This window comes from Halocynthiibacter namhaensis (assembly GCF_000812685.1).
Classification (GTDB): Bacteria; Pseudomonadota; Alphaproteobacteria; order Rhodobacterales; family Rhodobacteraceae; genus Halocynthiibacter; species Halocynthiibacter namhaensis.
Window position 1 is genome coordinate 1 of record NZ_JWIF01000017.1, and the last position, 56,138, is coordinate 56,138.

Annotated in this window: 59 protein-coding genes, 1 pseudogene and 1 other annotated feature (1 of these 61 running past the window's edge); of the genes and pseudogenes, 23 read left to right on the top strand and 37 right to left on the bottom strand. The window is 53.0% G+C overall.

Going from position 1 to position 56,138, the window contains the following annotated elements:
* Positions 1–70, bottom strand: a sequence feature (AL1L pseudoknot). This feature is flagged as partial in the annotation.
* Positions 1–357, bottom strand: a pseudogene (locus tag RJ38_RS03255) (transposase); the annotation flags it as partial. (Overlaps the previous feature by 70 nt.)
* Before the next feature lie 53 nt (positions 358–410).
* Between RJ38_RS03255 and RJ38_RS03260 the strand changes: the two are divergent.
* Positions 411–1,673 (top strand): sigma-54-dependent transcriptional regulator, encoded by a 1,263-nt coding sequence (locus RJ38_RS03260; RefSeq protein ID WP_052245161.1) that lies wholly within the window; start codon positions 411–413, stop codon positions 1,671–1,673.
* An 18-nt stretch (positions 1,674–1,691) separates the two neighbouring features.
* Here the strand turns inward: RJ38_RS03260 and RJ38_RS03265 are convergent, their stop codons facing one another.
* Positions 1,692–2,447 carry an NAD kinase gene (locus RJ38_RS03265; RefSeq protein ID WP_039017471.1) on the bottom strand — a complete coding sequence of 252 codons (756 nt, stop codon included), beginning with the start codon at positions 2,445–2,447 and terminating at the stop codon, positions 1,692–1,694.
* A 304-nt stretch (positions 2,448–2,751) separates the two neighbouring features.
* Here RJ38_RS03265 and glyA point away from each other — a divergent pair, with 304 nt between their 5' ends.
* A complete protein-coding gene (gene glyA / locus RJ38_RS03270) occupies positions 2,752–4,047 on the top strand; it encodes a serine hydroxymethyltransferase (protein ID WP_039017472.1) in 1,296 nt (431 codons plus the stop codon).
* 137 nt (positions 4,048–4,184) lie between these two features.
* Here glyA and RJ38_RS03275 read toward each other — a convergent pair whose 3' ends face one another.
* The 3 genes from RJ38_RS03275 to RJ38_RS03285 form a co-directional block, all read right to left on the bottom strand.
* Positions 4,185–4,472 (bottom strand): hypothetical protein, encoded by a 288-nt coding sequence (locus RJ38_RS03275; protein ID WP_039017473.1) that lies wholly within the window; start codon positions 4,470–4,472, stop codon positions 4,185–4,187.
* 68 nt (positions 4,473–4,540) lie between these two features.
* The gene (locus RJ38_RS03280; RefSeq protein WP_039017521.1) at positions 4,541–5,215 is read right to left on the bottom strand and encodes a PspA/IM30 family protein; all 675 of its coding nucleotides are present in this window, start codon (positions 5,213–5,215) and stop codon (positions 4,541–4,543) included.
* A 92-nt stretch (positions 5,216–5,307) separates the two neighbouring features.
* Positions 5,308–5,895 carry a TetR/AcrR family transcriptional regulator gene (locus tag RJ38_RS03285; protein WP_039017474.1) on the bottom strand — a complete coding sequence of 196 codons (588 nt, stop codon included), beginning with the start codon at positions 5,893–5,895 and terminating at the stop codon, positions 5,308–5,310.
* Positions 5,896–6,035: 140 nt separating this feature from the next.
* On the opposite strand from RJ38_RS03285, the gene RJ38_RS03290 reads away from it, so the two are divergent.
* Entirely contained in the window at positions 6,036–6,878 is an 843-nt protein-coding gene (locus RJ38_RS03290; RefSeq protein WP_082005613.1) for a DUF817 domain-containing protein, read from the top strand.
* A 70-nt stretch (positions 6,879–6,948) separates the two neighbouring features.
* On the opposite strand, the gene RJ38_RS03295 is transcribed toward RJ38_RS03290, so the two are convergent.
* From RJ38_RS03295 to RJ38_RS03320, 6 genes are all read right to left on the bottom strand, one after another.
* Positions 6,949–7,935, bottom strand: coding sequence for an ABC transporter substrate-binding protein (locus RJ38_RS03295; protein ID WP_039017475.1), 987 nt, complete (start codon positions 7,933–7,935; stop codon positions 6,949–6,951).
* A 67-nt stretch (positions 7,936–8,002) separates the two neighbouring features.
* On the bottom strand, positions 8,003–8,842 hold the full coding sequence (locus tag RJ38_RS03300; RefSeq protein WP_039017523.1) for an ABC transporter permease: 840 nt from the start codon (positions 8,840–8,842) through the stop codon (positions 8,003–8,005).
* Positions 8,842–9,708 (bottom strand): ABC transporter permease, encoded by an 867-nt coding sequence (locus RJ38_RS03305; RefSeq protein WP_039017476.1) that lies wholly within the window; start codon positions 9,706–9,708, stop codon positions 8,842–8,844. Before RJ38_RS03305 ends, RJ38_RS03300 begins: the two co-directional genes overlap by 1 nt.
* A gap of 26 nt (positions 9,709–9,734) precedes the next feature.
* A complete protein-coding gene (locus RJ38_RS03310; protein WP_238321634.1) occupies positions 9,735–10,517 on the bottom strand; it encodes an ABC transporter ATP-binding protein in 783 nt (260 codons plus the stop codon).
* Positions 10,518–10,595: 78 nt separating this feature from the next.
* Positions 10,596–12,059 (bottom strand): dihydropyrimidinase, encoded by a 1,464-nt coding sequence (hydA, locus tag RJ38_RS03315; RefSeq protein WP_039017478.1) that lies wholly within the window; start codon positions 12,057–12,059, stop codon positions 10,596–10,598.
* A gap of 86 nt (positions 12,060–12,145) precedes the next feature.
* Complete coding sequence (locus tag RJ38_RS03320; protein WP_039017479.1) at positions 12,146–13,411, bottom strand: Zn-dependent hydrolase; 1,266 nt, start codon at positions 13,409–13,411, stop codon at positions 12,146–12,148.
* A gap of 208 nt (positions 13,412–13,619) precedes the next feature.
* On the opposite strand from RJ38_RS03320, the gene RJ38_RS03325 reads away from it, so the two are divergent.
* Positions 13,620–14,240: a TetR family transcriptional regulator C-terminal domain-containing protein gene (locus RJ38_RS03325; protein WP_039017480.1), complete on the top strand. Its 621-nt coding sequence runs from the start codon at positions 13,620–13,622 to the stop codon at positions 14,238–14,240.
* 59 nt (positions 14,241–14,299) lie between these two features.
* Here the strand turns inward: RJ38_RS03325 and preA are convergent, their stop codons facing one another.
* Both preA and RJ38_RS03335 read right to left on the bottom strand, forming a co-directional pair.
* On the bottom strand, positions 14,300–15,604 hold the full coding sequence (preA, locus tag RJ38_RS03330; RefSeq protein WP_039017481.1) for an NAD-dependent dihydropyrimidine dehydrogenase subunit PreA: 1,305 nt from the start codon (positions 15,602–15,604) through the stop codon (positions 14,300–14,302).
* A 14-nt stretch (positions 15,605–15,618) separates the two neighbouring features.
* On the bottom strand, positions 15,619–16,953 hold the full coding sequence (locus RJ38_RS03335; RefSeq protein ID WP_039017482.1) for an NAD(P)-dependent oxidoreductase: 1,335 nt from the start codon (positions 16,951–16,953) through the stop codon (positions 15,619–15,621).
* A 272-nt stretch (positions 16,954–17,225) separates the two neighbouring features.
* Between RJ38_RS03335 and accB the strand changes: the two genes are divergently transcribed.
* From accB to aat, 3 genes are read left to right on the top strand one after another with little or no spacing between them, the layout of a single operon-like run.
* Positions 17,226–17,717 (top strand): acetyl-CoA carboxylase biotin carboxyl carrier protein, encoded by a 492-nt coding sequence (gene accB, locus RJ38_RS03340; protein WP_039017483.1) that lies wholly within the window; start codon positions 17,226–17,228, stop codon positions 17,715–17,717.
* Between the two features lie 12 nt (positions 17,718–17,729).
* A complete protein-coding gene (accC, locus tag RJ38_RS03345; protein WP_039017484.1) occupies positions 17,730–19,076 on the top strand; it encodes an acetyl-CoA carboxylase biotin carboxylase subunit in 1,347 nt (448 codons plus the stop codon).
* Between the two features lie 37 nt (positions 19,077–19,113).
* Positions 19,114–19,755 (top strand): leucyl/phenylalanyl-tRNA--protein transferase, encoded by a 642-nt coding sequence (gene aat / locus RJ38_RS03350; protein WP_039017485.1) that lies wholly within the window; start codon positions 19,114–19,116, stop codon positions 19,753–19,755.
* On the opposite strand, the gene RJ38_RS03355 is transcribed toward aat, so the two are convergent.
* The 10 genes from RJ38_RS03355 to RJ38_RS03400 form a co-directional block, all read right to left on the bottom strand.
* Positions 19,698–20,081: a DUF2155 domain-containing protein gene (locus RJ38_RS03355; RefSeq protein WP_039017486.1), complete on the bottom strand. Its 384-nt coding sequence runs from the start codon at positions 20,079–20,081 to the stop codon at positions 19,698–19,700. The genes aat and RJ38_RS03355 overlap by 58 nt on opposite strands.
* Entirely contained in the window at positions 20,078–20,530 is a 453-nt protein-coding gene (gene mlaD, locus RJ38_RS03360) for an outer membrane lipid asymmetry maintenance protein MlaD (protein ID WP_039017487.1), read from the bottom strand. Before mlaD ends, RJ38_RS03355 begins: the two co-directional genes overlap by 4 nt.
* Before the next feature lie 26 nt (positions 20,531–20,556).
* Entirely contained in the window at positions 20,557–20,931 is a 375-nt protein-coding gene (locus tag RJ38_RS03365; protein ID WP_039017524.1) for an NADH:ubiquinone oxidoreductase subunit NDUFA12, read from the bottom strand.
* Positions 20,932–21,019: 88 nt separating this feature from the next.
* The gene (locus RJ38_RS03370; protein WP_039017488.1) at positions 21,020–21,412 is read right to left on the bottom strand and encodes a RidA family protein; all 393 of its coding nucleotides are present in this window, start codon (positions 21,410–21,412) and stop codon (positions 21,020–21,022) included.
* A gap of 73 nt (positions 21,413–21,485) precedes the next feature.
* The gene (gene clpX, locus RJ38_RS03375) at positions 21,486–22,763 is read right to left on the bottom strand and encodes an ATP-dependent Clp protease ATP-binding subunit ClpX (protein ID WP_039017489.1); all 1,278 of its coding nucleotides are present in this window, start codon (positions 22,761–22,763) and stop codon (positions 21,486–21,488) included.
* Positions 22,764–22,916: 153 nt separating this feature from the next.
* A complete protein-coding gene (locus RJ38_RS03380; RefSeq protein WP_039017490.1) occupies positions 22,917–23,540 on the bottom strand; it encodes an ATP-dependent Clp protease proteolytic subunit in 624 nt (207 codons plus the stop codon).
* 145 nt (positions 23,541–23,685) lie between these two features.
* A complete protein-coding gene (locus RJ38_RS03385) occupies positions 23,686–24,753 on the bottom strand; it encodes a GGDEF domain-containing protein (RefSeq protein WP_238321635.1) in 1,068 nt (355 codons plus the stop codon).
* The gene (locus RJ38_RS03390; protein WP_039017491.1) at positions 24,746–25,345 is read right to left on the bottom strand and encodes a heme NO-binding domain-containing protein; all 600 of its coding nucleotides are present in this window, start codon (positions 25,343–25,345) and stop codon (positions 24,746–24,748) included. Before RJ38_RS03390 ends, RJ38_RS03385 begins: the two co-directional genes overlap by 8 nt.
* A 177-nt stretch (positions 25,346–25,522) precedes the next feature.
* Entirely contained in the window at positions 25,523–27,076 is a 1,554-nt protein-coding gene (locus tag RJ38_RS03395) for a trimethylamine methyltransferase family protein (RefSeq protein WP_039017492.1), read from the bottom strand.
* Positions 27,077–27,176: 100 nt separating this feature from the next.
* Positions 27,177–27,872 carry an HAD family hydrolase gene (locus RJ38_RS03400; RefSeq protein WP_039017493.1) on the bottom strand — a complete coding sequence of 232 codons (696 nt, stop codon included), beginning with the start codon at positions 27,870–27,872 and terminating at the stop codon, positions 27,177–27,179.
* A gap of 112 nt (positions 27,873–27,984) precedes the next feature.
* On the opposite strand from RJ38_RS03400, the gene RJ38_RS03405 reads away from it, so the two are divergent.
* Both RJ38_RS03405 and RJ38_RS03410 read left to right on the top strand, forming a co-directional pair.
* Positions 27,985–28,434, top strand: a complete 450-nt coding sequence (locus tag RJ38_RS03405) for a MarR family winged helix-turn-helix transcriptional regulator (RefSeq protein WP_039017526.1) — start codon at positions 27,985–27,987, stop codon at positions 28,432–28,434.
* Positions 28,435–28,468: 34 nt separating this feature from the next.
* Positions 28,469–31,663: a reductive dehalogenase gene (locus tag RJ38_RS03410; protein WP_039017494.1), complete on the top strand. Its 3,195-nt coding sequence runs from the start codon at positions 28,469–28,471 to the stop codon at positions 31,661–31,663.
* A gap of 47 nt (positions 31,664–31,710) precedes the next feature.
* Here RJ38_RS03410 and RJ38_RS03415 read toward each other — a convergent pair whose 3' ends face one another.
* On the bottom strand, positions 31,711–31,995 hold the full coding sequence (locus tag RJ38_RS03415) for a DUF3572 domain-containing protein (RefSeq protein WP_039017495.1): 285 nt from the start codon (positions 31,993–31,995) through the stop codon (positions 31,711–31,713).
* An 84-nt stretch (positions 31,996–32,079) separates the two neighbouring features.
* On the opposite strand from RJ38_RS03415, the gene RJ38_RS03420 reads away from it, so the two are divergent.
* Entirely contained in the window at positions 32,080–33,495 is a 1,416-nt protein-coding gene (locus tag RJ38_RS03420; RefSeq protein WP_039017496.1) for a diguanylate cyclase domain-containing protein, read from the top strand.
* Positions 33,496–33,498: 3 nt separating this feature from the next.
* Here RJ38_RS03420 and RJ38_RS03425 read toward each other — a convergent pair whose 3' ends face one another.
* From RJ38_RS03425 to RJ38_RS03440, 4 genes are all read right to left on the bottom strand, one after another.
* Complete coding sequence (locus tag RJ38_RS03425) at positions 33,499–33,984, bottom strand: periplasmic heavy metal sensor (RefSeq protein ID WP_039017497.1); 486 nt, start codon at positions 33,982–33,984, stop codon at positions 33,499–33,501.
* Position 33,985: 1 nt separating this feature from the next.
* Positions 33,986–34,399, bottom strand: coding sequence for a hypothetical protein (locus tag RJ38_RS03430; RefSeq protein ID WP_052245163.1), 414 nt, complete (start codon positions 34,397–34,399; stop codon positions 33,986–33,988).
* Entirely contained in the window at positions 34,392–34,985 is a 594-nt protein-coding gene (locus RJ38_RS03435) for a sigma-70 family RNA polymerase sigma factor (RefSeq protein WP_039017498.1), read from the bottom strand. The genes RJ38_RS03430 and RJ38_RS03435 overlap by 8 nt, the downstream gene beginning before the upstream one ends.
* 70 nt (positions 34,986–35,055) lie before the next feature.
* Positions 35,056–35,685, bottom strand: coding sequence for an EF-hand domain-containing protein (locus RJ38_RS03440; RefSeq protein ID WP_156121735.1), 630 nt, complete (start codon positions 35,683–35,685; stop codon positions 35,056–35,058).
* Between the two features lie 97 nt (positions 35,686–35,782).
* On the opposite strand from RJ38_RS03440, the gene RJ38_RS03445 reads away from it, so the two are divergent.
* Both RJ38_RS03445 and RJ38_RS03450 read left to right on the top strand, forming a co-directional pair.
* On the top strand, positions 35,783–36,184 hold the full coding sequence (locus RJ38_RS03445; RefSeq protein WP_039017499.1) for a DUF983 domain-containing protein: 402 nt from the start codon (positions 35,783–35,785) through the stop codon (positions 36,182–36,184).
* A 27-nt stretch (positions 36,185–36,211) separates the two neighbouring features.
* A complete protein-coding gene (locus RJ38_RS03450; protein WP_052245165.1) occupies positions 36,212–36,955 on the top strand; it encodes an NUDIX hydrolase in 744 nt (247 codons plus the stop codon).
* On the opposite strand, the gene RJ38_RS03455 is transcribed toward RJ38_RS03450, so the two are convergent.
* The 3 genes from RJ38_RS03455 to RJ38_RS03465 are packed head-to-tail and all read right to left on the bottom strand — an operon-like array spanning position 36,952 to position 39,025.
* The gene (locus tag RJ38_RS03455; RefSeq protein ID WP_039017500.1) at positions 36,952–37,857 is read right to left on the bottom strand and encodes a DMT family transporter; all 906 of its coding nucleotides are present in this window, start codon (positions 37,855–37,857) and stop codon (positions 36,952–36,954) included. The two genes, RJ38_RS03450 and RJ38_RS03455, sit on opposite strands and share 4 nt — an antisense overlap.
* 40 nt (positions 37,858–37,897) lie before the next feature.
* Complete coding sequence (locus tag RJ38_RS03460) at positions 37,898–38,806, bottom strand: fatty acid desaturase (RefSeq protein ID WP_039017501.1); 909 nt, start codon at positions 38,804–38,806, stop codon at positions 37,898–37,900.
* The gene (locus RJ38_RS03465; protein WP_039017502.1) at positions 38,807–39,025 is read right to left on the bottom strand and encodes a DUF2061 domain-containing protein; all 219 of its coding nucleotides are present in this window, start codon (positions 39,023–39,025) and stop codon (positions 38,807–38,809) included.
* A 103-nt stretch (positions 39,026–39,128) separates the two neighbouring features.
* Here RJ38_RS03465 and RJ38_RS03470 point away from each other — a divergent pair, with 103 nt between their 5' ends.
* A complete protein-coding gene (locus RJ38_RS03470) occupies positions 39,129–39,989 on the top strand; it encodes a helix-turn-helix domain-containing protein (RefSeq protein ID WP_039017503.1) in 861 nt (286 codons plus the stop codon).
* A gap of 147 nt (positions 39,990–40,136) precedes the next feature.
* The gene (locus RJ38_RS03475; RefSeq protein WP_052245166.1) at positions 40,137–40,445 is read left to right on the top strand and encodes a hypothetical protein; all 309 of its coding nucleotides are present in this window, start codon (positions 40,137–40,139) and stop codon (positions 40,443–40,445) included.
* Here RJ38_RS03475 and RJ38_RS03480 read toward each other — a convergent pair.
* The 5 genes from RJ38_RS03480 to meaB all read right to left on the bottom strand — a co-directional run bounded on the left by RJ38_RS03480 (position 40,430) and on the right by meaB (position 43,490).
* Positions 40,430–40,894 carry a low molecular weight protein-tyrosine-phosphatase gene (locus RJ38_RS03480; RefSeq protein ID WP_039017505.1) on the bottom strand — a complete coding sequence of 155 codons (465 nt, stop codon included), beginning with the start codon at positions 40,892–40,894 and terminating at the stop codon, positions 40,430–40,432. The two genes, RJ38_RS03475 and RJ38_RS03480, sit on opposite strands and share 16 nt — an antisense overlap.
* Before the next feature lie 49 nt (positions 40,895–40,943).
* Positions 40,944–41,420, bottom strand: a complete 477-nt coding sequence (locus tag RJ38_RS03485) for a copper chaperone PCu(A)C (protein WP_039017506.1) — start codon at positions 41,418–41,420, stop codon at positions 40,944–40,946.
* Positions 41,421–41,471: 51 nt separating this feature from the next.
* Complete coding sequence (locus tag RJ38_RS17980; protein WP_052245167.1) at positions 41,472–41,825, bottom strand: hypothetical protein; 354 nt, start codon at positions 41,823–41,825, stop codon at positions 41,472–41,474.
* A gap of 139 nt (positions 41,826–41,964) precedes the next feature.
* Complete coding sequence (rpmB, locus tag RJ38_RS03495; protein ID WP_039017507.1) at positions 41,965–42,252, bottom strand: 50S ribosomal protein L28; 288 nt, start codon at positions 42,250–42,252, stop codon at positions 41,965–41,967.
* Positions 42,253–42,512: 260 nt separating this feature from the next.
* On the bottom strand, positions 42,513–43,490 hold the full coding sequence (gene meaB, locus RJ38_RS03500) for a methylmalonyl Co-A mutase-associated GTPase MeaB (protein ID WP_039017508.1): 978 nt from the start codon (positions 43,488–43,490) through the stop codon (positions 42,513–42,515).
* Between the two features lie 98 nt (positions 43,491–43,588).
* Here meaB and hrpB point away from each other — a divergent pair, with 98 nt between their 5' ends.
* A complete protein-coding gene (hrpB, locus tag RJ38_RS03505) occupies positions 43,589–46,075 on the top strand; it encodes an ATP-dependent helicase HrpB (RefSeq protein WP_039017509.1) in 2,487 nt (828 codons plus the stop codon).
* A gap of 68 nt (positions 46,076–46,143) precedes the next feature.
* Here hrpB and gndA read toward each other — a convergent pair whose 3' ends face one another.
* The gene (gndA, locus tag RJ38_RS03510) at positions 46,144–47,559 is read right to left on the bottom strand and encodes an NADP-dependent phosphogluconate dehydrogenase (RefSeq protein ID WP_039017510.1); all 1,416 of its coding nucleotides are present in this window, start codon (positions 47,557–47,559) and stop codon (positions 46,144–46,146) included.
* A gap of 422 nt (positions 47,560–47,981) precedes the next feature.
* On the opposite strand from gndA, the gene RJ38_RS03515 reads away from it, so the two are divergent.
* From RJ38_RS03515 to RJ38_RS03550, 8 genes are all read left to right on the top strand, one after another.
* Positions 47,982–49,427 (top strand): type II and III secretion system protein family protein, encoded by a 1,446-nt coding sequence (locus tag RJ38_RS03515; protein WP_039017511.1) that lies wholly within the window; start codon positions 47,982–47,984, stop codon positions 49,425–49,427.
* A gap of 5 nt (positions 49,428–49,432) precedes the next feature.
* Positions 49,433–50,110 (top strand): OmpA family protein, encoded by a 678-nt coding sequence (locus tag RJ38_RS03520; protein WP_082005614.1) that lies wholly within the window; start codon positions 49,433–49,435, stop codon positions 50,108–50,110.
* 295 nt (positions 50,111–50,405) lie between these two features.
* The gene (locus RJ38_RS03525; RefSeq protein ID WP_039017532.1) at positions 50,406–51,659 is read left to right on the top strand and encodes a CpaE/TadZ family protein; all 1,254 of its coding nucleotides are present in this window, start codon (positions 50,406–50,408) and stop codon (positions 51,657–51,659) included.
* 27 nt (positions 51,660–51,686) lie between these two features.
* On the top strand, positions 51,687–53,123 hold the full coding sequence (locus tag RJ38_RS03530; protein WP_039017512.1) for a TadA family conjugal transfer-associated ATPase: 1,437 nt from the start codon (positions 51,687–51,689) through the stop codon (positions 53,121–53,123).
* 3 nt (positions 53,124–53,126) lie between these two features.
* On the top strand, positions 53,127–54,095 hold the full coding sequence (locus tag RJ38_RS03535; RefSeq protein ID WP_202903859.1) for a type II secretion system F family protein: 969 nt from the start codon (positions 53,127–53,129) through the stop codon (positions 54,093–54,095).
* Between the two features lie 27 nt (positions 54,096–54,122).
* A complete protein-coding gene (locus tag RJ38_RS03540; RefSeq protein WP_039017513.1) occupies positions 54,123–55,091 on the top strand; it encodes a type II secretion system F family protein in 969 nt (322 codons plus the stop codon).
* A complete protein-coding gene (locus RJ38_RS03545) occupies positions 55,091–55,672 on the top strand; it encodes a tetratricopeptide repeat protein (protein WP_052245168.1) in 582 nt (193 codons plus the stop codon). The genes RJ38_RS03540 and RJ38_RS03545 overlap by 1 nt, the downstream gene beginning before the upstream one ends.
* Before the next feature lie 24 nt (positions 55,673–55,696).
* Positions 55,697–56,138: the 5' portion of a tetratricopeptide repeat protein gene (locus tag RJ38_RS03550; protein WP_039017535.1), read on the top strand. Its footprint extends 407 nt past the window's final position; only the first 442 of its 849 coding nucleotides appear in the window; its start codon is at positions 55,697–55,699; its stop codon lies beyond the right edge, outside the window.

Genomic DNA, 56,138 nt, shown 5'->3' on the forward strand with positions numbered 1-56,138 from the left:
CTCTATGATCCTCAATGAAGGAAATCATTTGCGGAACGGGCGGTCGAGCTCCGCCTGGGCAAAATATGCCGACGCCTTCTTCAGGATCTCATTGGCCTGGCGAAGTTCCTTGTTCTCTCGTTCCAATTCTTTGATGCGGTCCCTTTCTTCGGTTGTCAGGCCTGCGCGCTGACCCTCATCACGTTCCGCTTGTTGGCACCAGATACGCAGGCTGTCAGGGGAACAGCCAAGCTTGGGCGCGATCGCTTTGTGTGCGGCTGAATCGCTGGAATAATTGACACGGTTTTCTCGAAAAAGCCGAACGCCACGTTCACGCAGCTCAGTCGGATAGGCGGGGGTATGTTTCTTCTTTGTCATAGGGCTCACCTTTGGAGTGTTTTACTCTCCGGTAAAACCGGGGCGGTTCAATATTGGCAATCGAACCTGATACACGCGTGATTGTGATCACGGCTAACGGGTCGATCAACCTCGCAGTTGAAGCCATGCGGGCTGGCGCACATGAATTTTTGCTGAAGCCCTTTAATGAGCAACATTTTATCTCTGCCATTCGCAATGCTGAACCAAAAACGACACCAACCCGCAAGCAGCCAAAAGTCACTGCGCCCCCCTCACAAACCATGGGTTTCATTGGTTCTTCGGGGGTCATGCAGAACATTTATAAAAGCATCGGCACCGTAGCGGCCTCTCAGGCTTCGGTGTTTATCACCGGCGAAAGCGGGACCGGTAAGGAAATTTGCGCTCAAGCCATTCATGATTTTTCTGATCGTGCAAAAGGCCCGTTTGTTCCGATCAACTGCGGAGCTATCCCGTCAGATCTGCTTGAAAGCGAAATATTTGGCCACTTGCGTGGGGCGTTCACTGGGGCGATCTCAGATAAGCTTGGCGCAGCGGCAGTCGCGGCCGGTGGCACCCTGTTCTTCGATGAAATCTGCGAGATGGACATCGCACTTCAAACCAAGCTTCTTCGGTTTTTGCAAACCTCGTCTATTCAGCCTGTTGGCGCGTTAAAGCCAAGCAAAGTTGATGTGCGAATTGTATGTGCAACCAATCGAGACCCATACGAGCAAATGCGATTGGGCAAGTTCCGCGAAGACCTTTACTATCGTCTGCACGTTGTCCCCTTACATCTCCCCCCCTTGCATGAACGTGATCACGACGTCCTAGAAATCGCTAAAGATACGTTGATCAAGTTTTCCACCGAAGAGAACCGGGCTTTCAAAGCCTTCTCTCCCGAGGTTCAGCATTATTTCCGCTCCCACCCATGGCCAGGTAACGTTCGTCAGTTATTAAATGTCATTCGCAACATCGTTGTTCTTCATGACGCCGAAACCGTGACCATGGATATGTTGCCGCATGATTTCCGCGCGTCGGCTCGCCACGCGACATCACGCGTTGATACAGCAGCAGCAACAGTGCCTGCGCCTGAGGAACAATTGCACATCCCCCGAACTGAAGCCCCGACAACAAACAGAAATCTCGACGGGCTGATTGGCAAGACCCTTGACGAAATCGAACGCATCGTCGTCGAGGAAACCATTGCAAGTAATTCAGGATCCATCCCAATGGCCGCGCGGGTATTGGATGTGTCGCCTTCCACCTTGTACCGTAAAATTTCTGGTTGGAAGAACCAAGCGAAGGCGATGCGCGCCGATGACCAGCTCCCCACATCATAAGACGTTGGTCAGCTGACCCTAGATGAACTGTTCTTGCAAAAGACGTTCTTCCAAACCATGGCCGGGGTCGAACATCAAACGGTGGCCCACCGCCGTCTGACTTTCGATCTCGACGTAAGCCACGTTTGACACGGATCGGCTATCTGCATCGACCATCACCGGGCGTTTTGCAGCCTCTAACACGTCAAAACGAACCTTGGCACTTTTGGGCAATAAGGCCCCACGCCACCGACGCGGGCGAAACGCTGCAACCGCAGTCAAAGCAAGCACTTCGGCCCCAATCGGTAAAATTGGCCCATGCGCTGAGTTGTTATAGGCAGTTGAGCCTGCCGGTGTTGACAGCAACGCACCATCGCAGACAAGTTCTTCCATCCGCACGCGCCCATCCACAGAAATCCGTAATTTTGCCGCCTGAGGGCCTGCGCGCAACAGCGAAACTTCGTTGATCGCCAGCTCCTTGTGCATGGTGCCATCAACGCATTGCGCAGTCATCTCAAGCGGGTTGATCACAGCTTGTTCTGCTTCCATCAAGCGTCCAACAAGGCCACTTTCGCTGTATTCGTTCATCAAAAAACCAACAGTACCGCGGTTCATACCATAGACAGGCACGCCCAAATCACGGGTTTGATGCAGGGTTTGAAGCATAAAACCGTCCCCTCCAAGCGCCACGATCACATCCGCATCCTTAGGGTCACAATCGCTGTACCGCGCGACCAATCGTGCGCGCCCCGCGCGGGCTTTTTCACTTTCACTCGAGGTGAATGCAATTTTCATCACTTTACTCATGATCTGGCCTTATATTGCCCAAACTCGGACTTATTCGCTACACTTGCCTGCGTGCCCCCAGAAGGCAAGACCAAGCAGAGATTATCGCGCGCATAGCAGCGTCAATCTGGCTTCAACGCAGATGTGTGCAATTGTGTACCAAAATCATCGTGTTTTTCGTTCCAAAAACACGCGAATTAACACCACAGTGCCGCAGATTCACGGTGCTGCGTCGCATTATCCGCTTCTGCTTCGCCACAGTTGACGTTAGAAAGTTGCGAAATGCCCTCGCGTCCAGACAGGAAAATGCGCCATGACCAGTGATAGCACCACAAACGCCTTCTTCACCGAATCTCTCGCAACCCGCGACCCCGAGCTTCACGCCTCAATCACCAACGAGCTTGGCCGTCAGCGCGACGAGATCGAATTGATCGCGTCTGAGAACATCGTTTCTGCCGCCGTGATGGAAGCCCAGGGTTCCGTTCTAACCAATAAATACGCTGAAGGTTACCCCGGCCGCCGTTACTATGGCGGTTGCCAATATGTTGACGTGGCTGAAACTCTCGCGATTGATCGTGCAAAGCAACTGTTTGGTTGTGACTTTGCTAACGTGCAGCCGAACTCTGGCTCACAGGCCAACCAAGGTGTGTTTCAGGCGCTGATCCAGCCTGGCGACACCATCCTTGGCATGGACCTGTCCTCAGGTGGTCACCTGACCCACGGCGCGCGTCCAAACCAATCCGGCAAATGGTTTAACGCTGTGCATTACGGCGTACGTGAAAGCGACAACCTGATTGATTACGATCAGATCCAGGCGCTTGCGACCGAACATCAGCCAAAGCTGATCATCGCCGGTGGTTCTGCTATCCCACGTCAAATCGACTTTGCGAAATTCCGTGAAATCGCTGACTCAGTTGGCGCATATTTCTTGGTCGACATGGCGCATATCGCGGGTCTGGTTGCGGCGGGTGAACACCCTTCCCCGTTCCCACACGCCCATGTTGCGACCACCACAACCCACAAAACCCTGCGCGGTCCACGTGGCGGCATGATCGTCACCAATGACGAAGCGCTGGCGAAAAAGTTCAACTCTGCGATCTTCCCTGGCATCCAGGGTGGCCCATTGATGCATGTGATCGCTGGTAAAGCTGCTGCTTTTGGCGAAGCTCTGCGTCCTGAATTCAAGGTCTACCAAAAGCAAGTTCGCGCAAACGCGGTTGCCCTTGCCGATCAGTTGATCAAAGGCGGCCTTGATATCGTCACTGGCGGCACCGACACCCACGTCATGCTGGTTGATCTGCGCCCCAAAGGCGTGACCGGCAACATCACTGACAAAGCCCTTGGTCGTGCGCATATCACGACCAACAAAAACGGCATCCCGTTTGACCCAGAAAAGCCAACCGTGACCTCTGGCATTCGCCTAGGCACCCCTGCGGGCACAACACGTGGCTTTGGCGAAGCAGAATTCCGCGAAATCGCTGATCTGATCGTGGAAGTCGTGGATGGTCTCGCCGCAAACGGCGAAGACGGCAACGCAGCTGTGGAAGAAGCAGTCCGCGGCAAAGTCGCAGCCCTCTGCGCACGCTTCCCACTGTACCCGAACCTCTGATCCCGGTTTTCGACAAAGACACCTAAACAAATGAAAACGCCCGGGGGAAGGAACCCGGGCGTTTCATTTTTGGGTGAGGGCAATCGCTAGCTTTTTCAAAGCCCCCACCCCACCATCGTTAGGTCATCCTATGGAGATCAGATGTCCTTGGACGGATCTAGGAGCGCTTCTTCAAGCAGCTTTTCATTGCGGGCGTCTTCGATACGACGAATGCGATCTTCGCTGGAACGTGTGTCAAAACGGTATTTCACAACATTCACAAGGCTTAGCGTCAGCAACACAATCCCCATGCCCCAGTAACCCTTTGTCGCCAGTGGAACGTCCACGGATTTGTAAAGCGACAGGGCCAGCAGCGCATAGGCTGCAACTACACCAGCAATATTCAGCAGCATGATCAGATGTGTATCGTTACGTTCGTTGTTCATTGTATTTCTCCATGTTTATTGGTTCAGCCCGTAAGCTGGTTAAGTTCGTTCTAAGATACGTTTTGTGGTTATTTTGCTTGCAGGCGCTTCAGGACATCATCTGCAGTGGCGCGTGTTTTATGGCCAAAGCCCGCGTCGCCAAGGCGATCTGCCACATCATGATGGCCAAGCCCTGTGTCGATCTCGCGCAGGATTTCGCTTTGTTCAAACGGGTCATCTTTGTTGACCACATTTGCGATCAGCTCTTCCGCTTCGTCAATCGCGTTCCCGCCTCCAAGTGTTTTGTTCAGGCGTTTCTGAATGCCCTGTTCACGCTTGATCGCTCGGGCTGAAATTGCACCCTGTTTAAGGTCCAAGATGCGGCGGTTCGCGGCCTCAACGGATTGGCGCAACTGCATCACACGGGCTTCAAGCCGGTTGGCTGTTTCACGGCGCACCGTTAACTCGTTTTCCATTTCCGCAATGGCGCGGGCCGCTTCTTGGGCCAGATCTTCGCGGTCATCAGACAGCGCCTCACGGGCTCGCAATGTCAGATCGGAAACACGATCCTCTAGCGCCCCAATTTGGCGTGTCTCGCCCCGCTCTCTCTGTATCAAACTCGCAAGCGTTAGCTTTGCGGCTTTCAGGCTCGCCTGTGCCTCACGGATCTTTTGATCAATCAATTCAATCGAGTACTGGTCCCGAAGGTTTTCTTCTGCCCGGGCATTCGCTCCGATAATCAGTGTCTTGAAAGTACCAAACATTGTTTTCTCCATTTTCTGAACATCGTTCATGAAAATGTTTTACTCAATACATGAACGATGTTCAAGTATTTTATTGAACGTCGTTCATAAAATTATCCAATTTGACGTAACAGCATTGAAATCATTGTTTTTATTTTTTCGGGTGGCACTCCGGAAATGCGTTTTTCCAAGCCCAAAAGCACAATACCGTGTACTGACGAGAACAAAGATCGCGTCATTAGATCCAAATCTTCCGAATCCATTTCAGGGTAGATCTCAGACAATGGACGCGAGATATTGGCAAAAAGCCCGCCAAGCGCTGCCAAATACCAATCCGGCACCTGATCTTCCACCGACATTTCCAAGTCAAACATCGCCCGCCACAAGTTGGTGTTATCCGCTGCAAAATCCAAATATGCCTCTGACATGATGATCAAACGCTCATTTGGCTGGCACAGGACATCCGCAACAGACCCAGCAACCGCGTCCCCCAAGCGCCGGAAGGTACGCCCGTTCACCTCCATATGTAACGCCTGTAAATCATCAAAGGCGTTGTAGATCGCCCCCAGTGCGCAACCAGCGTCCTTAGCCAGGCTTCGCGCTTTCACCGATCGCAGCCCAGATTTCGCGATCTGCGTCTCTGCCAAATCAACAAGCTTCTTACGTAGAGCTTCTTTACGTTCTACAACTTTGCCAGCCATGCTTGCCCTGCCATGAAAAGTGAACCTCGTTCATGACTAATCTTTATGGACCACATACACAAGTTCGACGACCACAAAACATAGACTTTCACAGCCCATTGCCTATACAGACAAAAATTTCTGATGACGTGAGTATTAATATGCGCAACACCCGCCAAACCGAACGTCGCCTTGGGGACATAATCCGTGCGAACCTGCCCCCGATGCTTGCGGAATGTGTCATGTTCGTGCTCAAGCAGGGGTGGTCAGCCCTGTTTGGTATCCTATTGCTATGCGCAATCATTGGCAGCCGTCTCATCTGGAACGACCATTGGCCAATCGCCCGGTATGACGCATTGGTCATCTTCGCTATCTCGACCCAAATTGCTTTTCTATACTTCAAATTGGAAACCTGGGAGGAAGCCCGAGTAATCCTGCTATTTCATCTCACAGGCACCGCCATGGAGATTTTCAAGATCTACGCAGGTTCCTGGGTCTATCCAGGTGACGGAGTGTTGAAAGTAATGCAAGTACCGTTGTTTTCAGGCTTTATGTATGCAGCCGTTGGATCTTACATGGCGCGGGTCATTCGGGTGTTTGAAATGCGCTTCACCCCTTTTCCACCCTTTCACTGGCATCTCATCTTAGCCGCGTTGATCTATGTGAATTTCTTCGCGCACCACTATTTGCCCGACATTCGCATGGCTCTTTTTGCAGCGACGATCCTTCTTTATGCGCGCACGCGCATCTGGTTTCGCATGGGCACGCAATCGCGATTTTGGTGGATGCCCCTGCCCCTCGCGGCCTTCTTTTCAAGCTTTTTCTTATGGCTCGCAGAAAACATCGGCACATTGACCAGAACTTGGGTCTACGCGGGGCAAACCGACGGCCAAGCCGTGAGTTTTGCCAAAATGGGATCATGGTACTTGCTGTTATACGTCAGCTTCGCAACGGTCACCTTCGTCACGCGCGATGCCATTTACCGACAAAAGTGTGCACCTTAGGATTTTCAAACAGCGAAGGGCGCGAATGCCATGTCGCGCCCTTCTCATGTTAATGATAGCTGCCGTGAACTTAGTTCAGTGCAGCATCGGTGATCGCATGCGTCCAAGCCCCCTCGGGCGCGGCAGAGATCACCGGATCAGACCCACCTGCCAATAAAGTGGCCACCGTGCGTTCATAGGCTTCAACATCGAGCGATCCATTTGTGCTTGCTGTCAATTTCGCAATTTCACCCATCATCCGACGTTGGTGGTTTTCGGTCTGCGCACCTGTTTCGTCATATTCCAGAACGATGTCGGCGGCTGCATCTGGGTTCTCTTCTGCCCATTTCCAACCGCGCATAGATGCACGTACAAAGCGTACCAGCTGATCTTCAAAGGCTGCGTCGCCTAGGCGATCTTCCATGACATACAAGCCGTCTTCTAACGTCGCAACACCTTGATCTTCGTACTTAAAGGTGACCAGGTCATCCGCAGTAAGCCCCGCATCGATGATCTGCCAATATTCATTATAGGTCATAGTGGACACGCAATCTGCCTGCCCCTGTAGAATGGGATCAACGTTGAACCCTTGCTTAAGAACCGTCACGCCATCGCCGCCCTCAGTGCCAAGACCAAGCGAACTCATCCAGCTCAGGAATGGATATTCATTGCCGTAAAACCAAACACCCAAAGTGCGTCCGGCGAAATCCGCAGGCGAAGTCACACCCGTGTCCTTGCGGCAAGTCAACATCATACCGGAACTTGCAAAAGGCTGCGCAATATTCACCAATGGCAGGCCACGTTCACGTGCGGCCAACGCAGAAGGCATCCAGTCGATCACCACATCCGCGCCGCCACCTGCAACCACCTGAGTTGGGGCAATGTCAGGCCCACCGGGTTTGATCGTAACGTTCAGATCTTCTTCCTCGTAGAACCCGTTGTCCAGCGCCACATAATAGCCTGCGAACTGGGCCTGTGTGACCCACTTCAGCTGTAGCGTCAGATCATCGGCGGCCTCAGCGGCAACTGCGCCCAAGGCCATAGCCCCGCTCAATGCGCCCGTCAGTAGCTTTTTCATCTCGTCTTCTCCCTTATTGGTTCTGTTGAATATCCGGGCCGTTTTTTTCGGCCTCTGTCTGCGTTGATTATCCTCGTTGCGAGGGGTGCCAGAAGGTCACCCGCTTTTCAATAAATGCGACGATACCATAGAATGCTGATCCTGCTATGGCCGCGACGACGATCTCGGCCCAGACCATATCTAGGCCCAAACGCCCCACCTCGGTTGAGATGCGAAAACCCATGCCGCGTGTGGGCGAGCCAAAGAATTCGGCCACAATCGCGCCGATCAACGCCAGGGTCGTCGCAATCTTTAAGCCATTGAACATAAATGGCATTGCCGCAGGCAGGCGCAGTTTCAGAAGGCTTTTCCAATACCCCGCCGCGTAAGTGCGCATCAGATCCCGTTGCATGCTGTCCGTTGCTTTCAATCCTTCAACCGTATTCACGAGCATCGGAAAGAAAACCATCACAACCACCACGGCGGCCTTGGAATGCCAATCAAATCCAAACCACATCACCAGAATCGGTGCCATGCCAACAATAGGAAGCCCAGCGATGAAATTGCCCACAGGCAACAGCCCGCGTTGCAGAAAAGGTGATCTGTCAATCACAATCGCCACAGCGATCGCAGCGCTGCACCCGATCAAATAGCCCGACAACGCCCCCTTCACGAAGGTTTGGATGAGATCGATCCAAAGCAGATGACCAGCAGAGGAAAACCGCTCTGCGATCATCGACGGCGGCGGCAGGATAATTGGCGACACATTGAGGCCACGCACGAGACATTCCCACATCAAAATCACGGTCACGCCAAAGATGACAGGCATCGCAACTTGCACCATGCGGGTCGTGTGATGCTTGGATCTGGCCAAGCGAATATTGATCAACAGGCCAACCGCCCAGATCACAAATGCGAGAAAAACCATCATTGCGCCATCCCCATGCGTTTAAGCGTGATTGTCTGGATTGTGCCGACGATAAAGATTAAAACCGCCGCTAATAAAGCAGCAGCGGCCAGCGCAGACCAAATTAAAAGTGGTTCCCCGTATTGGCTACCAACCAGCATTCTTGCGCCAAGCCCCCCTGACCCGCTCATGGGAAGTTCACCCACGATTGCCCCAACAAGACTCGCGGCGATAGCGATTTTAACAGCTGCGAAAAAGAACGGCATGGACCCCGGAAGGCGGAGCTTCCAAAAGGTCTGTGACTTGCCAGCCCCCCATGTGCGCAGCAGATCCAACTGCATCCGATCTGGGCTTCGCAGCCCCTTAATCATGCTCACCAATACAGGAAAGAAACTAAGGTATGCGGAGATTATCGTTTTGGGAACAAGATGGCCCTCGATCCCAACAGAATTGGACAAGACCACAATCATCGGTGCAATCGCCACAATGGGCACGGTCTGACTGATGATCGCCCAGGGCAGGATACTCATATCCATGACGCGGGAATAAACGATCCCGACAGCCAGTAACGTGCCAATAATAGTCCCTAAGATGAACCCCGTCAAAGTGGCTTTCAACGTGATCCAGCCGTGAAACACAAGCGAGCGGCGCGAAGTAATCTTCTTTTCAACCGTGGTTTCCCAGAAGTTAACAGCCACTTGATGTGGCGCAGGCAAAACCGGGCGGGGTTGGGCCATTGTATCGGCGAAAACCTCGCTAAGGGTTAATTCCACGCCAGCACGATTTGCCTGGTCGTAGGTCCATTTCTTGTTCATCATGAACGCGCCCGCATACCAGGCGATGATCATGGCAAAAACGACAGCCAAAATGGGCAAGATGTTACGCATAATGCCCTCCGGTTTTGGGGCGTGGATCAGTCATAGGCATGCCCCGCACGCAATCCTTCACGCACCCGGTGCGCGATTTCCAGGAATTCAGGCGTATCACGAATATCCAACGGACGTTCCCGTGGCAGGGTGCTTTCAATCACATCTGCGATGCGGCCTGGACGGGGGCTCATCACAACAATTTTCGTGGACAGGTAAACCGCTTCGGGGATGGAATGCGTCACAAACCCAATCGTTTTATTCGTGCGCGCCCACAGTTTCAAAAGCTGTTCATTCAGGTGATCGCGCACAATTTCATCAAGTGCACCAAAGGGTTCATCCATCAGAAGAATGTCCGCGTCAAAGGCCAAAGCGCGGGCGATTGATGCACGCTGCTGCATCCCCCCAGAAAGCTGCCAAGGAAATTTGTTGCCGAACCCTGTCAACTCAACCAGTTCCAAAACCCGTTCAACCCTTTGTTGTTGTTCAGCTTTGTCAAATCCCATGATCTCAAGCGGCAGTTTGATATTGCCAGAGATCGTACGCCATGGGTACAAGCCCGCCGCCTGAAATACGTAACCATAAGCACGTGATTTCCGGGCCTCCTCTGCGGTCATGCCATTCACGGTGATGCTGCCCGCCGTGGGGTTTTCCAGCGCGGCAATGGTGCGTAGGAATGTGGTTTTACCACAGCCTGATGGGCCAATAAAACTGACGAAATCACCCTTATTGATATCAAGGTTTATATCCTTCAGCGCATGCACAGGGCCGTCATTGGTCTGAAAGGTCAGATCCAAATTCTGTGCTTTAATAACAACGTCTTGTGTCAAGACTATCCCCCTTGGCTGCCCGCTTATGCGGGTCTTGCTATGGTGTCTGACCTCCTCATCCGAGGCCAGACGTTTTGATTATATCCCTGCCGGAATATTCATGGGATCCCGCTGAATTTGCTTCGGCGCGGTCAGTTCTTTCCATTTGCTCAAGGCGACATTTGCGCTTGGGAATGCAGGACGCGGCACAAAGCGGCCACGCCCTGGTTGCGGTTGGCTGTTTTGCCCCCAGGCCCAGATAACATCGCCACGTGACAGGGTAAAACGCGCCTGGGCTTTGACGTTGAAGCCTTCAAACACATTGTAATCCAACACGGAATGGTGGTTCGCTTGCGAAATGGTCTTAGAGATTTTCGGATCCCAAACCACAATATCCGCGTCTGCTCCTTCAACAATCGCACCCTTTTTCGGGTAGATATTCAGGATTTTCGCAACATTGGTAGAGGTCGCCGCGACAAATTCATTTGGCGTAAGACGGCCAGTTTCGACCCCTTCCGTCCAAAGCACCGCAAGGCGTTCTTCCAACCCGTTTGACCCGTTGGGGATCAGGCAGAAGTTATCTTTGCCCATCAGTTTTTGTTCACTGGTGAAAGCCGCATGGTCCGTTGCGACCACCTGCAAAGACCCGCTTTGCAGACCTGCCCAGAGGCTGTTCTGATGTTCCTTATTGCGGAAAGGCGGCGACATAACCCGACGCGCTGAGTGCATCCAATCGCCTTTGAAATATTCGCTTTCGTCCAATGTCAGGAACTGAATCAGAGGCTCACCATAGACACGCATCCCTTTTTGGCGCGCACGGCGAATGGCTTCATGCGATTGCTCACACGACACATGCACAATGTACAAAGGCACACCAGCAGCGTCAGCAATGGTGATCGCGCGATTGGCGGCTTCGCCCTCAAATTCTGGCGGACGAGAATAGGCATGACCTTCCGGACCAGTGATGCCTTCTGCCAAATATTTCTGCTGCATTTCCGCAACCAGATCACCGTTTTCAGCATGCACCATCGGCAGAGCACCCAATTCGGCGCAACGCTTGAAAGAGGCGAACATTTCATCGTCTTCAATCATCAAAGCGCCCTTATAGGCCATGAAATGTTTGAAGGAATTGACGCCCATATCAACGGCGTCTTTCATCTCATCAAAGACATTTTCATTCCAGCCGGTGATCGCCATATGGTAACCAACGTCGGAACAAATTTGCGGCGCGGATTTACGGTGCCATTCATTGATCGCGTTTTTAATCGAGCCATCTTCGCCCGGCAGACAGAAATCCACCACCATCGTCGTGCCGCCACAAGCCGCAGCCCAGGTGCCGGATTCAAACGTTTCGGCAGCGGTTGTGCCCATAAACGGCATTTCCAGATGCGTATGCGGATCAATCCCGCCGGGGATCACATAGGCCCCTTCCGCATCAATATATTCATCCCCCTTCAGATCCTCCCCGATCTGTTTGATCGTCTCGCCTTCAATCAGAACGTCTGCTTTATAAGTGCGATCCGCCGTGCAGACAGTGCCGCCTTTGATTACTTTTGTGGTCATTAATTTTCCTCCCGTCAGCGCAAACGCACCTTTTTCATCTTGCTGGAAATACTCCGGGGGTCCGGGGGCTGGCCCCCGGACCGGTCTCAGCCTGAAACGATTTCTGCAGTCTCCACCACCGCATGTAGCAATACATCTGCGCCCGCGGTTGCCCATTCTTTGCTGATTTCCTCGGCCTCATTATGAGACAACCCATCAACACAGGGGCACATGATCATCGCGGTTGGGGCGACGTCGTTGATCCAGCAGGCGTCATGGCCCGCGCCAGAGATGATATCCATATGCGAATAACCAAGACGTTGCGCTGCATCGCGCACGGCACCGACGCATTTCTCATCAAAGGCGGGTGGGTTGAATTGGCCAACGATTTCGCAGGAAAATTCCACGCCGATATCTTGGCAAAGCCCCGGCGCCCGCGCATTGAATTCCTCCACCATGCCTTCCAGCTTATCCAGCAGATGGGTGCGCATATCGACGGTGAACACGACCTTACCCGGGATCACATTGCGGGAATTCGGGTAGACATCAATATGCCCGATCGCTCCCACCGCATTGGGTTGGTTCTTCATCGCGATTTCATGCACAAGTTCCGTCACAAGCGCCAATCCGCGTCCTGCGTTTTTGCGCATATGCATGGGGGTAGACCCCGTGTGGCTGTCCTTGCCCGTGACCGTACATTCGATCCAGCGCAAGCCTTGACCATGGGTGACTACGCCGATGTCTTTCTTCTCGGCTTCAAGAATTGGGCCCTGTTCAATATGCAATTCAAAGAACGCATGCATCTTGCGTTCGCCGACAGGTTCATCACCGCGCCAGCCAATGCGTTTCAGCTCATCCCCGAATTTTTTACCGTCAGCATCTTCAATATCATACGCCCAGTCTTCGGTATGTTTGCCGATAAAAACGCCTGATGCCAGCATTGCGGGCGCAAAGCGCGTGCCTTCCTCATTGGTCCAATTGGTCGCGACAATCGGGTGTTTGGTTTTGATGCCAAGGTCATTCAAAGTACGGATCAATTCAAGTCCGCCAAGCACCCCCAGCACCCCATCGTATTTCCCACCGGTCGGCTGGGTATCAAGGTGGCTGCCGACATAAACAGGCAACGCATCGGGGTCGGTGCCTTCGCGGCGCGCGAACATGTTGCCCATAGTATCAACGCCCATGGTGCAGCCCGCGTCTTCACACCACTTTTGAAACAACACGCGGCCTTCGGCATCTTCATCAGTCAGGGTCTGGCGGTTATTACCACCCGCCACGCCTGGCCCGATCTTCGCCATTTCCATGAGAGTATCCCACAGGCGTTCCCCGTTGATCTTCAAGTTCACACCGGGTGCGATTGCGTCTGCTGGCATGGTATCTCCTCCCCCGCTTGCAGTATTTTCCATCGCTCAAAATGGCACGCCTCCCAACGCAAGATCCATTTTGACCATTTGGTCAGGATCAGGCTATCACGGGCTGGTGATCAGTCAAGAAAAAGCGCAGGAATGCTGTATTTTTTCACCGGCTTGCGTTATCTGCCCGCTCTAGGCATAGTTTTTAAGCACTAGTGATGGATGGCCCGTGACAAATTCAGCAGGAAAAACTGGAAAAACCAGGATCCAGAGAGAGAAAAATCAACAGATTCTTGAAGCTGCCCTGAATGTGTTTTCACAATTTGGTTTTCGCGGTTCAACCATTGACCAGATCGCGAAGGAAGCCGGGCTGTCAAAGCCTAATCTTCTGTATTATTTCCCATCCAAAGAAGCGATCCATTCTGAACTTCTGTCAGGGTTAATGGACAGCTGGCTTGATCCTATGCGCGAACTTAACGCTGACGGTGATCCAAAAGAAGAAATTCTGTCTTATGTGCGCCGCAAACTTCAGATGAGCCGGGACTTCCCCCGCGAAAGCCGCCTATTTGCCAATGAAATCATCCAAGGTGCGCCACGCATTCTACCTGCCATCGAAGGTGAATTGCGCGAACTGGTTGCTGAAAAATCTGCGATTATCCAAGGTTGGATTAACGATGGTCGAATTGCACGGCTTGACCCGCAACACTTATTGTTTTCGATTTGGTCCCTTACCCAACATTATGCGGATTTCGAAGTTCAGGTACGTGCGATCATGCCGGCTGATGAGCGTGTTTACCCTCGGGCAGAAACACATCTAGAGACCTTATTTACCCGGATGATCTCGATTTAGCGCCCATTTTCTTTGAAAGAAAATGCCCCGGAGTTTTTCAAAAACTCCGGGGCATTAGATTATTCCGCTGCCGTTGCAGAGGGGTTGTTCGGATGCTGCGTCCAGTTGCCGTAATCCGGACTTACAGGTGTATTTGTGCGTTCATCCATCGCCCCAGGCTCCAAGGTTTCCATAGTGATGCAACCTTCAACCGGACAGACATTCACGCATAGATTACAGGCCACGCATTCGCTATCATCCACATCAAACACCCGATCTTCTGACATGGTGATCGCTTGATGGCTGGTATCCTCGCAGGCCGCGTAACAACGCCCGCAAGAAATGCAGGCATCCTGATCAATGCGCGCTTTGGTGACGTGATTCAGGTTCAGATATTGCCAATCCGTCACGTTTGGAACAGCCTTCCCAGAAAAATCATCCGTGCTGCTATAGCCTTTCTCATCCATCCAAGCAGACAGGCCGGCGGTCATTTCCTCGATAATCCGAAAACCATAGGTCATCACAGCAGTGCAGACCTGCACGTTCCCGGCTCCAAGTGCCATAAATTCGGCAGCATCGCGCCAAGTAGTAACCCCGCCAATCGCCGAGATCGGCAGGTTCGCTGTTTCGCCATGGCGCGCTATTTCAGCAACCATATTCATCGCAATCGGCTTCACCGCCGGGCCGCAATATCCGCCATGCGTGCCCTTTCCGTCGATCATTGGCTCGGGGCACATGGCATCCAAGTTAACAGATGTGATCGAGTTAATTGTATTGATCAGGCTTACTGCATCCGCACCGCCCCGCAGCGCTGCCTCTGCTGGATGCACAATATTGGTGATATTTGGCGTCAGCTTCACAATTACCGGCATACGCGTATTTTGCTTGCACCAACGTGTCACCATTTCAATGTATTCCGGCACCTGACCAACCGCCGCGCCCATGCCGCGCTCGGCCATGCCGTGCGGACACCCGAAGTTCAGCTCGATCCCGTCCGCACCGGTTTCTTCGACCACGGGCAGGATGGCCTTCCAAGCCTCTTCCTCGCAAGGCACCATCAAAGACACCACAACGGCACGATCAGGATAATCCTTCTTTACTGCTTTGATTTCACGTAGGTTTTGTTGCAAAGGGCGGTCGGTGATCAGCTCAATATTATTGAGCCCCAACAATCGACGATCCGCCCCAAAAATTGCGCCATATCGGGGGCCGTTGACGTTGACCACAGGTGGCCCTTCTGAACCGAGCGTCTTCCAAACGACGCCGCCCCATCCCGCTTCGAACGCCCGACGCACGTTATATTCCTTATCCGTCGGCGGTGCCGAGGCCAGCCAAAACGGGTTGGTGGATTTAATGCCGGCAAAGTTTGATCTCAGATCAGCCATATCGCTTTCCTCCCTCAGCCCATCAGGCTTTTGTTAATGTCTTCAGCCGCATCACGGCCTTCAGCAACCGCAGTCACCGTCAGATCGTCACCGCCCGTGGCACAATCGCCACCAGCCCAAACACCGTTGACGCTTGTCGCTCCATTGTCATTCACCGCAATCTTGCGGCCTTCCAGTTTCAGCCCTTCCGGGGTATCCCCAAGTGTCTGACCAATAGCTTTAAAGATCTGATCTGCGGGCAACGTTACGACTTCACCTGTGCCTTTGAGCCCAGACCCATCATCACTTGTGTATTCCAGTTCAATGCCTTCACATTTGCCATTTCCCAGCACGCGTTTGGGCTGGGTGTTTTCCAGGATGCGCACCCCATGTACTGCGGCAAGATCCTGTTCAAATCCCGAAGCGCCCATCTTGTCGCGGGTACGTCGGTAAGAAATCGTAACGCTGTCTGCGCCCAAAAGCTTGGATTGCACAGCAGCATCCACAGCGGTCATCCCACCACCAATAACGACCACATTGCGGCCCACAGGCAAATCACGAAATTCATCGGCCTGACGCAGATCAGCAATGAAATCAACTGCATCGCGCACGCCATTTTTATCTTCACCATCTGCGCGCAAGGCATTCACACCCGACAGACCGATAGACAGGAACACAGCGTCATAGTCGCCTTGCAACGTCGCAAGATCCAGATTTTCGCCCAAGCGTTTGCTATAACTCAGCGAAATGCCACCGATAGACATCAGCCATTCGACCTCGCGTGCGGCGAAATCATTGGTGGATTTATAAGCGGCAATACCAAATTCATTCAGCCCGCCAGCCTTGTCGCGCCCATCAAACATATCGACATCATGCCCATGGGTTGCCAGCCGGTGTGCACAGGAAAGGCCCGCAGGCCCGGCACCGACCACAGCAATTTTCTTGCCGGTAGACGCGGCACGCACAAAGGGTTGATCCGCATGCGACATCAGATTGTCAGTTGCAAAACGTTGGAGACGCCCGATTTCCACAGGTTTTCCTTCAGCCGTTTCGCGGACGCAGACTTCCTCGCAAAGCGTTTCCGTCGGACACACTCGCGCGCACATTCCTCCCAAAATATTCTGACTTAGGATGGTCTTTGCAGCTTCATCCGGCATCCCCGCTTGGATCTGGCGAATGAACATCGGAATATCAATATCCGTCGGGCAGGCCGTTGTGCAGGGCGCGTCATGGCAGAAGTAACATCTGTCTGCCGCAACCAGCGCTTCATGCGAGGCATAGCCCGGATGCAAGTCACTAAAGTTGTCTTCATATGCGCCTTTTTCAAGTCGCGCCGGGACAATGCCCGGAGTCATCTGGCTGTTTGGCATCTTGGCCTCCCCGCTGGATTTACAGTTCTCCTCTTGTCGAAAATGGTGACACAAGTTAATTTTTTTATCAATTGGTAAAATTTAAAGATTCCGCCGCAGCGCAGCAATTACGCCAAACAACAGAAAAATCGACTAATTGGCGTAAACCAGGCGAAATTCCCCCGCTTCCCCCTGGTAAAGCGGGGTTTGCAGCCCGCCCAGAGTGGCGTATAAGCGGCAGTGATTGAGGGCTTCGCGACAGTCGGGCCAAAGAAGAACAACCGGGGACACCGATGACACAAGATAAACACAAGACAGACGTTGAATTCATCCGCGCATTGGCAGAATTGCTTGAAGAGAACGACTTGAACGAACTTCAAGTGAAGCGCGAATATGGCGATCATGACAGTCTGAACGTGCGCGTAAGCCGTGGTGCACAACAAGTTGTTGCACAATACGCAGCACCAGCTGCACCTTTGGCAGCGGCCCCAGTTGCCGCGCCGGCCCCAGCCGCCGCAACTCCAGCAGCCGAAGCCGATCCAGCAAGCTTGCCTGGTGCAGTTACCTCTCCGATGGTTGGCACCTCATATCTGGCAGCTGAGCCAGGTGCTGCCCCATTCGTGACCGTTGGCCAACAGGTTTCTGAAGGCGATACTTTGATGATCGTTGAAGCCATGAAAACAATGAACCACATCCCTGCGCCCCACTCCGGCACCGTTAAACGTATTCTTGTCTCTGATGGTGATGCGGTTGAATTTGGCGCGCCGTTGATGGTCGTCGAATAAGGCGGGCCCGGCATGTTTAAGAAAATCCTGATCGCAAACCGGGGCGAAATCGCTCTGCGCGTGATCCGAGCAGCCCGCGAAATGGGCGTCGCCACTGTTGCTGTCCATTCCACGGCCGATGCAGATGCAATGCATGTGCGTATGGCGGATGAAGCAATCTGTATTGGCCCCCCCCCCGGCACGGACAGCTATCTTTCTGTTTCGTCCCTCATTGCTGCCTGCGAAGTTACCGGGGCCGAAGCCATTCATCCGGGTTACGGTTTCTTGTCGGAAAACGCTGACTTTGTTCAAGCGCTTGAAGATCACGACATCGCGTTCATTGGCCCAACTGCGGCACATATTCGCATGATGGGTGACAAGATCACCGCGAAAGACACCATGAAAAAGCTTGGCGTGCCCTGTGTGCCTGGTTCTGATGGTGGTGTTCCCGACTATGAGACCGCCAAAAAGATCGCAGATGACATGGGCTATCCCGTCATCATCAAAGCGACCGCTGGTGGTGGTGGTCGTGGCATGAAGCTTGCGAAAACCGCCGATGATCTTGAGGTTGCTTTCCGCACCGCACGTTCAGAAGGCAAATCCGTTTTCGGCAACGACGAAGTTTACATTGAGAAATATCTGACCACCCCAAGTCACATTGAGGTTCAGGTCTTTGGCGATGGCAAAGGCTATGCAGTTCATTTGGGCGAACGTGATTGTTCCCTACAACGCCGTCACCAAAAGGTTTTCGAAGAAGCCCCCGGCCCGAACATCACCCCAGAACTACGCAATCAGATCGGTGAGACCTGTGCCAAGGCTGTGGCGGGTATCAACTATACCGGTGCTGGTACAATCGAATTCCTGTACGAAAATGGCGAGTTCTATTTCATCGAAATGAACACGCGTTTGCAGGTGGAACATCCGGTCACAGAAAGCATTTACCGCCAAGATTTGGTGCGTGAACAGCTGCTGGTTGCTGCGGGTGAACCGATGTCCTTCACACAAGAAGATCTGGTGTTGGACGGGCATTCAATCGAAGTGCGCATCAATGCTGAAAAGCTGCCAAACTTCTCGCCTTGTCCAGGTAAAGTCACCGCGTATCACGCGCCTGGTGGTTTGGGTGTTCGGATGGATTCGGCCCTTTATACCGGCTATACAATCCCGCCTTATTACGACAGTTTGATTGGCAAACTGATTGTACATGGGCGTGATCGTCCAGAAGCCTTAGCACGCCTTAAACGCGCCTTGGGCGAACTGATCATCGACGGCGTTGACACCACGATCCCTCTGTTCCACGCCCTGCTGGAAGAGCCCGACGTATTGTCTGGCAATTACAACATCCACTGGCTGGAAAAATGGCTTGAAGAAAACTTGGGCTAAGGCCTTACCGGCCCGCCCCGCACAGGAGCGGGCCTAAATGTCAGAAGAGATCACCGCGCAAATCCTGCTGAACGCATATGCGAATGGCGTATTTCCAATGTCCGAAAGCAAGGATGATCCGGAACTTTTCTGGGTCGATCCACGCCTTCGCGGGGTAATTCCCCTCGATGATTTCCATATTTCCAAAAGTTTGAAAAAACACATCCGCAAAGCGGGGCTTTCTGTGCGCTTGAACAGCGATTTTGCAGCAGTCTTAGATCATTGCGCGGATCGCGACGAGACTTGGATCAACGACACCATCAGGGCGCTCTATATTGAGCTTCACGACTTCGGCTATGCCCACTCTATTGAAGTTTATCAGGATCGCGACCTGATTGGGGGCGCATATGGCGTGACCCTTGGGGGGGCATTCTTCGGCGAAAGCATGTTCTCGCGCCATGTGAACGGATCTAAGGTTGCGCTGGCCTATCTCGTTGCACATTTAAAACGCTGCGGATTTACCCTGCTTGATACACAATTCATCACCGAACATCTCGCCAGCATGGGTGGGAAAGAAATTCCACGCGCACAATACCATCAACAGCTAAATGCTGCCTTGGACATCGATGCAGATTTTTTAGCTTATTCAGATGCGCCGGCGACGGCTTCTGTTCTGCAACGCAGCACCCAAACGTCATAACGCGGGTGGTCTAAAGCGTTCAATGCCGGGGATGAGGCAACCATCCACCCTGCAAACAGTTCTTCATCATCACGCGAATCAAGGATGTTAAGATACGCCCAAGCGTCCCCCGATGGGTTTCCTGTCGGGAAACGGCATTCTTCCAATGTGACCTTAAGACGACCGAATTCAGCGCTTGCGCCATTGTTCAGCTCAATGTCCGTAAGGTTCCCGTTGACCTTATCAAGTCCGCGCAGCACGCCGCCCTGACCCAATGTCGCATCCTGGGCGACAGCCCCCGTCGCAAGGCCCAAACAAAGAACCCCAAGAAGCAAACGCTTTTTCATGCGCCACTGTCTCCGGCAACGAATTTAACCAACAAAGAAATCAAGCTGACGGAACCCTGCGTGTCTTCGATCTCGCCCCCAGCTTCGAGGTTGATTGGCGATCCACCGGGCACAAGCTCCACAAAGTTCCCCCCCAGCAGGCCTTCGGAGGAAATCAGGATTGAAGTGTCTTCAGACAACTCAACATGATTTAATACAGAAATATCAATATCCGCACGGTAGGTTTCGGCATTCAAAGACATGCCCGTTACGGTGCCGATTTTCACACCGGCCAAGCGCACGTCTGTCCCGACGCTGATTCCTTCAGCGGACCGGAAGCTGGCGGTCAAATCATAGTTCCCACCGGATCCAGCAGACACACCGGCCACCTGCCCCATATAGAACAAGAAACCCGCAGCAGCGGCCAATACAATACCACCCGCCAAAATTTCGGACTTATTTTCAGACATGACTGAAGACCTTACTTAAGCAACGTTTATTCGGGTGACCAAGCTTCGTAATCACGACGGTCCGCGGGGCGCACCTGACGAATCGAACCAGATGGCGCATAGGCCATCGCAGTGCCGGTCAAATTTTCCTGATGATCTTTTTCCCAAGGTTTATGCGCCAGAGGCTTGTCCTCAGGGGTCTCATTCCACGTAAAGTGAAGCCAACCGTGCCAATCCGGATTTACTTTAGATGCCTCAGGTTCGCCGGCATACATCACCCAGCGACGTTTATCGTCTTGAGTGCGATAGTAAACGTTGCCCTGCTCATCTTCTCCAACACGCACGCCTTTGCGCCATGTGAAAAGTTGAAAGCCGATGGTCTGACCACGCCACCAAGTGAGAAGCGAAAGAATAAAGCGCATTGTGCCCTCCGGAAAATGTTCTTCTTCATATGGACCAAGCGCGGGCTGAGGTCCAGTGTCTTTGCATTTTTCGCGCATATTGGCGGCATTACGGCATCCGCGCTGTAACTTCGATTTCAATCTTCATTCTGGGATCAATCAAACCGGCGACATACATCGTTGCAGCAGGTTTCGCGATTGCAAAAGCTGCGCGTAAAATCGGCCAACATGGTTCGAAATCAGTAGCATTCGGTAGAATATAGCGCACGCGAACCACATGATCCAAGCTGGTCCCTGCTTGTGTCAACGCATTGGCGATGTTGTCGATTGTGTTCTGACATTGCGCTTCTACGCTGTCTGGAAGGGTCATGGTTGCGTAATCCATCCCCGTGGTCCCTGAGACAAAAGCCCAACCGTCAGCGATCACAGCCCGCGAATAACTTACAGATTCTTCAAATGTTGATCCTGAGCTGATGTGAATGATTTGCGATTTTTCCGTCATGAGGCCCCTCTAAAATAAAATGCCCCGCAACACTTCCGTGCGCGGGGCATATGTTTGTGATTATGATCTAAGATCATCCAGCGCTAACCGGCTCTTCCTGGGATTCTTTTGGTTCACCGTGAACCAAAAGCGGCGCCGCATCAGATGTAACGGCCTCCTCGTTCACGACCACCTCATCCACGCTATCAAGACCCGGAAGGTCAAACATGGTGTCCAGCAGGATATCTTCCATGATAGACCGCAGGCCACGCGCACCAGTTTTACGTTCAATCGCACGCTTTGCGATGGCCGTTAATGCGTCATCGGTGAACTTGAGTTCCGCTTCTTCGATTTCGAACAAACGCTGATATTGTTTGATCAACGCGTTCTTCGGCTTCGTCAAAATCGTAACCAGCGCATCTTCGTCCAAATCTTCGAGTGTGGCGATCACAGGCAAGCGACCGACAAACTCGGGAATCAGACCGAACTTCAACAGATCTTCTGGTTCCAGCTCTTTGAAATAATCGCCAACAGATTTTTCATTCTCTTCACGAACATCCGCACCAAAGCCCATTGCAGACCCTTTGCCACGCTGCGCGATAATCTTATCAAGCCCTGCAAATGCGCCACCACAGATGAACAGGATGTTTGTCGTGTCGACTTGAAGGAATTCCTGTTGCGGATGTTTGCGCCCACCTTGAGGTGGAACAGACGCAACCGTGCCTTCCATAATTTTCAACAACGCTTGCTGCACGCCTTCGCCAGATACATCACGTGTGATCGACGGATTGTCGGACTTGCGGGTGATTTTATCAACTTCATCGATATAAACGATGCCGCGTTGCGCGCGTTCTACATTGTACTCTGACGCCTGTAACAGCTTCAGAATGATGTTTTCCACATCTTCGCCAACATAACCGGCTTCCGTCAATGAGGTCGCGTCGGCCATCGTGAACGGCACGTCCAGAATACGTGCAAGCGTTTGTGCCAAAAGCGTCTTACCACAACCGGTAGGCCCAATTAGCATGATGTTTGATTTGGCCAATTCAATATCAGAGCCATTTTCGCTGACATGGTTCAAACGCTTATAATGGTTGTGAACCGCCACAGAAAGCACGCGTTTCGCATGCGCTTGACCGATCACATAATCGTCCAAAACTCCGCAAATTTCTTGGGGTGTCGGAACCCCTTCCGAAGATTTCAATCCCGCAGATTTAGTTTCTTCGCGGATGATATCCATGCAAAGTTCGACGCATTCGTCACAAATGAAAACCGTTGGTCCGGCGATCAGCTTGCGCACCTCATGCTGGCTTTTGCCGCAAAACGAACAATAGAGAGTATTTTTGCTGTCGTTACCTGAAGTATTCGCCATTTTAATCCTCTGGAGCCTTTGCCCCGCTGCGGCCCTTTTGAGCCCCGGATGAACATTTGCGCAGTACCGGAGCGCCCTTCCCCTGAGTTTAGGGCACCCCTCTAGCTTCTACAATCGCAAAATCACCACAAAATGGTGATCCTGAGATCAGGGTTAATCTTCCGATTTGTCGCGGTTTTCCACGATTTCATCAATCAAACCCCAGTCTTTGGCATCTTCAGCAGACATAAAGTTGTCACGCTCAAGTGCATCCACGACAGATTTCATCTTTTGACCAGTGTGTTTCACATAGATCGCGTTCAAACGATCTTTAAGCTTTTGTGTCTCCTGGGCGTGGATCATTATATCCGTCGCCTGCCCCTGATAGCCACCGGATGGTTGGTGCACCATGACACGTGAATTAGGCAGGGAATAACGCATCCCCGGCGCACCGGCGGCCAGAAGAAGGGACCCCATAGATGCCGCTTGACCAACGCAAAGCGTTGATACTTTTGGTTTAATGTACTGCATCGTATCGTAGATCGACAAGCCCGATGTCACAACACCACCAGGGCTGTTGATATACATTGAAATCTCTTTTGTGGGATTTTCTGCTTCTAGGTGCAAAAGCTGCGCCACAATCAGGCTGGACATGCCGTCATGTACCGGACCTGAAAGGAAAATAATGCGTTCTTTCAGTAGACGCGAGAAAATATCATATGCGCGTTCACCGCGGGCTGTCTGTTCAACAACCATTGGGACGAGTGTATTCATGTAGAATTCGTGTGGATCGTTCATCTGTACCTGCCTGCTTCTGTCATTTGATCGATAAAGCCAATGTCTTAACAGAGTCTTAGTATCGACCACGCCTGGCTGCAAGGGGCCGTATTTTCTTGATCGGCCAATTCACTCCCTTAATCACCCACGATACAAGAAACCTTGTTCAATGCCGGGTGTCCCGAGATGGCGGAGCGTTCGCCATTTCATTTTGGGTGGCAGCCGCTAAATGTTCAGACCAAACCGTCGCCTGTGCCCGCCCCTTATGTTTAGATGCATATAGCGCGACATCTGCATCCGCGAGCATCCGTTCAGCGTTCGGGGATTTATAAAAATCAGAAACAGTTGTCCCAACAGAACCCGAAATGCGGCATACATCCCCTTCAAATTCAATTGGGATCTCCAATTTCGAGATAATTCGATGCGCAATGTCATTCAAGCGTTCCGTGTTCGTCAATTTCGGGAAAATCAGCACGAATTCGTCTCCGCCTGCCCGTGCGACAGTGTCCCCTTCGCGGGTTTCATCGCGCAAAATTTCTGCCACCCGAGTTAAGACAAAGTCCCCAGCGGCATGGCCAAGCGTGTCATTCACATCCTTGAAATAATCGAGGTCAATATGCATGAGGCCGAAACGTTCTTTGCGATCCATCATGTCAGACAAACAAAGATCCATCGCACGGCGGTTCCCAAGCCCGGTCAACATATCAGTCGTCGCCTGTTCTTCAGCCATCACCCGCGCACCATCAAGACGTACATTCAATTGGCGCAATTCATCCAACACTGCCGTTTTAGCCTCGACCAAATACAACATTTCAACGGCCAAGTTTGTTGCTTCGAAATCCGCACTGGTCAAATTATAATGATGGACTGCATCGATCACTGAAATTCCAAAGGACATGTTGAACGCCAGGTGGTTGTTGCCCCCGCAAGGCACCACCACCGCCTTGAAACGGCCAACAGAATCATTGCGAAAATTTAGGTGCAGAACAGATCCCGCGCATTGACGCAAAGTTTCGATACTTGTTATCGAACCAGGGCGCCGAATCTCAAAAACCTCTAGGAAGCGACGGCCCAGCAGCGGCTTGCCGCCAAAGACTTTTTGCAACGTTGGCCCGACATGCGAAAAATGGCCAGTTTCGTCAATCAGTGCATTCATTGGCATCAGAATATCCAGCGCTTCGCCACCTATGATACCAGGCATCCGTGCGATATCCGTGTTTTCAACTTCAGCCATGTAGGGCCTCCTCCTCATTGCCAAGCATGAAGGAACGTCCTTCAGCAAAATCCGCTTCGACCACCTCGATTGAAATCAACTCATCCGCACCCTGCGTGCCTTGGTGATCCATAAAAACAAGAGCCCCATAGTCATCTGCCATGCCGCGTAACAGGCCCATAACCACATATCCAAAATCCGGGTGATCCCAATGACAGCGCAAGCTGAATTGACCAGAAGCATGTTCACGCAAACTGAGCTGGGGAATATGCAAATCGGGAACCGCCATGCGCACTCGATCATGTAGCTCATCAAGAGAATGTAAAAAATCGGCGAAAGTGACGCCGCTAAACCGCAAGAGCCGACGCACGGCACCCACTTTTTCATGACTCACCAAATATGTGCCAATATCTTCCATTACTTCTTGGCGCGAACGGTTCAAAACAGCGGCCAGAGCATCCAGAAATTGATACGTAATATCATCGTCATATGTTAGCATCGCTTCAAATCCGGCGTGACCGGTTTGAGCGCGTTCAACCGCCTGTTCCCACACTTGATCACCGTAGGTGTCACGCGTGAAACATTGAATAGATCTATTAATCAGACCATGCATGGAAAACCCCTTTTCTCTGACAGGCAGGTTGGCAGGTAACCGTTAACAATCGCCTTAATTATCAGGGGTCTATAAAGGTTGAACTATCTTCTTTCTGGGAACTGTAACGCGCAAAATACATGAAAGAAGGGCCACAAAATGCGGCCCTTCCATTGAAATTCGCTTACGGAAATTATCCTAGAAATCAGTGGGAGCGCCACCTTCAGACTTACGACGCTCTACAAATTCGTTCAGCTCTTCCGCATAGGATTGATCCATTGTCGGAGCCTCGAATTCTTCTAAGATGCGTTTATAGGTGTGATGCGCGCGCTCTGCGGTCCAAACGCCACCTGTCGCCTCCCAAGCTTCAAAGTTGCGCCAATCCGAAACAAACGGCTGATAAAACGCGGTTTCATAACGTTCTTGTGTGTGTTCAATGCCAAAGAAATGCCCGCCAGAGCCGACTTCTTTGATCGCATCAAACGCCAAATCGCCATCAGCAACCCCAGTAATCGCGGGCTCCATGTAACGTTGAATCATCTGGATGACTTCGCAATCCATGATGAATTTCTCAGGGCTTGCAATCAAGCCACCCTCCAGCCAACCCGCCGCGTGATATACGACGTTCGTCCCGGACTGCACCGCAGACCAAAGCGCGTTTGAGGTTTCCCACATCGCCTGACCATCGGGCACGTTTGCTGCACAAGACCCAGATGCCCGCATCGGCAGTTTATAGAACCGCGCCATCTGGCCGGTCATCTGCGTCGCACGCATGTATTCAGGTGTGCCAAAGGCAGGTGCGCCGGATTTCATGTCCACGTTTGATGTGAATGTCCCAATCACGCAGGACGTGCCCGGGCGCACATATTGGAACAACACGATCGCAGCCAGGGCTTCGGCGATGGATTGCGCCACTGCGCCCGCCATGGTCACAGGGGCCATCGCGCCAGCAAGCGTAAACGGTGTCACAAAGATCGCTTGACCACGACGTGCAAGACGCAAACACCCATCAATCATCGGTTCGTCATGCTTCAAGGGCGAAGTCGAGTTGATGTTGGTGTACATATGCGGCTTGGATTCGAATTCCTCATCCGTCATGCCACCGGCGATACGCACCATTTCCATCACATCTTCGACGCGTTCCTTGCCAAGGCAATAGGCATGCACAACCTTATCGGTCAGCATGAGCTTGTCCTGCACCACATCAAGGTGGCGCACAGAGGCGTGCACATCGACCGGTTCCACAGGATAGCCGCCAGCGAAGTGAATACAGTTGAAATACTGGGTCAGTTTCAACAAGTTAGCGCATTGCTCACGCGTGCCTGGCGTCTTGCGGCCTTGTTCAATGTCGTAATAATTGGGCGGGGAAGACACGTTGCCAAACAACAGCGTCTTACCACCAATATGAATTTGGCGGTCCGGGTTACGCGGCGTGATGTGGAAATCCGCTGGCGCATGTGCCAGCATTTCCATAACCCATTCACGGTCCATTTTAACGTTTTCACCGTCAACCTTGCAGCCCGCTTCTTTAAAGATCTCAATGGCTTCTTTGTTCAGAAACTCAATCCCGATCTCTTCCAAGATACGCATGGCTGTGTTGTGGATTGCCTGCACGCCATCTTGATCAAGGGGTTCTGTTGGACGGTCAGTGTTTTGATTGAGACGCCAGGACATCTGATCAACGGCTGCACCATCGCGCCGTGTGTTGCCTGAGCGGCCACCGGACCGTTTTCTACGTTTGGGATCTGCCATTTTGCGCTCCGTATGTAACTGTTGACCACAGGAAACCCGGTGGGCGGGGCCAAAGCCCCGCCAGTAGCGACGCAGAATGTCGTTTTTTGCAATCAGATGGTCAGTCTTGTGCCAACCAAGCCGGAATGTGACTGATATCGGGCAAAACCACATCCGCAAATGGGGCAAGCTCAGGTGTTTCCGCAACACCGGTTAAAACCGCGATTGTGACCATCCCAGCGGCACGCCCTGATTGCAGATCATGCAGGCTGTCACCCACCATGGCGCAGCGGGTGGGATCAACTCCGACATGTTTAGCGAATGCCAACAAGCCATCTGGCGCAGGTTTCGGGGTATAGCCGCTATCTGACCCAAGGATCATATCGAAATCCTCTCGCACACCCGCATGATTTAGATTCGCATATGCAGGTTCCAGCGTGTCATTGGTGCAGACCCCCAATTTCATCCCCATATCACGGAAAGTCTTCAGCAAGGGGGGCAAAGGGGTGACTTCAACTGGGACAACCTCTGTCGCGATTCTATTGATGGTGTTGTACAGATCACCCGCATCAAAATCGGGCCGAGCCAACCGGACCTCTGCCACAATTTCATGTGGCGTGCCTGCAATCACAACGGAATCCGCTCGAAACTTCCCGGAGACCGAATCCACACCAAGGTGGTCGCCCAGCACTTTCGCTGCCTCAGGCGTTTCGGTGATTTCAGCCAGCGCGCGCACGGCCCACTGCCCCCATGTGCCTTCGAAATCGAAAAGCGTTCCATCTTTATCGAATAGCAATGCCCCAATATCGCGTGCCATGTTGCCTCCTTCGTCGCTTTTAGGTGTGTTGTTTCAAAATTCTTAGGCTCTGCCCAGCGTAGACGCCAGAAAATTCTTGACGCGGCTCAAACAAATTGACATTGTCAACTACATGATTGACACATACGACCTACATGCCTCGTTGGGCTACCAAATGTCCGTAACCGCGCGCCTGCTGGAACGCGGCTTTGAAACACGTCTGAAGGAAATCGGACTGACGCGTATCACATGGTGTATTCTTCTGGCGGTCGGGCCGCAGAAGCTATCGCAACCCTCAGAAATCGCCGACTTTGTGGGTATCGATCGCACCGCCACCTCGCGTGCCTTGCGCCAAATGGAGGCCGCAGGCCTTATTGATCGCGCTACTGGCGACAAAGATAAACGTACCACTCTGGTAAAACTGACGCCGGCCGCGCATGAGAAGTTGACCCAGTCCAGCGACCATGCGGCCGACAACGCCGCCCATTTCAACAATAAGCTAACACCGGAAGAAAGTGCCAATTTGCGCGTACTTCTAACCAAGTTGCGTGCGGATGAAGACGACCCGCTTCTACGCCTCTGATCCCTTTCACATTCGCCAGCCGGAGACCACGTCCATGGGCAAGCTCTTTTCCTATAAAAACCGTCCATTCCACCAAGGTGCCTACCCGCTGGAAAAGTTGACCCATGTAGATAAAGTTGCTGGGGTCGCAGAATTGCCCTCGCAAATGGGCCTATCCTTCCGCCGCCCCGAGGACCCTTTGTCCATTGTGAATGCGATGCAGGAATATCAGGCCATGCTGGACGCAACGCGCGAAGGTCTGATCAAAAAGGAAATCGCTGAGATCCCGACAGATGCTGTGGAGCGCGCAAACCACATGAAATCTTTCGCCTATTTCTGTGACACCGCTATGGCTGGCATTTGCGAGATCCCGAAAGATGCTTGGCTTGAAGCACCCATCGCCAACCCCGACGTGCACCGCCTGGCGCAAAAACTTGAGACCATGCAAGTCAAGACCTTTGCCGCAGGTGTTGATGTTATCATGGCCGGTCTGCGTGAAGCATTGCGCACGCCAAACCCGGATTGCCAGCACCACACCCACGCGATCGTCTTGCTTTACGACCATCAACGGGACCCACGTGCAACCGAGGCCGGCAGCGATTGGATCAAGGACGCCCATGAACAACGCGCTTGCCTGCGCGGCATGGAAACCGCTGTAACGCTCGCCAGTTATATCCGCTCTTTGGGGCACGACGCCCGCGCTCATTCCGTGGCTGCAACAGATATTCACCTGAACCGTCTCGCCCTTGAAAGCGGTTTGGCTGCGATGGACAGCGGCGAGGTGGTGAACCCTTTCGTCGGCACTGATTTTACAATTTCAGTCGTGACCACAACCTTAGACATGGCCACTGATCTTCCTATTGAAGCTGGGCAAACCGGCGGCATGAGCTGGTCGAAGGGGTTTGGAAAGCAAGCCAAAAGCGCCAAAAACCGCGACCCCTATGCATCACGCGAGTTCCGCGATGGCCCGCACCCTTTTGAAACCCTCAAACGTGTCGAAACCCCTACCACCTATATCGACGCAGCCAACGTCGCGCGTGTACCAAAACGTGCCAATATGTTTGCGCGTGGGCTGTTCGGCGACATGGGTAAAAACGTGCAAGACGCCGGTAAAAATGGCAATTACGTGCGAAAATCCGCATCGGCCTTTGCCTTCCGCCCGTCCCTTGGCGCGTTCATCCTATTGCAAGACGGCGAGGCTGATGCGGTTCATCCTTCCACACTAAATCCAGACACCAACGCCGCCAACATCAAGGCCGCGTTATACTGGCTGGGGGTTGACGCCTGTGGTCTGTCCGCCTGCCCAGACTTCGCCTATTATAGCCACGATGCCGCGGGCGAAACCATCACCCCCTACCATCAAAACGCAATATCCATGATCATCGATCAGGGCCATGAAACAATGGAGGGCGCATCCGGGGATGATTGGATCGGATGTGCACAAAGCATGCGTGCTTATCTGCGGTTTTCCCTGCTTGGGGGCGTGCTGGCCCAACACATTCGCCGCCTTGGATACACGGCGCGTGTACATTCTGTGATGGATGACGAAGTCCTGCACCCGCCTCTGTTGCTTCTTGCTGGGTTGGGCGAGGTGTCCCGCATTGGTGAAGTGATCCTTAATCCATTCCTTGGGCCACGCCTAAAATCAGGCATTGTCACCACCAACATGCCAATGACCCATGACAAGCCGATTGATTTCGGCCTGCAAAAATTCTGTGACGCCTGCAACAAATGTGCACGTGAATGCCCATCAGGCGCAATCACAGCCGGCCCCAAGCTGATGTTCAACGGATATGAGATTTGGAAATCCGACAGCCAGAAATGCACGACCTATCGCGTGACCAATAAAAACGGTGCCATGTGTGGCCGCTGTATGAAGACATGCCCCTGGAACCTTGAGGGCCTGTTTAAGGAAGAACCCTTCCGCAAGCTTGCCATGGCCGCACCGGGATCCGCCAAAATGCTCGCCAAACTTGATGATTTCGTTGGCAATGGCGAAATTGTGCCCGGTAAGAAGTGGTGGTGGGATCTTGAGATGGTCGATGATGGGGCCTACCGAGCCCCCGCCGCCCCCGTGAACACACGTGGATTGCAAAAACACATTGATCTGAAATATGAAGACCAGACCCTCGCGGTCTACCCTGCCCCGCTTGCGCCGCCGCCTTGGGGATGGCCCTTCCCAATGGATCGCGAAGCAGGCATCAAAGCCTATGAAGATATGGTCTCAGCGGATGAACATAAACTCCGCCGCATCAAAGGCGTCGCGCCCGAGCACATCTATACCGCAGATAAAATGGATGCGCCGGTGATCCAAGTGATCGTGTCCAAAGTTGATAAGATGACATCAGGTGTCACCAAGTATGAATTCTCGATGGCGGATGGATCAGACATGCCGCCCGTCACCGCAGGCGCACATATCGACGTGGTCGTCGCCCCAGAATTCTTCCGCCAATATTCCCTTTCCGGCGACCCTGCGGATCGCAGCAAATATCAGATCGCCGTATTGCGTGAAGATGAAGGGCGCGGTGGCTCTAAACTGATGCACCGGATCTTTGAAGAGGGTCGCAAGGTCTTCATCTCTAAACCCATCAACCACTTCCCCTTGCAGGAGCGCGCCAGCTTCACGTTCCTGATGGGCGGCGGCATTGGCGTTACCCCGATGATCGCCATGGCACATCGGTTACATGCGTTGGGCAAGGAATTCACCCTGCATTATAGCTGTTCCAAACGTGATAACGCCGGTTTCCTGAATGATCTGGCCAATATGCCTTGGGCAGACCGTGTACATCTACATTTCTCTGATGAAGACACACGCGCAGATCTGAACGCCTTGCTGCAATATCGCGATGGGATGCACGCCTATACCTGTGGACCAGAGGTATACATGGCTGCGGTCATGGGGGCTGCCGAGGCTGGCGGTTTCCCCGAAGATCACCGCCATCTGGAATATTTCGCCGTACCCGAAGCGCCAGAGTATGAAAATCACGACTTCACATTGAAGCTTGTAAAATCCGGCAAGGTGGTTGAGGTGAAAGCCGACGAAGCCCCCACCGACGCAATCTTAGCAGCAGGCGTGCATATCGACGTGAAATGTTCCGACGGTCTTTGCGGCGTGTGCAAATGCGGATTGATCGCAGGCGAGGTCGAACACAGGGATTTCGTGCTCTCGAATAAGGACCGCGAAACCTCAGTGATCCTCTGCCAGTCACGGGCGGCGAAACCCGGTGGAACGCTGGAAGTTGACCTATAATGACAGGAATCACCTGGAAAAGAGGTTACCCATATCTGGTGAATTGATCAGGTCCAGTTAATCATTTCACCACCAGGTAAGGCCATTCGTGCTTGCATCAGGGCGTCATACGGCGCCCCGATCGCGTCACAGGCTTGCTTAATCCAAGCGTCATCCATCAGTAAAAAATCCAAAACGGATCCTAAAAACTCAGCGTTTCCAGCCTGTTGACGCAAATCATCCTCAGACGCACCAGATGACCCTAAGAAGGTCGGCAGCAAGTCGTCGTTTGTCACGATCCAAGCCAATATCTGCAACCCAATCGTCTCGGCTGATTCTCGCGTCATCGTCATTTCGTTAACCCTTGTGAAAGTATTTTTTAAGTATTCTGGCTAACAACAGAAGAACAGGCAATTCTACCCAGCGAGGGGGGAAATATGGCAGGACAGATCCTCATAGTTGACGATGTTGCGACCAACCGCATCATGCTCAAGGTCCGTCTCACTGGTGCCTGCTATGACGTTTTGCAAGCGGGCACCGGGCAAGATGCACTGTCGATGGCCCAGCGTGAACGCCCAGACCTGATTATCTTAGATTATGATCTGCCCGACATTTCCGGCACTGAGATCTGTGAAAGACTCAGCAACGATCCCATAACCCGCGACATCCCCGTGGTGATGGCCATTGCCCAAATTGACCATGAAACGCGGATCTCGGCATTGCGTGCTGGCGCGGAAGATTACCTCACCAAGCCCTTCGATGAAATGACACTGCTCGCGCGGGTGCGCAGCCTGTTGCGCGCACGCCAAACAGAGAAGGAATTGCGTTTGCGGGATGATACGTCACGTGAACTTGGCTTCGCTGAGGCCCCCCCGGTGTTTATCAAACCCGCAGAAGTTGCCCTTATCGGCGGATGCCCGGATGCCGTTTCATGGAAGACCGCGCTTGGCCTCGCTGGATGTCGTCACCGCATCCGCATCGTTGCACCGGAAGACGCCTTGGCCTGGCCTACACCGAAAAAATCAACCGACCACCAAAAAACCGAAAACCAAACCCCCGACATATTCATCATTCCTGGCGACCTTGAGCGCCAAGATGGGGGGCTACGTCTGCTCTCTGAATTGCGGTCACGGGCCGCCACGCGCCACGCAGGCATCATCATGATGCTGCACCCAAATGCCCAGCAACAAGCCATCATTGCCTTAGATCTTGGTGCAAATGATTTGATGGCGGGCACATTTGACGCGGAAGAACTTAAGGTGCGCCTTGATGCATTGGCCACACGCAAGCGTCGTTCTGACCAACTGCGCAACTCTGTTCGTGATCGGCTGCGTCTTGCCATGCAAGACCCACTGACAGGTCTATTTAACCGCCGTTATGCCTTCACGCATTTGGCGCGTATCAGCGACCATGCCGATAATTCGGGCAACCCTTTTGCGGTGATGATGCTCGATATTGATCGTTTCAAACAGGTGAATGACACTTGGGGGCACCAAGTGGGTGACAAAGTGCTGTGTGGTGTTGCAAAACGCCTGCAAGAAAACATGCGAGACGTAGATCTTGTGGCCCGCATCGGTGGCGAAGAATTTCTAGTGGCAATGCCTGACACCAACTTGGACCAAGCCCGCTTGGCCGCAGAACGCATACGCAGCTTGGTAGAAGAAATCCCCGTCGTCATCGGCGCTGATGTACCGCCCATCCATGTTACGCTGTCCATCGGCGTATCGATAGGCGGGGTAAACGACGGCGTTTCACATCAACCCGAAAACCTGATGATGCTCGCCGATCAGGCGTTATATGCTTCCAAAAACCAAGGGCGCAACACTGTCAGCTTCAACCTGACCGCCGCGTAAATCTTAGTGTTTCCGCCGGCGACGACGTTCCGTAAGGCGTTTCACCTCCGACGCGTAGGTCGCACGTTCGGCATCCGACATCTCAGAGATCACTGACGCAAGTGCGGCTGCACCACGTTGCATGCGGTCCCCCCCATCCCTGTGTTGCATAGCGATAAGTTCTTCAAATGCCACTGCGTCAAAAGTTTCGTCTTCCAACAATGACATCAGCATGTCCGCGTGTTCGCGCCTGCTCATCTGAGCCCGTGAGCGATCATGGTCAAAGCTTGTACGCAACTGTGCACGCCGATCAGCGGGAAGTGCCCGAATAAGCGTAAACGCCTGAGCCCCCGGCCGCCCACGATCATCGCCATGTCCGTTCCAACGCCAAGCCATCGCACCAACGGCCGCAATAATGAGAAAGTTCAGCGACAGCGAAAGCGCGAAAACTAGTTTTATCCAACGACGCATGCCTCGCTCTGAACCGGGTTTTGCTGCTTCATTCGCCATATTATCCTTCCTCCTGTAAACTATCGAAACCCGTCGCGAAGCCAAATGCCTCGACCAAAGCTGTGCTTTCTGTATCCGCCAACGCAAGCGGCGCAAGATCCGTCAGCCCCGCCGGTGGGGTCATACCGATCCAAATGCCGGCCAACGTCGCAACAGCCATTCCAGCAAACGAAGGCCAGCCTCCGATCGCATCGGAAAATGCGCGCAACCACGAACGGCGCGGTGCCAATTCTGATGCTGCTGTGGTTTCCGGCACCGCCAACAGGTCATCCTGGGCGTCAAACGCATCGGCCATCATTCGCGCCATGAAGCCATCATTCTGGGCGTCGTCCAAGTCAACTGAACGTGCAGACTGAAACAAATCGTCAAGAAAAGCCTCATCTGTGATCGACGCTATTTCTGTTTTGTCAGTCATCTCGGAACCCCAGTTCATCTTGTTTGCCAACCAATTGCGCGGCCAGCGCCCGTTTTCCTCGTGCCGTTAAACTTTCAACGGCTTCAACTCCAACCCCAAGTGCCGCAGCAATTTCGGGATTCGAATAACCTTCAATATGGCGCATTTCTACAGCCAATCTCTGACGTTCTGGCAATCTACCAAGCGCGTCATATAACGCGTAAAGGCGGGCGTTGTGTTGTAACTTCGCCTCAGCACCATCAGAAGATTCTGTGGCGGGTTCAGGTAGATCATCTGTGCCTTGGCCCGTCTCTTTCTGCTTGCGATACCAGTCGACACACAGATTTGACACCACCTGATATAGCCAGGTCGAAATCCGTGCACGCCCTTTTTCCCAATCACCTGAGATCTTCCAAAGACGCAATAAGGCCTCTTGCGCGATGTCTTCCGCAACAGACCGATTGCCGATCTTGCGCATAGCAAAACTCAAACTGATCGGCGCAAAGCGCTGTGTTAACACACGGGCAGCCGTGCGGTCACCGGCGGCAAATTTGGCCAACAGCATCGCTTCGTCTTCCGGTGTTGTGCAATCAAACGGCATCGTCATTCCTAGATGCTAACCCGTACATAATACCTGTGCAAATCTTCCCCCAGCAGCGCTGGGGGAAGAAGCAAGATCAGTTATCGCCGTGGTGTCCATGCCGACCGCGACGGCTTTGCATATGCTCTTTCGCCGCTTCGAATTCAGCGACCGAAATCGTACCATTGTTGTCCTCGTCGAAACGATCCATCATGCTTTCATGATCGCCACCGCGTTTACCGCGACGACCTTCACCACGCTCGGGCATCTCATCCATCGACAGCAGGCCATCGTTGTTTTCGTCAAAACGCTCAATCATGCGCGTTGTGCGACGTGATGCACGCTTCCCTGCAGCTTCTGACAATTCTTCGGCGCTCAGCAAGCCGTCACTGTTGGTGTCCGCGGATGAAAACCGCTCGGCCTTGCGTGCCGCATGGAAGGTTGCAAATTCCTCAGAGGTGATTTCGCCATTACCATCCGCATCGATCGCTTCAAATTCAATCGCCGGGCGTTGGCCGTCGCCATGACCGGAAGACAACGCAGGCGCAACGGATGTCAGTGTCAAACCCGCAGCGATGGCTCCCATCGTCAGGATCATCTTCGCATGTTCAGTCGCAGTCTGTTTTTGTGTCGCACGTTTCATATCGTAACCTTTCATTTCAACAACGCCTTGTGACGTTTCAAAGGTAAAACGCGGCCCCACCGAATTTCCGTCGTTAAAAGTCAAAATTAATTTCTAGCCCCTGCGACATTGGCGACCTTAGCTATTCCAGCGACTATAGCCTATATGACCCATTAGCTTATTAATCTGTTAGGAAACGCGAATGACCCATTCGACAAGCGACGGTACCGCTGCAACACAGGCTGAAACTCGCCAAATCAAGCCAACTTTGCTGCGCGGATGGAGACGCCGCTGCCCTAATTGTGGCTCAGGCCCAATGTTTAAAGGCTATCTGAAAGTTCGCGACACCTGCCCGAATTGTGAAGAGAACCTATCACATCATCGCGCAGATGATGGCCCCGCCTATCTAACGATCCTCGTTGTGGGGCACTTAATGGCACCGTTGATTCTTGTGGTCTATGAAAATTTCCGCCCCGAGCCCCTGACACTGGCGACGCTATTTACTGTTGGCTGTGTCGCTGCATCCTTGTATCTTCTCCCTAGATTTAAAGGTATTGTTGTTGGCTACCAATGGGCCAAACGCATGCATGGCTTCGGTGACTGATACGCCGGATGACATAAGGAACAGATCGTGAGCATCGATAAGACTGCAATTCGCAACGCTTCAACCACAATTTTGGTGCGCCAGACTTCCAATGGGGTGCCGGGCGATGCGCAGGTCTTAATGGGCCAACGCGGCGCAAAAGCCGCATTCATGCCCAATAAATTCGTCTTTCCTGGCGGCGCGGTTGATGCCGGGGATGCGGACATCACGCTGGCGAATGAAATCTCGGCCAACTGCAAAGCCCGCTTGACTGAGGACGCTGATCCGAAATTGGTCTCTGCTTTGCAAGTTGCCGCGATCCGCGAGCTATGGGAAGAAACGGGACTGATCCTTGGGGTGCCGGGCCAACTTGCCCCTGCACCGGAAGATTGGCGAACCTATGCTGAATCAGGTTTTCAGCCCGCTGGCGACGCCCTGAAATTCGTTTTTCGCGCTATTACACCGCCCGGCCGTCCCCGCCGCTTTGACGCACGCTTTTTCATGGCTGATGCGTCATCAATCCAAGGTGACCCAGATGATTTTTCCCACGCCAGCGACGAATTATCTTCATTGCAGTGGATTCGCCTGAACGATGCACGCGACTTTGATCTTCCCTTCATCACCGAAGTTGTTTTGGCAGAACTACACGCCCGGCTCAGCGGTCAAAAACGTGACCCTGGCGTTCCCTTCTTCCGCAATGATGATGAGGAAAGCTTGTTTCTACGTCTTGGTGGTTCTCGGCCGTTGGACGCACAAATTCGCGACGCGAGCCTGAGATCCCGGCAGCTCTAAATCACCACAATAAGCAGCAAAATCGATACAGATATTAATCCCATCGCGATCAATTCTCGCGCGCTGGTTTTTTCCTTAAACACCACTACGCCCGCGATAAAACTAAACAGTAACTCGATTTGCCCAACCGCTTTGACATAAGCCGCGTTTTGCAATGTGAACGCCGCGAACCAGCAAAAACTGCCAATCATGGATGTTAGGCCCACAAGGCCAGCCACCCGCCAATGGCGCAGAACTTTTGAGATCTCACCGCGTTCACGCGCTGCCAGCCAGATCGCCATGATTATTGCCTGGAAACTGGCCACAAGCGCCAATGTCGTACCGGCGCTTAACACCACATCACCCACACCAAGCGACAAGGACGCCCCGCGATATCCGATGGCAGAAAATGCAAACAACACACCGGATCCAAGCCCAAGCCCTGACGCCCTGTTAAAGATCCGCTGGCTCCAATGCGTGGTGCCACCCTTAGGCGGATCTGACAACAATATAACGCCCCAGAACCCAATCCCAATTGCGAATAACCCGGCTTGGGTCACCGTTTCGCCCAACACCAAAAACCCCACGATTGCGGTTTGCACCACTTCGGTCTTTTTGAATGTAATACCCACCGCGAAATTGCGTTCAGCAAATAATGCGACCACGCACATCGTCGCCAAGATCTGTGACAATCCACCCGCTAGGGCATAGGGCCAAAAGTTGGAAGGGATAACAGGCAGTACCTGCCCGCTGACCTTGGCATAGATCACCACCAAGACACACACCAATGGGGCGGAGAATATGAACCGCGAGAACGTCGCCCCTGCCGTCGAAAACGAGGTCGACTTCAGATGTTTTTGCAACATGAAGCGCAGGTTTTGCGAGAACGCTGCGGCGATTGATATCCAGATCCAAGTTTCCATATGGGCTTAGTGCCAGCCCATCTTCGGATTGTCGAGCGCCTTACCCCTTGCGCCACAACGGGTGCGGAACTGGGTCTTTGCGTTTAAAGAAATATCGCCGGAAGATCTCTGCATAGGATGAATATACATACCCATCATTGCGCGCTAGGTACTTGTCTTTGTTCTTTCTGTAATAGTCCCATAACCGATACCAAGGCACGGCAGGATGCATATGGTGCACCACATGTAGGTTATTGTTTAAAAACAAAAAGGCCAACGGCCCGCGGTCCTCAATGATTACAGTTCGCGCACGCGCACGTTCATGAGCTTGGTGTTCAAGAAAGGTGCGAATCTTCAAAATCGCCAAACCACAATAGGCGGCCAGAACATAGATCCAACCAGGCATTTGCCCATATGCCACCAGCCAGCCAACGACCAAAGCAACGCCGGGAATGTGCAGAAGCCAACCCACCAATGCCGCACGGTTCCCTGCACGTATCGCCGCCATGTCGGACCCACTGAAAGTGACAATTGAAATCAGGGGGCCCAAGACCAACCGCCCAGCCAATGTATTGTTTATGTTCAATATCACCTGCTTCCATTTGGACAGCTTTGCCCAAACTTCTGGATCCTGGAAATTACTTTCGGGATCATCATATGGGTCTGTCAAAATCGAATCTTGGTGATGTGCTAGATGGGTGTCCCGGAACCTCAGGTACGGAATGCACAGCCCAAGCGCTGGAAAAACCAATACCTCGGACAAGTGGCGATTGGCGAACGGATGCCCATGTAAAACCTCATGTTGCAAAGATGAATGCAACGTGATCGCCAACATCGTGGCGACAAATCCCAATGGCATCCAAAGATCTGCCAGCCAAGTGGTGCCAACGGCCCACACCGCGTAGCACAGCAGAATCAAGGTGAATGTGGGCCACTCCACAACGGCATAACCTTGGCGTCTTTTTTCCATCTAATCCTGTCTTTCAAAAGGGATACGTCCCCAATTTATCTTGTTCCACACACGTTCAAACAGAATGTAAGCCGTCAAACCGATGAGCGTATTGACCAAGGCCATCGCACCTCCAACCATCGCGGACCCTGTGAAAAAATACCCGACCCCCATCATGGTGATCAGCCCCATGACTTGCCATAAAATCGCTTTTGTCCAAGTTCGTTTTGGGGTGTCCATTATGACCGACCTGCTAAGTTCCCAGAACAGCTAACGGGAAATCAAGAAGTCTGGTATCAGGTGATTGGTAAACAATACTAAACAAATGTGAAAAAATTCAACTATGCCGAATAAATTGGACAAACGTGATCGTGCAGTTCTTTTTCGACAACGCCTTACCCAAGCGTTGTCACTCACGGCGTTAAATCGCAGCAGTTTGGCATTGGCCGTTGGCGTCGATCGTTCAACAATCTCACAGCTTCTTAGTGGGGATAGCCCGCGCCTGCCAAATGCCCAAGTGGTGGCAGAATCTGCGTCTGCCCTTGGTGTTTCAGCCGATTGGTTGTTGGGCCTAACAGACCGCCCTGAACGTACCGCAGATCTATTGGCCGCAACTGTGCAAATGACAGCCGCCCCCCGCGCTATGGTGGATGAACAAATCCTAGCCTGGCACCAAGCAGCGGCGGGTTACAAAATCTGCCATGTCCCGGCCACAATACCTGATGTGTTAAAAACCCATGAAATGCTGCGCTGGGAATATGCCCCGCAGCTTGCACGAACGGCCCGCCAGGCGATTGGCGCCGCAGAAGACCGGCTGCAATTGATGCGGGACGATCTTTCAGATTTCGAGATCGCAATGCCCGTGACTGAACTGACGAGCTTCGCCCGCGCCGAAGGGTACTATCACGGATTGCCCGCTGCACATCGCATCAATCAGATCGACCGTATCCTTGAACTCCATGAACAATTTTACCCGAAACTCCGCATCTACTTGTTCGACAGCAAGAAATTGTTCTCAGCCCCAATCACCGTGTTCGGCCCCCTTCAAGCAGTGATCTATCTTGGCCAAAGCTACCTCGCCTTCCGAGATAAGGAGCGGGTAGATTCGATTCGCAACCACTTTGACAGCCTTGTGCGCGAAAGCGAATTTGACAGTCGCCAACTTCCGAAGCACCTAGAAATCTTACGTAAAAACATCCACTAAGTCGGCGTTTTCGGCACAATTTGGCCACTGAACACCGGCGCAAAAACGAAGTGGATTGAATTATCCACAAGATTAAGTCATATTTTCTAAAGGCTTTGCACATATCCCAGAGGGCATAAGCCCCGCGTGTAAACAATGAGGCATAAAATGAAACGACTTCTTCCCTTGGTGCTTGTCGCCACTCTTGCGTCTTCCGTATCCTCTTTTGCTGGTACGATTGAAAACGCGTGTAACTCATCTGATCGCAGTGCGGCCAACCGTCAACTCTGTGGCTGCATCCAAGACGTTGCCGACTTAACGTTGGAAAGCCGAAGCGATCAATCTATGGCTGCATCGTTCTTTCGCGACCCACATAAAGCGCAGGAAATTCGCCAATCAGATCGATCCAGCCACGAAACATTCTGGCAGCGCTATAAAAACTTTGGCCGCACCGCAGAAGTTTACTGTCGCGGCTGATCCGCAACCAATGTCGCAATGAATGCTCTGGCAGCGGTTTGTATCAAATCAAACGCTGCCGGATAATCGTGGGTATGCCATGGGTCTGCGATCTCGCTTGGCCCCTCGCCCCCAGTATAATCCATAAAACCAATAACTTGCGCACGACTTGAAATCGGTTGATCAGCTTTCAAAACCGCAACGACTGATTTATCCATCGCGATCAATAGGTCGAACGCATCGTAATCCATCGTCGATATTTTGCGCGCGAACGCCTTGGTCATGTCATACCCAGCCGAATCAGCCAGCTGGCGCATTTCAGGCGTTGCGGGGGCACCCAAACGGTCAGCCGAGATGCCGGCGCTGTCTATCTGCAATCCGAGACCCGCATCAGCAGCCAAGCCGCGCACCACAGCTTCAGCAGCGGGTGAACGGCAGGTGTTTCCGTGACAAACAAATAGGATGCGCATTATTTCTCCGGTCGCCGGGGTCCGAAAACCGAACCCCGGCTGTATATAATCAGTTGCTGTGATCGCCGTGTGACATGTCACCCATTTCAGCTTGGCGCTCAAGATCTACAGGGATCTCGATTTCGACCTCACCTGCGTTTTCAAAGACCAAGGTCACGGGCAACATATCGCCCTGCACAAAGCTTTGGTTCAACCCCATAAACATCACATGATCCCCACCACGTTGCAGCATATGGGTTTCACCGGCTGCGATAGCAAAGCCGTCTTCAACCCTACGCATCTGCATCACGCCGTCACCAGCATCAATATGCGTGTGCAATTCAACACGTTTCGCCACGTCGGAGCGCACTTCGATCAGGCGGTCATCTGTGTCGCTATGGTTCATAATCGCCATAAAAGCACCGCCCGCCATGGCAGATGGACTGGCAGAGCGCGCATAAGCGTCATGCACCATAATGTCATCGGCAAATGCAGGAATGGCAGTCAGAATAAGCGCAGCCGCGCCAAGAATAGATTTCAGTTTCATGTCATATCTTTCAGTGTGTTACGGGCAGTCGCCCAATGTATTGGAAGCGGTTCACACTGAATGTGGTGGGGCGCGGGCCTGTTGCTGCACGCCAAAAATCTGACATTGCCCCGTCGATGCAGAGGCCAGGAATAAGGTTTTAAGAACATGTGATGGGCGTTGTACGCTTGGGGCGTCACCAGACACCAGATCCATGAATGACAACGCACAATCCGGGCAATATTGTACTGGACCGACGGGCTGATTATCGGAATCAACCGTAATCAACTTCATCCCATAACCGGTGCAAATAACAATTTGCCCCGCAGCCATCGTATGCCCACGCGCAACCGCCATTGTGCCACTGGTCATGATGATCAGCGCAGACAGAAGATATGCAAAGATGGCGCGAGTATTGCGTTTCATGCCCCGGTCATAAACCGGATTCCCCCATAGGTGAACCCCATGTGACAAGATCACGCCCCGGACAACACCCCAGTCGCCGAAAAACGAAAAGCCCCGTCATTTCTGACAGGGCCCAATTCGTTTAACATGCAGAGAAAGATCAGACTGCGGCTTGCGCCTTAGCGATGTCTTTCTTGATTTTCAAAGCTGTGCTTGAAAGTTCAGCATCTTTTGCTTTTGCCATGAATGCGTCCAAACCACCGCGGTGATCAACGGTGCGCAAAGCAGCAGCTGAAATGCGCAGGCGAAAGCCACGATCCAGCGTTTCAGACTGCAAAGTCACATCATTCAAGTTCGGCAAGAACCGACGACGTGTTTTGTTGTTAGCATGGCTGACATTGTTGCCAGTCATTGGGCCTTTTCCGGTCAATTCGCAACGGCGCGACATATGCGACTTCCTTGTCTTAGAGGGGCGACGGGCCGCCCGCGATCTGTTGAGGCCGCGGAATCTCCGTGCCTATAAATTCATTTGCTGGCTAATACGTGGAATCGCAGGGGGCGTCAACCGTTCCATGCAGCTTCCGATCAGATAGCTGCAATATATCAGACGCCTTTGCCTAAACCACCACATGTACAATTTTCAGGTGACCGATACAGAACATAGATCATCCCCCGCTGACCATCCCAATGCTCGCCCAATGCTCGGGATTACAGCAACTTCATGATTTTTTGCGACGCCTCCGCCACGGTCACCTGCCCCGCCGCAACGGCATCCCCAAGATCAGCCATACGTGCTGAAATTTGGCTGTCCTCATGCAGTCGCGCCAAAAGTGCCAAGCGTACTTCTTCTTCGAACCAGTATCGGGCTTGATCAGCACGCCGCCGCGCCCAATGGCCTTCCGACTTGCGCCAAGCCGCCAAGCTTTCCATGTCGTCCCACGCCTCTTGTAGGCCATTGCCTTCCCAAGCAGACACCGTCGTTGCCTTTGGAAAACCGGCCGGATCATAGGCCCGCTTGCGCATCAGATGCAGCGCCCCGGCATAATCCGCGCATGTCCGCGTTGCGACATCTTTCAGCGCCCCGTCAGCTTTATTCACAAGAATCATGTCTGCAATTTCCATGATGCCCCGTTTGACGCCCTGCAACTCGTCCCCACCGGCTGGGGCCATCAACAAGATAAACAGGTCAGACATTTCCGCGACGGTGGTTTCCGATTGCCCTACTCCCACAGTCTCGATCAAGATCACGTCAAAACCTGCGGCCTCACACAATGTCACTGCCTCGCGGGTACGCCGTGCAACGCCACCAAGTTCCGTTTGGCTGGGGGATGGCCTGATGAACGCGTTTCGGTCACGCGATAGGCGTTCCATCCGGGTTTTATCGCCCAATATAGACCCACCCGATCGCGCCGATGACGGGTCAACCGCCAACACAGCAACCTTCAAGCCCTGCCCGGTTAACATAAGGCCGAAACTTTCGATAAAGCTGGATTTCCCAACCCCCGGCGTGCCTGACATGCCGATACGCAACGCCTGCCGCTGCCCAGCACCTTCGCGCAGAGCCGACAACAAATCCTGTGCCTGCGCCCGATGATCCGACCTGCGGCTTTCCACAAGCGTAATCGCCCGCGCCAAAGCCCGTCGTTCCCCAGCAATAATCCGACCTGCCGTTTCAGCAAAATCCATCGGCGCATCCCTATGTGTTCTGTCTTTTGACATTTATGACAATCACCTCTGCAACACACAAGCTTGATCCCACCCGCCTGCTGCGGCAATAAGCCATCATGACGACAAAATTCGCCCTTCCTATTGATGATGCCCTGCCTGATCTATTGCAGGCCCTTTCCACCCATGGGCAGGCCGTTTTACAAGCCCCCCCAGGTGCTGGTAAAACCACAAAGGTCCCCTTGGCCCTGCTGGATATCATCCCTGCCCCTGGCCGTATCTTAATGCTAGAGCCGCGCCGCCTTGCGACCCGTGCCGCTGCCACAAGAATGGCCGACATGTTGGGCGAGAAACCAGGCCAGACCGTTGGCTTTCGGATGCGCGGGGAAAGCTGTACCTCACCTCACACCCGCATTGAAGTCGTGACCGAGGGCATTCTCACCCGGATGATCCAAAGTGATCCCGAGCTGACCGGTGTCAGCTGCGTGATCTTCGATGAATTTCACGAACGCTCCCTTAATGCTGACCTTGGTCTCGCGCTGACCTGTGAGGTCCGTTCGGCCTTGCGCGAGGATTTGTTGTTGCTGGTCATGTCCGCGACACTCGACGCCGAACCCGTCGCCAAACTGCTAGGCGATGCGCCCGTGATCACATCAGAAGGTCGTGCCTTTCCGGTTGAAACCCGATGGCTTGCCAAACCGCGTGCCCCCAAACAATGGTTGGAAGACGCGACAGCCGCATTGATACTGGAAGCTTTGAACAAAGAAGAGGGAAGCCTTCTGGCGTTTCTGCCCGGTGAAGGCGAAATCCGCCGCACCGAAACTTTGCTAAAAGGGAAGCTTCCGCCTGACGTGCAATTGCACCCTCTGTTCGGCGCGATGGATATCAAGGCCCAGCGCGCAGCAATCCGACCCATCGCGTCAGGGCGCAAGGTCGTGCTGGCCACCTCAATCGCGGAAACATCTCTAACCATTGATGGCATTCGTATCGTTGTGGACGCCGGACGCGCCCGACGGTCAAGGTTTGATGCAGGGTCTGGCATGTCTCGCCTCGTGACGGAACGTGTCAGCAAAGCAGAAGCCACGCAGCGCCAAGGCCGCGCGGGCCGTCTCACCCCTGGTGTGTGTTATCGACTTTGGACAAAAGGCGAAGAAGGGGCTCTTGCGGCCTTCCCGCCCTCGGAAATCGAAAGCACCGATCTATGCGGCTTAATCCTTGAGCTGGCCTTATGGGGCGCAACCAGCCCCGATGATCTCGCCTTTCTGACCCCGCCTGATCCGGGCATGTGGGACGCTGCGCGCAGTTTATTACAATCGCTTGGTGCCTTGGACCCAAAGGGGATGATCACCCCACATGGTCGCGCCTTGGCCGCCCTTCCCCTGCATCCGCGTCTTGCACATATGCTTGTTTTATGTGGCCCAGCTGCGGCCCCATTGGCGGCACTCCTTGCGGATCGCGATCCTTTACCGCGCACAGCACCTGCTGACCTTTCCCTTCGCGTGTCTGCGATCACACATACGAAAGATTTTCTGTCGGATCATGGGTTTCAACTGGATCACGGTGCCCTGTCTCGCATCAAGGACGAGGTCAAGCGCCTCAGCCGGCTCTGTGCGAAACATCCCCAAGCGCAGTCCCATAGCATCGCTGGGATGGCCGCCCTCGCTTATCCTGATCGTATCGCATTGCGTCGCCCAGGTGACGACCCGCGCTTCTTAATGAGCGGCGGCAAAGGCGCCATCATGAAACCTGAAGACCCGCTGGCGGGACAACGTCTCATTGTGGCAACCGATCTAGACGTCGACCCCCGAGAAGCCCGTGTGCGGTTAGCCGTGGCGATTTCTGAAAGCGAAGTGCGGGCCCTGTATTCCGGCAACATAACACAGGTGCAATCTTGTCTCTGGTCGCGGCGTGAGGACCGCATTCTATCCCGTGATCAAACCCGCCTTGGGGCCATCACTCTGTCTGACCAGATCTGGAAAGATGTGCCAACAGATGCCATCGCGACGGCGGCCTTGGAAGGTTGGCAGGATCTCCGCCCAGCGTTTTCGAAGAAATCCCACTTATTTCTCTCGCGCGCCCGTTTGATGTCTGGTCAGCCCGGTTGCCCTGATCTTTCCGATGACGCCCTATTTGACAGCGCGGGGTCTTGGTTACTGCCTTGGCTGAGCACCGCATCCAAGATCCCGCGCAACAGCCGCGAATTGCGCGCATTTGAAACCTTTGACGCTCTGCGCGCTTATCTGCCCCATCATCTATTGATGGAACTGGATCGCCTGGTGCCCGCCCATTTCACAAGCCCGCTTGGAAACCGTATTCCGATTGATTACAGCGGTGAAACCCCCAGCATTGAGCTGCGCATCCAAGAAGTCTTTGGCACAACACAGCATCCATGCGTCGGCACCCCAGCCCAGCCCCTGCGCATGACCTTACTCTCACCCGCGCGCAGGCCTGTGCAGGTCACATCCGATTTGCCCAATTTTTGGAAAACCTCTTGGGCCGATGTGCGCAAAGACATGCGCGGCCGTTATCCTAGGCATCCTTGGCCCGAAGATCCAACCGAGGCCCCACCAACCCTGCGCGTTAAGAACCCACGCCCTCGCGGTTAAGCCGCCAGAACAAAAAATGGCCATCCCTTGGGATGGCCATTTTTAAACACTTATTCATGATGCTGGGCTTAGCTGCCCCAAGGCCCATGATGCACGCCGGATTGATCCAAACGTTCAAACCCATGCGCCCCAAAGAAGTCTCGTTGCGCTTGCACCATATTGGTGGTCCCGCGGGCCTGGCGCATTGTGTCAAACCATGCCAATGCAGCAGAAAACCCAGGAACCGGCAGGCCCTGAGCAATCGCAGATGCAATCACCCGACGCATGGCATCACTGCCTTTGGACAAAGCGTCATGAAATGCCGGCGCAAACAACAACCGCCCATCAGGCAGGTCCCCGCGGAACGCATCGGAAATATCATCCAGCAATGCCGACCGAATAATGCATCCTGCGCGCCAGATCTCAGCGACGCGTGCCATATCGACATTCCAGTCGTATTCCTCAGATGCTGCAGTCAAAACTTGGAAACCTTGGGCGTAGGCAATGATCCGCGCCGCAAGCAATGCCGCTTCCAGATCATCGCGATCAAACACAACCGCTTTCTGACCAACACCTGGGAAAAGCGCTTCGCCACGCGCCCGCGCAGCAAGATCTGCCGACCAACCACGCGCACCAACGGCCGCCTCGATCGCGCTGGCTGATTGCCCCAACGATAGGGCTTCGATCACAGTCCAACGTCCCGTGCCTTTTTGTCCGGCTTTATCTTTGATCACATCGACCATCGGCGCGCCAGTGTCGGGATCCGTTGTTTGTAAGATCTCGGCGCTAATTTCCATCAAATATGAACTTAGGCCACCGGCATTCCAGCCCTCAAACAGAACACCAATGTCCTTTGGCGCAACGGCTTCACCATCCCGCAACAGACCATACACCTCAGAGATCAGCTGCATATCCGCATATTCAATGCCATTGTGAACAGTTTTCACAAAATGCCCCGCGCCATCCGGGCCCAACCAATCAGCACAAGGGTCGCCTTCAAACTTCGCAGAAATCGCTTCGATCATTGGGCGGATTGGCACGAAGCTTTCCGCAGCGCCGCCGACCATGATTGATGGGCCATGCCGCGCACCTTCTTCGCCGCCCGAAACGCCCATGCCAACGAAATGCAAGCCCTTTGCAGCCAACAGTTCAGCTCGCTTGCGCGTGTTATGAAAATTCGCATTTCCCGCATCAATAATCGTGTCACCCGGTTCTAACAAAGGCGCGTATGTTTCAACAATGGCATCCACCGCCTTGCCCGCAGGCACCAGTAAAATCAGGGAACGTGGTGATGTCAAAGCTGCAACCATTTCTTCGGGGGATTTCGCACCCGTCAGATGATCACTTATGTTGCCATGCAGGTCTGCTGCATCGTTTAAAAAGGCGTCAACGCGTTCAGGTCGGAGCGTCGTGACCGCCAGATTAAAGCCCTTTTCCGCGATATTAAGCGCCAATGCGCTTCCCATCGTACCCAGACCGATCAGGCCCACATTGGTGTCACTCATGACAATTCTCTCCATATTCGGTTGGATGATTAGATAGCATAAATTGGCGAAATTCAAAGGGCTGACTCCCCATTGAATTTCACATCAGCGGCAGTACGCTGCCCTCCTCAAAATGCAACTCACATCTGTTTACGCCGCCACCCCAATAACAACCAAAAGATGATCCGCAAGAACACAACGAAAGCAACCGCGAGCCCAAATCGGACATATTTACGCCACATTTACGCCGTAATTCACTTATTGCACACCGAATGTAGCGCAAAATTTGAAATATTAACTATCCCTAGACGAGTGTTGCCCCTGATCAACAACAACATCCCTCGCATTGAAAATTGTTGCAAAATTTCACTCGATCCGCCATCCTCTTCTACAATAAGGGCAAAAATGCTCAGGCGAAGCAGTGATCGGAGAGGCAGGTCACAATGACACACACACACTTCTTAAAAGCGGGGCTTCTTGGCCTTGCCGTATCGTTTACCAGTTTTCACACCGTTTCCCTACAATCCGCATCCGCACAGGACCAACCCGGCGCGATACGCGTACTGCAAGGCCAAACATCCGCGACCCTTCGGGTTCCGATGAACCGCGCGGTTGTCGTTGAAACCCAAGCTATCTTCTCTGAGGTGGCGATGGCCAACCCAGGCATCGCTGAGATTTCGACACTCAATGAACGCACATTGTACGTTTTGGGGAAAATTCCAGGTCGCACGACGTTGACATTGCTGTCCCCCGAAGGTGGGTTGATGGCCAATATTGATGTGCAGGTCACACCTGATGTGGCCGAATTTAAAGAACGATTGCAGCAAATCTTGCCGGGCGAACCGATTGAGGTACGCACCGCAAATGACGGCATCGTGCTGTCAGGCATCGTTTCATCCATCGCCCGACTTGATCGCGCGCTGGACTTGGCAGAACGTTACGCCCCAGGGCGTGTGTCCAATCTGATGGGCGTCGGTGGCACACAACAAGTTATGTTAAAAGTGCGTTTCGCCGAAATGCAGCGTTCGGTGCGCAAGGCATTGAACGGTGGTGTTACATTGGGCACCAGCGGTTCAGATGGTGCCATAAGCGGTGCAGGCGGAAGTGGGGCATTGCTTCCCGGTGCCATTGGTGGCGCCGGATCCACAGTTTTAAACATCAACCCGGCCTCAGTCGGCGGCATTGCGGGAACCATTGGCATCGGTGATGTCCAACTCTCCGTCATGCTTGAGGCGCTTGAAAGTCGTGGCGTTGTGCGCACTTTGGCTGAACCCAATCTTGTTGCGCTTTCTGGCCAAGAGGCGAAATTCCTTGCGGGTGGCGAATACCCCATCCCCGTTCCCCAAGAGAACGGCAATATCGCGATTGAATATAAGCCATTTGGTGTTGAGCTGAACTTCACACCGCGTGTGGTCGACCAAGATGTCATCAATCTTACACTTAATGCAGCAGTAAGCGCGCTTGACCCGACCAATTCAATCACGACAGGGGGCATCAACGTATCCGCCTTCACCCGCCGCGAGACATCCACCACGGTGGAAATGCGCGATGGGGAAAGTTTTGCGATTGCAGGCCTGTTGCAGGATGATTTCCGCGACTTGAACTCACAGGTGCCGTGGTTGGGTGACATCCCAGTGCTGGGCGCATTATTTCGGTCTGCAGAATACACCCGCAACCAATCGGAACTTGTCATTATCGTCACGGCCCACTTGGTCAGCCCAACCCGTGGCGAAGCCTTGGCCCTGCCGACAGATCGCGTTCGTCCCCCAACCGAGGCGGATCTGTTCTTACGTGGCCGTGTTGCCTCGGAAGGTCGTGCAGCAACCGGCGCGGCAGCTGAAATTTCTCGCCAGGACTTTTCTGGCTCCTACGGCTATGTGATGGAGTGAAGATCATGAAAACCAATACACACTCCCGCCGCAAAACAGTTTTGCGATCCGTGATTATGGCTTCCAGCCTTGCCGGGCTTGCCGCCTGTGCGCCGGGCTCAAACCTGCAATTCTATAAGGAAGCGGGCAGCGTCATTGATCGCGGCAACTTTGGCAATGCCGGGATGAACAATGAGCTCATCCAAACGGGTCAACTCGACTTTGCGGTCACCTTAGCAAACCGATTTGAAAACGAAGTTCCAAGCACGATCAACTTCGCGTTCAATGATGCAACTCTGGATGCACAAGCCAAACAAGTATTGTTGCAGCAGGCCAATTGGATCAAACAATTCCCCGAGATCAGGTTTCGCGTCTTCGGGCATACGGATCTCGTAGGGGGCAACGCCAGCAACCACCGCCTCGGCATGCGCCGTGCACGTGCTGCTGTTAATTTCCTGATCGCTCAGGGCATTGATCGCAATCGCTTGGAAGCCGTCAGTTCACTTGGGGAAACCCAACCTCTCGTGCAGACTGAGAATCGCGAACGCCGCAACCGCCGTACCGTCACAGGTGTGTCTGGTTTCGTTCAGAACAATCCGACGATTTTGAATGGAAAATACGCACAGGTTGTCTGGCGGGGGTACGTTCAAAGTGCTTCACCGCTCACTGAAACAACGCCTGCAAGCTCAATCGGCGGACTTTAAGTTCATGGGATGCGGCGGGGTTGTCGCATCCCATTTTCATTTTGCGTGTTGAATATCGCATCATGCAACAACACCCACCCAAATTGCGATATCTATCGTCACATTGTTGCCAAAACTTATCCAATTTTGATTTTTTAGCCGCAATATTGCCCAAATTACCCCTCAAATTCAGGAATGGGCTGCCTGACGACGTAGATTCGCGCCAATCGCCGGGTCCATGCCGCTGTGAATCTAGGAATATTCAGGAATTGCCCGAAAATTAACCGGGATCCTGTATCAGGAGGCCATGAGCCAAATGTCGAGTAATGCAATGCTGCAGCCAGAACCCGCCCCAATCGTGGCATGTACCATTTCAAGGGATGTCCAAAACTTTGATCTGTTGATCGATGACATGGAAAGTGAACTTGGGGAAAGTTGGGGGGATCTCAGCTTTGAAGATGCCGCAGCCTTCTTAGACCAGCCCGAGGCAAGCCAGCTGGAATTCGTCGCCATCGCGATTGATGATCACGATGAGGAACGTTTGGCTGACATCGGCGCACTTATCGGCATTGCCAACGCCAAAGAAATCGACGTTATCCTAATTGCGCAAGAGGTAAGCCCGATTGCGCTGCATCAGCTCCTGCGCATGGGGGCCGGTGATTTCATCCCCTACCCGCTTCCCGAAGGTGAACTGCACAATGCAATTGATCGCCTGCGCAAACCCAAGATACCTGCCCAAGCCGAACCCGAAGTTCCCCAAGAAATGCGTTCAACCCTGAAAGCCACTGGGGATCGCAATGGGGTCGTACTTCCTGTGCATGGAATTTCTGGCGGCACAGGTGCAACCACTGTCGCTGTGAACCTCGCATGGGAACTTGCAAATATAGACAAGAAAAATCCACCGCGGGTTTGCCTCTTGGATCTCGACCTTCAATTCGGCAGCGTCTCAACGTATCTAGATCTGCCCCGCCGTGATGCGGTTTACGAATTACTGTCAGACACCAATTCCATGGATAACGAAAGCTTCATGCAAGCGCTTTTGACCTTCAACGACAAGCTACACGTCCTGACCGCGCCCGCAGATATCCTACCATTGGATATCGTAACTGCGGAAGACATCGACAAGTTGGTGGAAACTGCGCGCACGAATTTCGACTATATTGTAATCGACATGCCCACAACCTTGGTCGCATGGACGGAAAGCATCCTGCACCAAGCGCATGTATACTTCTCGACCTTGGAATTGGATATGAGATCCGCCCAGAACGCGTTGCGCATGATCCGCGCGCTTAAATCCGAAGAATTGCCTTACGAGAAGCTGCGCTACATTCTAAACCGCGCGCCGAAGTTCACCGACTTAACGGGCAAGGGCCGCGTGAAACGTTTAGCCGAAAGCTTAGACATTGTGATCGAACTTCAAATTCCTGATGGGGGAAAACCTGTTGTTCAATCGGGTGATCACGGATTGCCCCTGATGGAAACAGCAGCCAAAAACCCGATGCGTAAAGAGATCCACAAACTCGCTCAATCCATTCATGAGGTCAATCAGGCCGCTGAAACCGGCCGTTAAGGCTGGCCTCTTAAAGGACTTAATTTTATGTTCTCTCGCTATAAAAAGCCCGGGCAAACACCAGCAGCTAAACCGACGACTGCACCGGTAGAAAACCCGACACAGCCAGCAGCCGAACAAGCCAAAGTCGTTCGCCGCGCAGAGGCCCCCAAAGCCAGCCAATCCCCAACAGAGGACAAGGCAAAAAAGCGCAAACAGCGCTTAGGGGAAATCAAATCTGCGCTCCATCGTGAATTGCTAGACAACCTCAACTTGGCCGCACTTGAAAATGCCACGGAAACGGATCTGCGCCAGGAAATTGTCTCCATTGCCTCTGAGGCGCTCGAAGAGATGGGCGTTGTTCTCAACCGCGAGGAACGCAACACTCTGAACCAAGAACTGTTTGACGAAGTTACCGGTCTTGGCCCGCTTGAGCCGCTTCTGAAAGACGACACCATAAACGATATTTTGGTCAACGGTCCACAACAGGTGTTTGTCGAGCGTGACGGAAAACTTGAGCTGTCGACCGTCACCTTCAAAGATGAACGACATCTGCTGCGCATCATCGACAAAATTGTGTCCGCCGTTGGCCGCCGCGTGGATGAATCAAATCCCTATGTCGATGCGCGCCTACAAGATGGTTCGCGTTTCAACGCTATGGTCCCGCCCGTCGCAGTTGATGGGTCATTGGTCTCTATTCGTAAGTTCAAGAAAGACAAGCTCGGCATTGATGATCTCGTGAATTTTGGGGCCTTCACCGAAGAAATGGCCGCCTATTTGCAAGCCGCCGTATCCACACGTCTCAACATAATCGTGTCTGGTGGTACCGGGTCAGGTAAAACCACGACCTTGAACGCCTTGTCGTCTTTCATCGACAATTCAGAACGTATCCTAACAATCGAAGACACGGCGGAACTTCAACTGCAACAGCTTCACGTCGGGCGCATGGAAAGTCGCCCACCCAACGTTGAAGGAAAAGGCGAAGTATCCCCACGCGATTGCCTGAAAAACGCACTACGGATGCGACCGGATCGCATTATCGTGGGGGAAACGCGTGGCGAAGAAGTTATTGACATGCTGCAAGCCATGAACACTGGCCACGATGGCTCTATGACAACGATTCACGCCAACTCTGCCCGCGATGGCATTTCGCGCCTGGAAAACATGATCGCAATGGCCGGGATCGAGATGCCGCTGAAGGCCGTACGAAACCAAATTTCATCTGCGGTGAACCTGATTGTGCAAGCCTCGCGCCTGCAAGATGGGTCACGTCGCATGACCTCCATCACCGAAATCACGGGGATGGAAGGCGATGTAATCTCGCTACAGGAAGTGTTCCGTTATCAGCGCGTGGGCCTCACCTCCGATAATAAAATCATTGGACATTTTACCGCCACCGGCGTGCGCTCTCACTTCTCAGAGAGATTCCGCATGTGGGGCTATGATCTTCCCACTTCCATATTCGAACCCATCGCCGCAGAGTAACCTATGTCAATTGATCCAGAACTCATCATTTATGGCCTTGTTTTTATCGGTGTTATCCTGCTGGTTGAGGGTATCTACCTCACAGTATTTGGGAAATCCATCAGCCTGAACAGCAAGGTCAATCGCCGTTTGGAAATGTTAGAAAAAGGCGAAGGACGCGAACAGGTTCTCGACCAACTCCGAAAGGAGATGGAACAGCATCTAAAGTTCAATTCAATCCCGCTTTATTCACTGTTGGCGCAGAAAGCCCAAAAGGCCAACATCGCCTTCACCCCCGTGCAATTGCTCATGATGATGGGCGTTCTCGCGGTCGTCGCCTGGGTTGGCTTAACCTTTGGTACCAGCACAGCCCCTGGATTACGTCTCGGAATTTCTGCAATTATGGGCGTCGCTGGTGTCTACTTTTGGATCAACGGAAAGGCCAAAAAGCGCCTTGCCATGATCGAAGAACAACTGCCCGAAGCCGTTGACTTGATGGTGCGAAGCCTACGTGTCGGGCACCCGTTCACATCAGCGCTGACAATCGTTTCGAACGAAGTGCCTGATCCGCTGGCATCAGAAATTGGCGTGATCTCTGACGAAGCAGCCTACGGGCGCGACGTCGGCGATGCCCTTAAAGATATGGCTGAACGCCTTGATATGCAGGATCTTCGCTTTCTGGCAGTCGCGGTGACAATCCAGCAGCAGGCCGGTGGTAATCTAGCCGAAATTCTTCATGGTTTGTCCCTTGTTATCCGCTCGCGCTTCAAACTGTTTCGCCGCGTCAAAGCCATCACCGCCGAAGCAAAATGGTCTGGTATGTTTCTCTCTGGCTTCCCCCTTGGTGCACTTCTTGTCATTAATATACTTAAACCCGACTACTATGACGAAGTGATGGACACGCCCGTGTTCATCCCGGCTTGCCTCGTGGTTGCGGCCTTTCTAACGGTCAACGTCATCGTGATGCGCGCCTTGGTCGACATCAAAGTTTAAATTACTGTTCCGAATGGAAATTTCGATATGCTCGAATCTGTTAATAACCTGTTGATCGATTACTTTGGTGAACTTGGCCCATTGATCGCACTGGGGGTCGTGGGACTGGTTCTTATTCTTGCCGTATTGCCCGCGATGCTTGCCCAAAAGGAAGATCCACTAGACAAGCTACGCCGCGAAACGAAAGCCAAGACAGTTTCAAAAGATCAACGGTTGCGCCACAATAGCAAGGCAGACAAGCTTGAGAAATATTCAAACTTTCTGGAACCCCAAGACGAAGAAGAGTTTTCTGCGGTCCGCCTAAAACTGCTTCAAGCAGGGTATCCTTCCAAACAAGCGGTTCGCACGTATCACTTCGCGCAATTTGCTCTCGGTCTTGGGTTGCTTGCTGTTGGCGTAGTTATGGCGCTTCTCAAGCAGTCAAAGGGCGATGTCGATACGCAAACCATGGTTTTGACCATCATGGTGCCTGGCATGATCGGATATATGGCGCCCAAATACTGGGTCACACGCCGGGTCGCGCAACGCCAAGAAGAAATCATAAACGGCTTTCCCGACGCGCTGGATATGATGCTGGTCTGCGTCGAAGCAGGGCAATCATTGGACCAATCTATCATTCGCGTCGCCGCCGAAATACGCGCAGGTTTCCCCGCCTTGGCGGATGAATTTGCAATGGTGTCTCATGAGATGAAGGCAGGGAAAGACAAAACCCAAGTGTTGCGCGACATGTCAGAACGCGCGGGCGTGCAAGATGTTTCAAGCTTCGTAACCGTGCTTATTCAGTCCCAAACATTTGGCACATCCATCGCCGACGCGTTGCGTGTATACGCGGCTGAGATGCGCGACAAGCGCGTGATGCGTGCCGAAGAACAAGCGAATAAACTTCCGACGAAGATGACCCTCGCCACTATGATGCTCACGGTTCCGCCCCTGTTGATCATCCTGATTGGCCCTTCAGTTTATGGCATCGTTGAGCTGCTTGGTGGGCAGGGCTAATGGCGCTTTCTTCAACCGGGTTTGCCAAGCAGCTTCGTGTCGTAGGGTTTTCAGTTACCTTGCTACTGCCCCTAGGCGCATGTTTTGCACCACAGGGCACTGGGCCCTTTCCCCCACGCGCCCCGCGCAATGCATCGACCACGGTCGATACCCTTCTTGTGGGTCACCGCTTAATGACAGCTCAGGAATATGCTCTAGCACTTGATGCTTATTACAGGGCGGCCGGTCAACACGGGTTAAACCCAGACACCCTATCCGCCATTGGATCGGCTCAGCTGAAATTGGGGCGACTTGGGCAGGCCGAAGAAACCCTTCGTGATGCGGTTTCAACCGGCCCTGACTTTCCCGCCGCCTGGAACAATCTTGGTGTTGTACTGATGGAACGCAATAAAACCGCCGAAGCCGTCCTTATTTTTCAACGCGCTTACGCATTGGACAGTGGCGAAAGTGACTCAATTCGTGACAACCTACGCGGTGCTATCGCAAAAAACGACAACTTGGAATATAAAGACACAGACGCTGGGTCATTCGACCTGATTGGGCGGGGCAATGGAAGCTATCTTCTGCTGTCCCCCTCATAAATGAGCAGAAAAAAGGACGCTAAAATGCGCCAAACCATACTTATTACTCTCTGCCTGTCGGGGCTTATGCTGTCAGCATGCCAAAAATCTGGTGAGGTCGAAGTCGAACGCGCCCTATCTGAACTAAACGTCATCGATGAAAGCAACCTCAACGACGTTATGTTAAATGCAGCCGACCCCAACGAGGCGGTCAGCTATTTCGCCCGGACGGCTGCTGCCAACCCGGATCGTATCGACGTGAAACGCGGGCTTGCTAAGTCCCTCATTCGAGCCGGAAACCCCAATGACGCGGTTAAAGTTTGGCGCGACGTCGTTGCCCATCCAGAGGCCACGTCAGAAGATAAGGTTAACCTTGCCGAGGCGCTGATCCGCACCAACGCCTGGGATGAAGCCGAAGCCGTGTTGAACACAGTTATCCCCACCCATGAGACCTATAGGCGCTATCGCTTAGAAGCTATGGTTGCTG

Excerpts from the sequence above, each read along its gene's own strand:
- RJ38_RS03265 (WP_039017471.1), bottom strand. The coding sequence starts at position 2,447 with ATGAAAATTGCATTCACCTCGAGTGAAAGTGAAAAAGCCCGCGCGGGG.
- glyA (WP_039017472.1), top strand. The coding sequence starts at position 2,752 with ATGACCAGTGATAGCACCACAAACGCCTTCTTCACCGAATCTCTCGCA.
- RJ38_RS03275 (WP_039017473.1), bottom strand. The coding sequence starts at position 4,472 with ATGAACAACGAACGTAACGATACACATCTGATCATGCTGCTGAATATT.
- RJ38_RS03280 (WP_039017521.1), bottom strand. The coding sequence starts at position 5,215 with ATGTTTGGTACTTTCAAGACACTGATTATCGGAGCGAATGCCCGGGCA.
- RJ38_RS03285 (WP_039017474.1), bottom strand. The coding sequence starts at position 5,895 with ATGGCTGGCAAAGTTGTAGAACGTAAAGAAGCTCTACGTAAGAAGCTT.
- RJ38_RS03290 (WP_082005613.1), top strand. The coding sequence starts at position 6,036 with ATGCGCAACACCCGCCAAACCGAACGTCGCCTTGGGGACATAATCCGT.
- RJ38_RS03295 (WP_039017475.1), bottom strand. The coding sequence starts at position 7,935 with ATGAAAAAGCTACTGACGGGCGCATTGAGCGGGGCTATGGCCTTGGGC.
- RJ38_RS03300 (WP_039017523.1), bottom strand. The coding sequence starts at position 8,842 with ATGGTTTTTCTCGCATTTGTGATCTGGGCGGTTGGCCTGTTGATCAAT.
- RJ38_RS03305 (WP_039017476.1), bottom strand. The coding sequence starts at position 9,708 with ATGCGTAACATCTTGCCCATTTTGGCTGTCGTTTTTGCCATGATCATC.
- hydA (WP_039017478.1), bottom strand. The coding sequence starts at position 12,059 with ATGACCACAAAAGTAATCAAAGGCGGCACTGTCTGCACGGCGGATCGC.
- RJ38_RS03320 (WP_039017479.1), bottom strand. The coding sequence starts at position 13,411 with ATGCCAGCAGACGCAATCGCACCCGGTGTGAACTTGAAGATCAACGGG.
- preA (WP_039017481.1), bottom strand. The coding sequence starts at position 15,604 with ATGGCTGATCTGAGATCAAACTTTGCCGGCATTAAATCCACCAACCCG.
- RJ38_RS03335 (WP_039017482.1), bottom strand. The coding sequence starts at position 16,953 with ATGCCAAACAGCCAGATGACTCCGGGCATTGTCCCGGCGCGACTTGAA.
- accB (WP_039017483.1), top strand. The coding sequence starts at position 17,226 with ATGACACAAGATAAACACAAGACAGACGTTGAATTCATCCGCGCATTG.
- accC (WP_039017484.1), top strand. The coding sequence starts at position 17,730 with ATGTTTAAGAAAATCCTGATCGCAAACCGGGGCGAAATCGCTCTGCGC.
- aat (WP_039017485.1), top strand. The coding sequence starts at position 19,114 with ATGTCAGAAGAGATCACCGCGCAAATCCTGCTGAACGCATATGCGAAT.
- RJ38_RS03355 (WP_039017486.1), bottom strand. The coding sequence starts at position 20,081 with ATGAAAAAGCGTTTGCTTCTTGGGGTTCTTTGTTTGGGCCTTGCGACG.
- mlaD (WP_039017487.1), bottom strand. The coding sequence starts at position 20,530 with ATGTCTGAAAATAAGTCCGAAATTTTGGCGGGTGGTATTGTATTGGCC.
- RJ38_RS03365 (WP_039017524.1), bottom strand. The coding sequence starts at position 20,931 with ATGCGCTTTATTCTTTCGCTTCTCACTTGGTGGCGTGGTCAGACCATC.
- RJ38_RS03370 (WP_039017488.1), bottom strand. The coding sequence starts at position 21,412 with ATGACGGAAAAATCGCAAATCATTCACATCAGCTCAGGATCAACATTT.
- clpX (WP_039017489.1), bottom strand. The coding sequence starts at position 22,763 with ATGGCGAATACTTCAGGTAACGACAGCAAAAATACTCTCTATTGTTCG.
- RJ38_RS03380 (WP_039017490.1), bottom strand. The coding sequence starts at position 23,540 with ATGAACGATCCACACGAATTCTACATGAATACACTCGTCCCAATGGTT.
- RJ38_RS03385 (WP_238321635.1), bottom strand. The coding sequence starts at position 24,753 with ATGGCTGAAGTTGAAAACACGGATATCGCACGGATGCCTGGTATCATA.
- RJ38_RS03390 (WP_039017491.1), bottom strand. The coding sequence starts at position 25,345 with ATGCATGGTCTGATTAATAGATCTATTCAATGTTTCACGCGTGACACC.
- RJ38_RS03395 (WP_039017492.1), bottom strand. The coding sequence starts at position 27,076 with ATGGCAGATCCCAAACGTAGAAAACGGTCCGGTGGCCGCTCAGGCAAC.
- RJ38_RS03400 (WP_039017493.1), bottom strand. The coding sequence starts at position 27,872 with ATGGCACGCGATATTGGGGCATTGCTATTCGATAAAGATGGAACGCTT.
- RJ38_RS03405 (WP_039017526.1), top strand. The coding sequence starts at position 27,985 with ATGATTGACACATACGACCTACATGCCTCGTTGGGCTACCAAATGTCC.
- RJ38_RS03410 (WP_039017494.1), top strand. The coding sequence starts at position 28,469 with ATGGGCAAGCTCTTTTCCTATAAAAACCGTCCATTCCACCAAGGTGCC.
- RJ38_RS03415 (WP_039017495.1), bottom strand. The coding sequence starts at position 31,995 with ATGACGATGACGCGAGAATCAGCCGAGACGATTGGGTTGCAGATATTG.
- RJ38_RS03420 (WP_039017496.1), top strand. The coding sequence starts at position 32,080 with ATGGCAGGACAGATCCTCATAGTTGACGATGTTGCGACCAACCGCATC.
- RJ38_RS03425 (WP_039017497.1), bottom strand. The coding sequence starts at position 33,984 with ATGGCGAATGAAGCAGCAAAACCCGGTTCAGAGCGAGGCATGCGTCGT.
- RJ38_RS03430 (WP_052245163.1), bottom strand. The coding sequence starts at position 34,399 with ATGACTGACAAAACAGAAATAGCGTCGATCACAGATGAGGCTTTTCTT.
- RJ38_RS03435 (WP_039017498.1), bottom strand. The coding sequence starts at position 34,985 with ATGACGATGCCGTTTGATTGCACAACACCGGAAGACGAAGCGATGCTG.
- RJ38_RS03445 (WP_039017499.1), top strand. The coding sequence starts at position 35,783 with ATGACCCATTCGACAAGCGACGGTACCGCTGCAACACAGGCTGAAACT.
- RJ38_RS03455 (WP_039017500.1), bottom strand. The coding sequence starts at position 37,857 with ATGGAAACTTGGATCTGGATATCAATCGCCGCAGCGTTCTCGCAAAAC.
- RJ38_RS03460 (WP_039017501.1), bottom strand. The coding sequence starts at position 38,806 with ATGGAAAAAAGACGCCAAGGTTATGCCGTTGTGGAGTGGCCCACATTC.
- RJ38_RS03465 (WP_039017502.1), bottom strand. The coding sequence starts at position 39,025 with ATGGACACCCCAAAACGAACTTGGACAAAAGCGATTTTATGGCAAGTC.
- RJ38_RS03470 (WP_039017503.1), top strand. The coding sequence starts at position 39,129 with ATGCCGAATAAATTGGACAAACGTGATCGTGCAGTTCTTTTTCGACAA.
- RJ38_RS03475 (WP_052245166.1), top strand. The coding sequence starts at position 40,137 with ATGAAACGACTTCTTCCCTTGGTGCTTGTCGCCACTCTTGCGTCTTCC.
- RJ38_RS03480 (WP_039017505.1), bottom strand. The coding sequence starts at position 40,894 with ATGCGCATCCTATTTGTTTGTCACGGAAACACCTGCCGTTCACCCGCT.
- RJ38_RS03485 (WP_039017506.1), bottom strand. The coding sequence starts at position 41,420 with ATGAAACTGAAATCTATTCTTGGCGCGGCTGCGCTTATTCTGACTGCC.
- RJ38_RS17980 (WP_052245167.1), bottom strand. The coding sequence starts at position 41,825 with ATGAAACGCAATACTCGCGCCATCTTTGCATATCTTCTGTCTGCGCTG.
- rpmB (WP_039017507.1), bottom strand. The coding sequence starts at position 42,252 with ATGTCGCGCCGTTGCGAATTGACCGGAAAAGGCCCAATGACTGGCAAC.
- meaB (WP_039017508.1), bottom strand. The coding sequence starts at position 43,490 with ATGGATTTTGCTGAAACGGCAGGTCGGATTATTGCTGGGGAACGACGG.
- hrpB (WP_039017509.1), top strand. The coding sequence starts at position 43,589 with ATGACGACAAAATTCGCCCTTCCTATTGATGATGCCCTGCCTGATCTA.
- gndA (WP_039017510.1), bottom strand. The coding sequence starts at position 47,559 with ATGAGTGACACCAATGTGGGCCTGATCGGTCTGGGTACGATGGGAAGC.
- RJ38_RS03515 (WP_039017511.1), top strand. The coding sequence starts at position 47,982 with ATGACACACACACACTTCTTAAAAGCGGGGCTTCTTGGCCTTGCCGTA.
- RJ38_RS03520 (WP_082005614.1), top strand. The coding sequence starts at position 49,433 with ATGAAAACCAATACACACTCCCGCCGCAAAACAGTTTTGCGATCCGTG.
- RJ38_RS03525 (WP_039017532.1), top strand. The coding sequence starts at position 50,406 with ATGTCGAGTAATGCAATGCTGCAGCCAGAACCCGCCCCAATCGTGGCA.
- RJ38_RS03530 (WP_039017512.1), top strand. The coding sequence starts at position 51,687 with ATGTTCTCTCGCTATAAAAAGCCCGGGCAAACACCAGCAGCTAAACCG.
- RJ38_RS03535 (WP_202903859.1), top strand. The coding sequence starts at position 53,127 with ATGTCAATTGATCCAGAACTCATCATTTATGGCCTTGTTTTTATCGGT.
- RJ38_RS03540 (WP_039017513.1), top strand. The coding sequence starts at position 54,123 with ATGCTCGAATCTGTTAATAACCTGTTGATCGATTACTTTGGTGAACTT.
- RJ38_RS03545 (WP_052245168.1), top strand. The coding sequence starts at position 55,091 with ATGGCGCTTTCTTCAACCGGGTTTGCCAAGCAGCTTCGTGTCGTAGGG.